Raw genomic sequence first — 57,671 nt, 5'->3', positions numbered from 1 at the left:
CACAATACGAAAAGGTCGTTTTAGTTGGATTGATTACACGCGAACAATCCGAAGAAAAACTGACTGAATATATGGATGAATTGGAGTTCTTGGCGTATACAGCAGGAGCTACAGTTGGTGAACGTTTCACTCAAAAAATGGATCGTCCTGATTCTAAATTTTTTGTAGGAAGCGGGAAATTAGATGAAATTGCTGCATTTGTAGAGCAATATGACATTGATACAGTAATTTTTGATGATGAATTAACTCCTTCTCAGCTAAAAAATATTGAGAAAGTTGTCAATAAAAAAATTATTGATAGAACACAATTGATTCTGGATATTTTTGCACAAAGAGCGCAAACTTCTTATGCAAGAACTCAAGTAGAATTGGCTCAATACCAATATTTATTACCTCGTTTAACACGAATGTGGACGCACTTGGAGCGTCAGCGAGGTGGAATTGGAATGCGTGGTCCTGGAGAAACGGAAATCGAAACTGATAGACGTATTATTCGTGATCGTATTACATTACTGAAAGAAAAATTGAAAGGAATAGACAAGCAAATGGCGACTCAACGTAAAAATCGTGGTGCATTGGTGCGCGTAGCGTTGGTTGGTTATACCAATGTTGGAAAATCGACGTTGATGAATGTTTTGTCGAAGTCAGAAGTTTTTGCAGAAAACAAGTTATTTGCAACATTAGATACAACAGTTCGTAAAGTAGTGATTGGTAATTTACCTTTCTTGTTAACGGATACGGTTGGGTTTATTCGAAAATTGCCAACACAATTGGTAGAATCCTTTAAGTCGACATTGGATGAGGTTCGTGAAGCAGATTTATTGGTTCATGTCGTCGATATTTCACATGCAAGTTTTGAAGATCATGTTAATTCAGTGAATCAAATTTTAGCTGAAATTGATTCGAAAGAGAAGCCAACGATTATGGTTTTTAATAAAATTGATAATTTTTCTTATACGAAACAAGATGAAGATGATTTGTCTGAAAAGAAATTTGAAAACTATTCGTTAGAAGATTGGAAACGAACTTGGATGGCAAAAACGGATTATCCGACATTGTTTATTTCTGCTACAGAAAAAGATAATTTAGAAGAATTACGAAAAACGGTTTATGAAGAAGTAAAAGAACTTCACATGAAACGTTTTCCTTACAATAATTTCCTTTTTCAGTATTATGATGAGGAAGAAGAGAGTGATTTGGAAGAATAATATAAAAAAAGATGGATTTATAAAATCCATCTTTTTTGGTTAAAGTATAATTTGTTTAAAACCTTTTTCTTGTAATTCGAAAAGATAAATAAATGCATTTGGTGTTGTTTGCACAAACTCTAAATATTGAGATTTATTTACACCTAATTTATTCATTGCAAATTCGCACGAAGTAAACTTAATTCCAGCTGCATTCGCTTTTTTCATCATTTCTTTTAGCTCATTATCTTCTGCTATATCCTTAACAGCAGCAGCAATCATCACAATTTCAAATGTTGATTTCGGATTGTTCTTTAACATTTCCTGACCAGTCATAATCGATGACATCAACATCATTTTGTTTTGTACCATAATTGCATATTTACCTTTCTTTTTCAGTTGGTACGATTGTTCAATTTGGTTGTTTTCAAGTTGTGTTGTGTTGGCTTGTGCTGTGAAAGTAGTTGCAAAAGCAAGCATAAAAACTATCTTCTTCATTTTTTTCTATTTACAATTAATTCAAAGGTAGGGTTTCGTTCCTTTTTTCGTTGTAACAAAAGTTACAGGCAATCAATTCAAAAAAATGTATCAGTTTTTTTGTGTTTACTTTAGAATTTTTTCATGTTATAACATGAAATTAAAATAGCTAATAGGTTTAAAGCAAAAAAAATCCTCTCATTTTTTTGAGAGGATTTCTTTATTATAATATTACATGACCTAATTTCGTCAATTTTTGATGATCCAAAAGTTTGATTTTTCGACCTTCAACTTCTATCAATTCATCTGTTTTAAATTCAGAAATTAATCGAATTGCAGATTCTGTTGCTGTTCCAATTAAATTTGCCATTTCTTCACGTGTTAAAGAAATATTGATGAAACCATCTTTATCAGTACCTAATTTGCCTTCTAATAAAATTAAAACTTCTGCCAATCGTTCGCGAACCGTTTTTTGAGCTAAATATGTAATTGTACGTGCATATTCTCCTAAATCTTTTGCGATTCGTTGTAGAATATTGAAGGCTAATTTTGGATTAATTTCCAGTAATTTTAAGAAGAATTTTTCTGGAATGTAATAAATTTCAATCGCAGTCATCGCAGTTGCAGATGCACCAAAAACTTCTTGACTTAAAATTGAACGATATCCTATGATGTCACCTTCGTTGATAAAGCGTAAAATTTGTTCTTTTCCGTTGAAACCAATCTTAAAAAGTTTTGCTGTCCCTTTCATCACACAGTAAATACCTTTTGGCGTATTTCCTTCCTGGATGATTTCGTCACCTTTTTTTAGATTCAAGATTTTTTTCTCTTGCTCGAACTCCAACAATTCTTCTTTACTAAAAACCCCAAAAGACTCTGGGTTATCAAACATCGCTTTAATCGATACTACATTCTCATTAAACTCTGACATATCTTATTGTTATGACTTAATTCATACAAAGTTAACGTTAATTCTGATAAAAGGAAAGTAATTTTGTAAAATAGTATGGAAGAGAATTGTTTTCACTGTGGTCAACGGATTGAAGAAGAGGTTATTCAGTTCGATGAAAAGGATTTTTGTTGTCAGGGTTGTAAAACGGTTTACGAGATTTTAAACGTAAATAACTTGAAAGATTATTACGATCTTAATCGTAATGCAGGTTTGCGTCCTGATGGAAAAAGTAATCATCAATTTGATTTCTTAAACACAAAAGAAATCTTTGATAAAGTTGTAGATTTTTCTGATGATGGCGTTACAGTTGTCTCCTTTTATGTACCTGTAATGCACTGTACTTCCTGTGTTTGGTTGTTAGAGAGTTTGGATACAATCAACCCAAATATCATTTCTTCTAATGTTAATTTTACTCAAAAAACTGTTCAGATTACTTATCGAGATGCGAATTTGAAATTAGGAGATTTAGCACGATTAATTACAAATCTTGGGTACAAACCATCTATTAATCTAAAAACATTAGATAAAAAGAATAAAAGCAAAGTCGATCGCTCTTTGGTGAGTAAATTGGTAATTGCAGGTTTCTGTTTTGGAAATATAATGCTTCTATCGTTCCCTGAATATGTAGAGGTTTTTGGAGAAGTAAAAGAACAATGGTTAGAAGAAAATAAAGGATATTTCCGCTGGACTATGTTCGCGTTGTCTTTGCCTGTTTTCTTTTATTCTTCTACTGATTACTTTGTTTCTGCTTGGCAAGGTTTGAAAAATAAATACATCAATATCGATGTACCTATAGCTTTGGGGATAATCGTGATTATGTTCAAATCTACTTATGATATCATTTTCGATATTTCGCCCGGTTATTTCGATACATTAGCAATGTTATTGTTTTTGATGTTAACAGGAAAATGGTTTCAGCAACAAACGATGCAAGCGTTAGCATTTGATAGAGATTATAAGTCATTTTACCCTATTGCAGTTGCGAAGTTAGAAGATGGATATGAACAACCTATTTTGTTGGCTGATTTAAAAAAAGGTGATCGAATATTAATCAGAAATGAAGAAATCATCCCAGCTGATGCTATTTTAATGAAAGGAGAAGCGATGATCGATAACTCGTTTGTGACAGGAGAAGCGCGTTTGATTCCTAAAAAAGCTGGAGATAAGATATTTGCAGGAGGTAAGCAGTCTGGTCATGCCATCGAATTAGAAATTATTTCGGATGTTAATCAAAGTTATTTAACCCAACTTTGGAACAATGATGCTTTTCAAAAAGAAGAATCAGAATTAAATGCATTAACCAATAAGATTAGTCATTATTTTACGTTAATTATTCTGATTATTACAGCAATTTCAGCTGTTTATTGGTATTATCACGATTCTTCTAAAATTTTAGAAGTAGTCACATCTATTCTTATTATTGCCTGTCCTTGTGCGTTAGGATTGTCCTCGCCGTTTATTTTGGGACATATGATGCGTATTTTCGGTAACAAAAAGTTTTATGTAAAAAACACATCGACTGTAGAAAGAATGGAAAAAATTACGGATGTAGTTTTTGACAAGACTGGAACAATTACAGAAAGTGACGAAGCGCAAGTACAATACGAAGGAAAAGAATTATCCGATTATCAGAAACAATTGGTAAAAGCATTAATCAGAAATTCAAATCACCCGCTTAGTCGTACGTTGTATAAAAAACTAAATGTTGACGATCATTTGCCGATTTCTAATTACGAAGAAATAGTTGGGAAAGGTCAACAAGCAGAAGTAGATGGGCGTCAATTAAAAGTTGGGTCGAGAAGTTTTACCAATGCAATTTTTAATGAAAATAGATTAAATCAATCTCAAGTTTTTATATCAATTGATGGAGAAGTTTTTGGTAAATTTGTCTATACAAATCGATACCGAAAAGGATTGGATGGTATATTGAAAGAGTTGGATGCATATCAATTGCATGTTTTGTCAGGGGATAATGATTCTGAAAAAGAATATTTAGAAACGATTTTTCCATCAAATGCAAAATTGATTTTTAATCAATCACCAACGGATAAATTAGAATACATCAAACAATTGGAAGAAGATGGAAAAAAAGTGATGATGCTTGGAGATGGATTAAATGATGCTGGAGCTTTGAAACAAAGTACAGTTGGGATTTCAATCTCTGAAGATATTAACAGTTTTTCACCTTCATGTGACGGAATTTTGGATGCGAGAAGTTTTTCGGCTATTCCAAACTTTTTGAAATTAGCAAAGACAACAATGAAATTTGTAAAAATTGCATTTTTTATTAGTTTCTTATACAATATAGTTGGGCTTAGTTTTGCCGTTTCTGGATATTTACAACCAGTCGTAGCAGCGATTTTAATGCCAATAAGTTCTATTTCAGTGTTAATTTTTGCTACGGCAAGCACACGAATTGCAGATAAAATAACGAAATGGAATTTAGACTGATTTTAAATTACGTATATACATACTGCTCTGACCAAAATCATTGTGATAAGAACTTAGGGCTTTGTAATTTTGTGGAGCTATGGGGATATTATTATTAATGATATTGGTTAGTGTCTCTTTGGGGGCAATTTTCCTTCTATTATTCTTTATGGGATATAAAAAGGGACAGTTTGACGAAGATGAATCTCCAGCAGTGAGAATGTTAAAAGATGATAAAAAAACACAAGATAAAATCGACTCATAATGCAAATGCAGACTTTTAGTTACGACAATAAGATCGTAAAGTATTTCCTTTATGCCACATTGTTTTGGGCAGTTATGGCATTTTTCTTTGGAGTATTGGTTGCAACTTTGTTGTTTTTTCCTACGTTACCAGAATACATCTTCGGATCGGATGATGGTACAATTGGAGGAAATATTCAAGGTTTAATCAACTCGCAAGGAACACTTGGTTTTGGTAGGTTAAGAATGATACACACAACTTTCGCGGTATTCGCCTTTGTTGGTAACTCGTTCTTTACCGGAGCTTATTATTCAATGCAAAGATTGTTGAAAACCAGAATGTACAGCGACGTTTTAAGCTGGATCGTTTTCTGGGGATGGCAATTATTTATTGTATTATCATTTGTTACATTTATCTTAGGATACAACACTTCTAAAGAGTATGCTGAGCATGAATGGCCAATTGATATTTTAATCGCGCTAGTTTGGGTGTTGTTCGGAGCACAAATGTTCTTAACAATTGCTAAACGTCGTGTACGTCACTTGTACGTAGCTATTTGGTTCTACATCGGAACTTGGGCAGCTATTACAATGCTACACGTATTTAATAACTTAGAAATTCCAGTGACTTTTAGCTTAACAGCTCCAAAGTCTTACTCATTATATTCTGGAGTTCAAGACGCGTTAGTGCAATGGTGGTACGGACACAATGCTGTAGCATTCTTCTTAACAACTCCTATTTTAGGATTAATGTATTACTTTGTACCAAAAGCAGCAAATAGACCTGTATTCTCATACAAGTTATCTATTGTTCACTTCTGGTCATTGATTTTCATTTATATCTGGGCTGGACCTCACCACTTGCTTTATACAGCATTACCAGGTTGGGCACAAGCTTTAGGAACAGGATTCTCTATCATGTTAATCGCTCCATCTTGGGGAGGTATGTTAAATGGTTTATTAACATTACGTGGTGCATGGGATAAAGTAAGAGAAAATCCAATCTTGAAATTCTTCGTAGTTGCTTTAACTTGTTATGGTATGGCTACCTTCGAAGGACCGTTATTAGCAACAAAAACTTTAAATAAAATTGGTCACTTTACAGACTGGGTTCCTGCTCACGTACACGTAGGTACTTTAGGATGGAATGGATTTATCGCTTTTGGTATGATCTATTACTTAGTACCAAAGTTATTTGGAACTAAATTAGCATCTGTCAAGATGGCAAATGCACACTTCTGGATTGGTACTTTCGGTATCTTATTCTGGGTAATTCCTATGTATGTTGCAGGTTGGACACAAGGTTTAATGTGGAAACAATTCGCAGCTGACGGAACATTAGAATATGGTAACTTCTTACAAACAGTTACAATTCTTAAACAATGGTTATATCCATTACGTGCATTTGGAGGAACATTATATTTGATTGGATCAATTTTAATGGTTATTAATGTTTGGAAAACTGTAAAATCAGGAAGCTTTATTGCGAATGAAGAAGCAGAAGCTCCTGCATTAGCACCAAAAACAGCTTCACGTACACAAGGAGAAGGAGTACACTCTTGGATAGAAAGAACTCCTATCGTTTTAACAATCGGAGCTGTATTAACTTTAGCTGTTGGTGGTTTAGTAGAGATTGTACCTACAATTGTAGTAAAATCTAACGTACCTACAATTTCAAGTGTCAAACCATATACACCTTTAGAGTTAGAAGGGCGTGATTTATATATTAGAGAAGGTTGTAACGCTTGTCACACTCAGATGATTCGTCCGTTTAGAGACGAGGTAAAACGTTATGGAGAATACTCTAAAGCAGGAGAATTTGTTTACGATTATCCATTCTTATGGGGATCAAAAAGAACAGGTCCAGACTTGCACCGTGAAGGAGGTAAAAATCCAGATGCTTGGCATTACAAACACATGTGGAATCCACGTTCTACATCAGACGGATCTATCATGCCTCGTTACCCATGGTTAATCGAAAATAAATTAGACCGTGAGTTAACGCGTGATAAAATGAAATCTATGGTTGCATTAGGAGTTCCTTATGAACAAGAAGATTTTGATAGTATGCAAGTTTCTATGAACAAACAAGCATTAGCGATCGAAACAAGTATCTTTAAAGATGCTAATGATTTGAAAGACTTATATGCTAAAAAAGAAGCTGAAGCTAAAGCTGAAGGAAAAGAGTTTGTTCCGTTAAGAGACCGTGAGATTACTGCATTAATTGCGTATTTACAACGTTTAGGAACAGATATCAGTGCTGAACAAGTAGAGACAGCGAGTAACTAATGTTAAAATATTATAAAGAATTCCTTTCTCAGTATGAGTATGCATCTTTGTTGCAGACATTAATCCTAATAGGATTTATGGCAATCTTTATAACAGTATTTGTTAAGGTTATGAAAAAACCAAAAGATTTTTATAAAGATAACGAGTCTGCAGCTTTAGATTTAGAACCAGAAGAGAACGAAAAAAATAATACAAAATGAGACAACGTACCCCGGCCTATATATTTATCCCATTAACGCTATTAGCTATAATCTTAGCGTTTACAATGGTTACGCCAGTAGATGTGGTGCCAGAACCAGGTTTTCAAGGAATGGTAAACAATTTACTTGAACATTTAAAACATGTGTTCGCACAAGGAATTTTCTGGGCAGTATTAGCAATTGCAACGGTAATGCTTTTAATTATTAATGCTTTGAACAAAGTAATCGAAGCAGAAAGATTCAAAAGATTATCAGAAGTAGAACAAGCACAGTATTTAGAAGAAGGAAAAATAGGTTATTTCAAACGCTTATTTAGTTCAGCTGCTAAAAAACAATCTGATAAAGAAGAAGAGTCTATCATCTTAGATCATGGTTTTGACGGAATCAAAGAGTTAGACAATGCTTTACCACAATGGTGGTTATCATTATTCTATTTCGGTATTGTATTTATGGTTGTTTATGTAATGGCATATAGTTTTACAGACTTCGCTCACATGGACAAAGAATACGAAGAAGAAATGGTTTATAAAGATAAAGTGGATAGTATTTGGGCAGTTCAAAATGATATTGACATCACAGGTGCTATTGATAAATCGAATGATCCAGCGATTGTAGAACAAGGAAAAAAATTATTCGATCAAAACTGTACTCAATGTCACATGCAAGATGGTATTGGAGGTATTGGACCAAACTTAACAGATGATTACTGGGTGAATCATGTTGAAGATAGTTTATTCAAAAATATCTATCACATTATTTATGATGGATCTCCACAAAATCCTCAGATGCGTGCATTCGGACAACGTAAAGAGTTATCTGGTTTAGCAATCGAGAAAATTGCTTCTTATGTGTACTACATCAACCAAAAAGAAGCTACTAAGACAGTTGCTGAAGGTGCAGCTGCTCCACAAGGAGATTTAGTAGAATCTTGGAAGCAAAAGTAATTAACAACAAATAATTACAACAAATATCATATTGAAAGAGAGCTTATTTATAGGCTCTCTTTTCATTTTTAGTCGTAAATTTGTATACATTTAAAATTCACGACAATGAGTGTTCAAAATTCTGACCCAAAAGATGAATTTAATTTAAACGATTATTTGGAGGATAATAACCAAATGAACGAAGACGTTCGTACTTCCATTGGAACAATGGAAAGAACAGGAGAACGAAAATGGGTATATCCTAAAAAACCAAAAGGTAAGTTTACTAATTATAGGACATACGTTAGTTATGTATTGTTAGCAATATTAATCTTAACACCCTTTTTTAAATTACCAAACGGAAATCCTTTGTTCAAATTTGATGTCTTACAAAGTCAATTCATTTTATTCGGTTTCCCTTTCTTTACCTCAGACTTTTTCTTGTTAGCTATCGGAATGATTACGACCATTATTTTTATCGTATTATTTACCATGGCTTATGGACGGTTGTTTTGTGGTTGGGTATGTCCCCAAACAATATTCTTGGAAATGGTTTTCCGAAAAATAGAATATGCCATAGAAGGTGACAGAGCAAAACAAATGAGATTAGATAAACAAGAATGGGACGAAGAAAAAATTCGTAAAAAACTATTAAAATGGACCATCTTCGCTATCATTTCATTTATCATAGCAAATGTATTCTTAGCTTACATTATTGGAGCAGATGCTTTATACGCAGTTATTCTTGACGGTCCAGCAGAACATATCGGGACATTGATTGGATTAGTTATCTTTTCTGGAATGTTTTACTTTGTATTTGCATGGTTCCGAGAACAAGCTTGTACGTTGGTTTGCCCTTACGGACGTTTTCAAGGTGTACTTATTGATTCGCATACAATTAATGTAACATATGATTTCAAACGTGGTGAATCTACAGCTGGACGTGCAAAATTCAAAAAGAATGAAGATCGTAAAGCTGCTGGAAAAGGAGATTGTATCGACTGTGGACAATGTGTAGTTGTTTGCCCAACTGGTATTGATATCCGTAACGGAATCCAATTAGAATGTGTCAACTGTACAGCTTGTATCGATGCATGTGACGAAGTAATGGTAAAAGTTGGTTTACCAACAGGATTGATTCGTTATGCTTCTGAAGATGATATCAAACGTGGAGAGAAATTCAAATTCTCAAAACGTTTAGCAGCTTACACATTTGCCTTGTTATTATTGATTGGTGCTATGACAGCTTTCCTTTTCTCTCGTTCAGATGTAGAGTCTAAATACCTAAAAGTACCAGGAACAGATTATAAAGTAGAAGGTCAATATTACGTCAATCAATTTGAATATACATTATACAACAAAACAAATGCCGACCAAATTGTATCAATAGAATTATTATCACACAAAGATTCAAAAGTAGAAATGTACGAAGGTGTTAATAAATTGAACATGGAAAAAGGTCAAATCATTCAAGGGAAATTCTTCTTGAAAATTCCAACAAATGAAGTAAAATCGTACAAAGAAAAAGTGGTCATTGGATTGATCAATCAAAAAGGAAAAGTAATCGATAAATACGAAACGAGCTTCTCAGCTCCATTCAAATATTAGTAAATATGAAGTTAAATTGGGGACATTATGTAGCAATTGCCTTAGGATGTTTTATGACATTTATCCTATCATTGCTATATTTTGCAGGAGATACAGGCGGAATGGTAACGGAAAATTACTACGAAAAAGAAATACATTTTCAAGACGAAATCAACGCAGAGAAACGTGCAAATGCTTTAGCCGAAAAGCCAGAAGTAATTGTACAAGCAAATGGACTTTTGTTTCAATTTCCAGCAACTACTGCGGCAGATTTTAAAGGAGATATTTTTTTGATGCGAAACGCAGACGAAACTAAAGATATCAAAACTAACATCAGATTATCTGACCGAAAAAATTTCTTAATACCTTCTGTTAAGTTAATAGACGGAGAATACGAATTAACATTAAGTTGGAAGGAAAATAATCAAACATACTTGATTAAAAAGTCCATTCGATGGATCTCACAATAGTTATCATAGCATTATCTATAGGTCTTACATCGTCCCTGCATTGCGTAGGGATGTGCGGACCTATTGCTTTATCTTTGGGATTAGAATCCCAAGACAAACTAAAATTTACACTTCGCAATCTCACTTATCAATTGGGACGTGTAACCACTTACACGATTTTAGGCGCAATTTTAGGACTAATTGGCGAATCATTTACATTTGTGGGTTTACAAAACTACCTAAGTATATTGATTGGTGTGTTAATGATTATTATGGTCATGATTCCGAAATTCTACGAAAACGGAGCATCTCAGCTTCGTCCTGTAAATGCCTTGATGGTAAAAGTAAAAATCTCTCTTGGTAAATTCTTAATCAAGAAAGATTCTTCCTCACTTTATATAGTTGGTTTATTAAATGGCTTATTACCTTGCGGAATGGTTTACGCCTCTTTAACTGCAGCCATCGGTTTAGGAACGGTTTACAAAAGCGCCATGTTCATGTTCTTCTTCGGATTAGGAACATTACCACTAATGTTTGCTACCGTTTTATTTGGTAATTTTTTATCAGTCAAACAACGACAAACTATCTTAAAAATCTTACCAATCATCACCTTAATACTTGGTGTTTTATTTATTCTTCGCGGATTAGAATTAGATATTCCGTTTATCTCGCCAGCCAAAGAAGCACTTCAGCTAAATGGAATGGATGAGCATTGTATGTAGAACTTTATTGATTTTCTTAGAGGATTTTATTTATTTTGTATTTACTATGTTGTTTTATATTTAAATAAGCTTATTTTAGCTTTATTTATATAAATAAGTAATTAAAAATGAATAGTTTTTATTTTAAGAATGGATTGGTTATTGTTTTTATTCTTTTATCTAATTTAGGATTTGGGCAGTCGAAAGAAATTAAAATCAAGTTTATAGGAAATTGTGGATTTCATATGACAGATGGAATAAATAATTTTTATATAGATTTTCCATATAAATCAGGAGCTCACAACTATATGAAATATGATGATAAAGAAATTGAAGAGGTTAAGAATAAATCTATTTTTATTTTTACACATAAACATTCAGATCATTATTCTAAAAAAATTGTGAAAAGATATAATGGACAGAAGTTCGGTCCTTGGAATATTAGCAAATTAGTGAAGTTACATGAGTCAATTCCAAATTTTGAAATTAAAGCTTTTAAGACAAAACATAAAGTTTTTGGTATTTCGTTTAAACATTATTCATATTTAATTAAATGGCATAATAAGAAGATTTATATTTCTGGTGATACAGGAGATTTAGATGATTTAGCTAAGATAAAAAATGTAGAATGGACTTTTTTAAATCCATGGATTTATAGAAATGCAAATAATACGAAATTAGTAATAGATACTAAAAATATAGGTATTTATCATTTATATCCTAATCAAGAAATTGATGTAAACAATCCAGAGAATCATTTTTTATTAAAAAATCAAGGAGAAGTTATAAATATTCCTTACTAAATTAAATTGGTATGTCAATTTCTTGGCAAAAAGTATTATTTCTGACTTCGAAAATCGATTATTACAATCCTTACAATTAAAATTAGATTCTAACAAATAAACTATTTACACCCTTCCAAAATAAATCGTATTTTTGACGTTATCACTATATGTAGTGTAACTAAATAAACGTCAAAATGATAACACAATTAAGAGGTAAATTAATCGAGATTTATCCAATAAATGCTGTAATAGATTGCAATGGTGTAGGATATTGGGTTAATATTTCACTGAATACCTATTCTACTTTGGAACACGAAGAAGCGGTTACAATTTTCACACATTTGATTGTTCGCGAAGATGCGCATATACTTTATGGGTTTGCAACGAAAGAAGAACGAGAAATTTTTCAGAAATTAATTAGTGTTAATGGTGTTGGTCCAGCTTCTGGAATGATGATTATTTCGACTTTATCGTCTAAAGAAATCGTTACAGCAATCGCAACAGAAGATGCCAAATTGCTGCAAAGCGTAAAAGGAATCGGAGCCAAAACAGCTCAGCGAATTATTATTGATTTGAAAGATAAACTGGATCAAAGTTTAATATTAGATGTTAATTCTACTTCGGTCAAAAATAAATCTAAGAATGAAGCGTTATCTGCTTTAGAAGTTTTAGGAATTCCTAAAAAATCTGCAGAGAAAGTCATGGACAAAATCCTACAAGATCAACCAGATGCAGATGTAGAATTCTTAGTAAAAGAAACCTTGAAGAAAATTTAATGAAGATTCATAACGAACCAAAAACTATTCGTAAAGGCTCTACTATAGCAGCATTGTGTTTCCTTTTTGCAATGGGAGCTATGGGCGATGTGATGGCACAGGAAAGTGATACACTCAAATTTCCTATGCGCGATCAAAAAGGTGGATTGTTTTTAGATAATCAAATAACATACGATGTACAGTACGATGCGATAAAGCGTCAGTATATCTTATATCCTCAAATAGGAACAAGTTTAGTTTCCGAACCAATTTATTTGACACGTCAAGAGTATTTGACATTGGTTCAGAATCAAGACATGAAAAATTACTTCCGTACTAAATCTCAAACAAATGATCAATATTATCGTGAGCAACGTTTTGGAGATAAAGAAGGGAAAAAGGACAGTAATATTTTACCAAGTTTTAGAATCAAGTCTAAAGCTTTCGAAACTATTTTTGGAGGTTCAGAAATTTCCTTAACACCACAAGGTTACGCTAATTTAGATTTAGGGGTTTTCTTACAAAAGATTGATAACCCGATGCTTTTGCCGCAAAATAGACAAACCCTTACGATGGATCTTAACCAACGTATGCAGTTGAGTATTTTGGGAAAAGTAGGTGAAAACTTACAATTGAAAGTTAATTATGATACGCAAGCTGGATTCGGTTTCGAAAATCAAATGAAACTTCAATGGCGCAAAGCCTTAGGAACTAAGTTGGATCCATTTGCTGGTGAAGATGATATTTTACAAAATATAGAGGTTGGTAATATTTCGATGCCACTTAGTACTTCGTTAATTACAGGTGCTCAATCACTTTTTGGAGTTCGAACAGATCTGAAATTTGGTCGTACAAATGTATCGGCTGTGTTCTCAGAACAACGTTCGGAATCGAAAAATATCGTGGTACAAGGTGGTGGTGTAATGACAGATTTTAAAGTTGCTGCCGAAAAATACGAATACAACAGACACTTCTTCTTAGGTCAATATTTCAGAAATAGTTATGATAGAGCTTTAGCGAATTATCCTGCAGTTAACAGTAATATCAATATCCAGCGAATAGAAGTTTGGAAAGTTGATAAATCTGGAGGTAATCAGCAAACAAGACGTTCGGTTATTGCTTTACGAGATATTGCCGAAAGTAATTCAACTCCAAATAACGATAGCAATACTTTATTTAATTCGATCAATTCGCAAGGTTTTTCAAAGATTAGTGACGCGAGAAGTTATTTGAATGGATTTTCTTACAATGGAGAACAATTTCAAGATGGAGAGAACTTTATCGTCAACGAAAACGTTCGAAAACTTGATGCATCCGAATTTACATTCTATCCAAAATTGGGATACATTTCGTTGAATACACCTTTGATTGATGGTGAAGATTTATTAGCGGTATCTTTTCAGTATACAACAAGTTCTGATCCTGGGAAATTGTATACCGTTGGACAAATGTCTGATCAAACAGACAAACCAATTATTGCGAAATTAATTAAGCCAAATTCAGCTGTAAACGTGGCTTCGCCAATGTGGGATTTGATGATGAAAAATATTTACTCGTTAAATGCTTATGGTGTTTCGAGTGAAGATTTTATGTTAAATGTAAATTTCAAAGATAATGGAGAACAATCTTCAGGAACATTAAATTATCTACCAAATTCTGCCGTTTCAGAACAATCATTGTTACAAGTGTTGAATATGGACCGTTTAAATTCGAACGGACAATTACAACAAAACCCTGATGGAAGTAAAGGAGATGGTTTATTCGATTTTGAGTCTGGGCTTACCATTGACACAGAAAGAGGAAATATTATTTTTACTTCTGTTGAACCTTTTGGTAAATATTTGGATAATAAGTTACAAGGGCAAAATCAAGAATACGTTTTCAATGAGATTTATCGTCAATTACCAAATACACTTTCTGGCGAAAAGTTAGCCAATCGTTATACCTTAGAAGGTCGTTACAAAGGAACAGTTTCTGATGGTATTCCTTTAGGAGCTTTCAATGTGCCGCAAGGTTCTGTAAAAGTAACTTCTGGTGGAGCAACCTTAACAGAAGGTGTTGATTATACAGTCGATTATCAATTAGGACGTGTAAAAATCATCAACGAACAATTGAAAAACTCTGGTGCACCAATTAATGTGGCATTAGAGAATCAATCTACATTTAATTTACAGAAAAAACGTTTCATGGGAATTAATGTCGAACATAATTTTAGCGATAAATTTATGTTGGGAGGTACATTAATCAATTACCAAGAACGTCCTGTTACACAAAAAACACAATTTGGTTCAGAACCTGTTAATAATACTATTTTTGGACTTAATACACAATATAACTCAGAAGCTGAGTGGTTAACGCGTTTAACCAATAAAATTCCTGGAATCAAAACAGATGAAATGTCGAACATTAATGTTCAGGCAGAAGCTGCTTACTTAATGCCAGGTGTCAACAATGTTACAGGAGGATATTCTTACATTGATGATTTTGAAGATGCACAATCTCGTATCAGTTTATTGGATGTTGGTTCATGGAAATTTGGATCTACACCAGGAAAACCTGCGGGATATTCAGCCTCTGGTTATCACCCATTCTTCCCGAATGGAATGAAAAATGACGATTTATCCTTTAATAATGGTCGTCGTATGATGTCATGGTATTCAATTGATCCTCGTTTTTATGGACTTGGAGGTAGTTCACCTTTGTCAGATAAAGAAATGTCATCGCACATGGCACGTCGAGTTAAGTTGAAAGAACTTTTTGATCAACGTGATGTCATGGCAGGAACCAACTCGTATATCAGTACATTGGATATGACATTTTATCCGCAAGAACGTGGTCCATATAACATCAATCCAAATGCAACAGATACCAAAAATTGGGGAGCAATGATGCGACCTATTTCGGTTTCTAACTTCAAGGATTCGAATGTTGAATACATCGAATTTTGGATGATGGATCCATATGCAGATGGAAAAGGGGGAGAAGGAGAATTGTTAGTGCATTTAGGAAATGTTTCGGAAGATGTCTTGAAAGACGGTGAAATGATGTACGAAAATGGATTACCTCATTCAGGTAATGGAGCTGCTACAGTTTCTTCAAAATGGGGATTAACACCTCAATTGAATCCTATTTTATATGCGTTCGATACAGAAGGAGAAGCACGTAAACAACAAGATTTAGGATACAATGGATTGACCGATGAAGAAGAAGCTCAACGATACGGAATTACAAGTAATAATTTAGTTACAGGGGAATTAGATCCTGCAAATGATAACTATTTATTCTTCTTAGATGATCGTTTTAGAGGAGCTTCTATCGGAAATACAGTCCAAGATCGTTACCGTTATTTTAGAAATCCTCAAGGAAACAATTCAACGGATAATCCTTTACATGCTTCTTCATTAGTGCCAGATACAGAAGATATCAATGGCGACTTTAACTTAGATCAAACGGAGAATTATAATCAGTATACCTTAAAAATTGATCGTCAAAGTTTAGAAGATCCAAACAATAAATTTATTGTTGGAAGAAAAGAAGTTGATGGTGAATTTCCAGATAAATCTTCGCAGAAAGTAAAATGGTACCAAGTTCGTATTCCTGTTGATAACTTCGATTTAGATATTGATGGAGACGGAGTAGAAGAGTTGAACAATGATGCCTCTATTGCACAAGCGGAAAGCGTTTTAACTGCTGCTCGTTTTATGCGTATGGTAATGCGTGGGTTTGAGGAAGAAACAACACTTCGTTTCGGTACTTTTGATTTAGTTCGTTCGGAATGGCGTCGTTACACAAAAAATATTTACCCTTATATTATTAGTAATCAAGAAGGTTACGAAGATGATAAAAATATCGACGATTTAGAAGTTGGTGAAGTAAGTATTGAACGTAACGGAACTGATCGTCCACGATATATGATGCCTCCAGGAGTTTATCGCGAGCAAACGCAAGGAGCGACTGGATATCAATCTCAGAACGAAGCTTCGATGACATTGAAAGCGAAGTTTAAACCAGGTAGTACATCAAAAGCGATTTTTAAGAATACGAATTTAGATTTGAGACGATACAAAAAATTGCAAATGTTTGTATCGGCACAAAACTTATTAGACAGAACGTCGAATGCTGTTGATGATGGAACAAAATTATTTATTCGTGTAGGTAGTGATTATACTGATAACTACTACGAATACGAAATGCCGTTGAAGTACACCCCTCAAAGCGCAACAACAGAAAGTGCAGTTTGGCCAGATGAAAACTTTATTGATCTGAATACAGATTTGTTTACAGATGCAAAAAAACAAAGGGATTTAGATGGCTTCAGTACATTGCAACGTTTTAATTTTGCGTTCGATCAAGAAAATCCAAACAAAACAGTTTACGTAAAAGGACGTCCAACACTTGGTAATGTATCATCGATTATGATTGGGGTACGTAACACTTCTGGTTCTTCAGAAAAAGAAGTATTACTTTGGGTGAACGAACTTCGTTTAAGCGAAATTGATAACAAAGGTGGATATGCAGCAGCAGCCAATGTGCAATTTAATTTAGGAGATTTTGCCAATGTTCAAGTTTCGGGAAGTACAAGTTCTGTAGGATTTGGAGCGATAGATCAAGGTCCTGCGAATCGTAATCAAGACGAATCATTGCAATATGCCTTGAATGCACAAGTAAAATTAGACAAATTCTTACCGAAGAAATGGGGAATGGAAATTCCGTTCGATTTTACGATTCAAGAAAGTTTTGTCGATCCAAAATACAATCCGTTAGACAACGATATTATTTTTGATGAAGCGCCTAATAAAGCTGAATTAGAAAAAGTTGTTCGAACTTATACGCAATACAAAAGTTTTGCATTTAACAATGTTCGCAAAGTTAGATCAACGAATAACAATAATCCTGTTCGTTTTTATGATCCATCGAACTTCTCTTTGTCGATGATGTATTCGGATAATTATTATCGTGATATCTATACACAATACAACGTTAATCAGCAACTGAGAGCTTCGTTGAATTATACATACGGATTTAGAGGAAAATCATACGAACCATTTAAAAAATGGAGAATGGTTCAACCAAAAGAAGAATCGAGCAAATATTTACAATTTATTCGAGAGTTTAATATCAATCCATTGCCAACACGATTCTCTTTCCGTACCGAAATTGCGCGTACATACAGCGAAAGACAATACCGTGATATTAGTCAATATTTAGGAGGTGGATCTTCAAGTTTGATTCGTCCAACGTACAGTAACAATTTCTTGTTCAATTGGCAATATAATTTAGGGTTTGATTTAACAAAATCATTGCGTTTAGATTTAACATCTTCAACCATGACGTTGAATGATGGAACGACTTTCCAACGTGCAGATCAAGATATGATTTGGCAAAACATGTTTACCATTGGTCGTCCTTTGCAATATGATCAGCAATTTCAGGTGAATTATAAATTACCATTGAAATTCTTCCCGTATTTAAATTGGATGAATGTCGAAACAGGTTTTACGTCAAATTATAACTGGATGGCAACTTCGACAGCTTATCGTAATTTCGAAACAGAAGTGATTAATCCAGATGGATCAACTTCAACTCGACCAGTTAATTTAGGAAAAGGAACGGCACAGAATTCAAATTCAATCAATTTGATTGGAGATTTAGATTTCGCGAAATTCTATCCAGAATTTAAAGGTTACAAACGTTACGATTCTATTTTGAAAGGTCGTCGTCAAGAGATTGATTCATTGAATACAGTTTACACAACATTATTCTCTAAAAAACGTCGAACAAATAAGAAATCAGCGTACAAATTCAAACATAAATTTACAGCCAAAGATTATGGTTGGATGGTTTTATCATCATTAAAACGTGCGAATTTTACGTATAATCAACGCAACGGAGCTGTAATTCCAGGATTATTATACGAGCCAGGTTTCTTTGGTGTTGATGGTAAAAACGGACCAAGTTTAGGTTTTGTATACGGAACACAATTCGATATCAAACGTCAGTTAGTTGAAAGAGGTTTAATTGTAGGAGATGAGTTGATGACAGATGCTTATCAAATTACAAAAGGAACTGATTTTAATGCAACAGCATTAATTGAGCCAATTCCAGATTTACGAATAGATTTGAATGCAAAACGCATGAAAGATCGCCGTATTTATCATTCAGGATTTAATCTTGATGTGGCAAATCCTTACATAGACGAATTAACAAATCTTAATATTTCGACAGTTAACATCAAAACAGCTTTTAAAGATGGTGATGCTATTTTTGATCAATTCTTAACGAATACCAAAACTATTTCTGAACGCTTAGCACAAAAAAGAGGAAGTGGAAACAAAGATGGAATGGGATATTATGAAGGCTTTAACGCAAGAAGTTCTGATGTTCTTTTACCAGCCTTTTTAGCTGCAGTACAAGGAAAAGATGCAGGTTCTTCAAAATTAGGATACAATCGATCTATTCCAGTTCCGAACTGGAGAGTGGCGTATACAGGTTTAAAATCTATTCCAATTGTCAATAAATATTTTGATAATGTCGAAATTTCGAGTGCGTATAATTCAACGTATACAGCAACAGGAGTTCAGTCGAATCCAAACTTTATGTTAGATACAGGTATTATGTCTGGCGGACAAGTGACAGGAAGAGATGAGAACGGAAATTTCTATACGCAGAATTTATATGGAGCTGTAACGATGATCGAATCGTTCTCGCCATTGTTAGGAGTAGATTTAACGTTCCGTAACAGTATGCAGTTGAGAGCGCAATATAACAGAGATCGTTTATTGTCTTTAAGTACAACAAATTATACGTATACAGAAGATTATGGATCGGAATATATTATAGGATTTGGTTATATTTTCAAAGATTTCAAGATGAAGATTCGTTACCAAGGAAGTCAAAAAACGGTAAAAGGAGATTTGAATATTCGAGGAGATTTTTCGTTAAGAGATAATCAAACAACAATCAGAAAAGTAATTTATAACTTTGACGATTTACAGAATCCAGATACACCAACAAATATTTATGGTGATTCGCAAATAACAGGTGGACAACGAATTATGTCGTTCAAGTTGACGGCAGATTATAATGTGAGCAAGAATTTGAACTTGAGATTCTATTGGGATCAGATGATGAGCAAATATAAAATTTCAACAGCTTTTCCAATTTCTCAAATTCGTGCCGGATTTAGTGCTACCTTTACATTCGGAAATTAAAAACAATAAAACAAACAGTATGAGCATTCCAAACAATTTAAAGTACAGTAAAGATCACGAGTGGATTTCTGTAGAAGGAGACGTAGCAACTATCGGTATTACAGCTTTCGCACAAGGAGAGTTAGGAGATATCGTTTATGTTGATGTAGAAACTGAAGGAGAAACTTTAGGTCAAGAAGAAGTTTTTGGGACAGTAGAAGCAGTAAAAACAGTTTCTGATTTATTTATGCCAATTAGTGGAGAAGTAGTAGAATTCAATACAGAATTAGAAGGAGAACCAGAATTAATTAACACTGATCCTTACGGAAAAGGATGGATCATCAAAGTGAAAATTGAAGATGCTTCTCAATTAGATGCTTTATTAGACGCAGCTGCTTACGGTGAATTAATCGGTGCATAAGACAAAACAAATAATATTCTTTGCTTATGTAGGCTTGGTGTTTTATTTGACCTTGCTTCCACAAGAGAATTTCTCAAAATTAAGTACAATCAAAGAATTAGAAATCTTCTTGGAGATTGATAATTTAGATAAAGTTGTACATTGTGGAATGTTTGGATTGATGACGATATTATTATTTGTCAGCTACAAATTAACAAACCTACGCTTGATGATAATTCCGTTTTTGATTAGTTTCCTTATCGAAATTTTACAAGGCGTTTTAACATCATTACATCGTAGTTTTGATTTTGTCGATTTGATGGCAAACTTATCCGGAATCGCACTTGCTTACATTGCAATAACCTATTATTTACAACATAAAAAAACTCAGTAGCAATACTGAGTTTTTTGTTTATTTTAGATAGATGAAAAAAATTCTATTATTTGTTTTGTTTGTAACCATTTTTTGGAAAGGCTGTGATTTATTTGATGATTTTACTAATAGAAAAGCAGTAATTAAAGAAATACAAAAAGATTTTTCAGGAATAATAATGGAAAAATATTCTCCCAGAGATACGCCTCCAATATTTTTAAAGATTAAAAATCAAAATACAATTTTGGATATTTCATTTTCTAGAGGAGTTATGAATATTTCTTCTATTGGAGATAGTATTTATAAATTACCTAATGATAATTATGTTTATATAGTAAAGCCTAATGGAAAAGTATATAAAGAGTGTTTTCAAAGAATAAGAAAGGAAACCAGAGATAATAAACAATTTCCTCTTGAATGGAAAAATAAATGGTTGGATACAGCTAGTTGTGGAGAGTAAATTATTTAATAGTATAATATAATTTTGCAACAGATTCCTTTAGATTTGAAAATCTTAAATTGTAGTATAAAAAGAAGAGAAAAGAGTTTGAGTACACTATAACGAGTTCAGAGCTATATAATCTCATATTCTGATTAAGACTCAACTCTTTCTTATCAAATTCTCAAATAGAAATTCGGGTTAAAAACCCATTAGTAAGGAATCGAGTTATTGATAAGTTTCTCTTCTCATTAAATTCAAATTTATGGAAAAAATTGTTATCGGAATTGATGTGAGTAAATTAACTTTAGACATCTGTATTCAAGTAAATAAAGAGAATCGTTTTGAGAACATTTCTAATACTGAAAAAGCAATAAAAGATTTTTTCAAACAGTTTGATAAAAAAACAAGAAATTCTGATTGGAATGGAGAATACAGGTCGATTTAACGCTATTCTTTACAGCGTTTTAGTCAACTATTCTTTTACTGTTTATGTCATCAATCCTTTGCATTTGAAAAAAAGTATGGGATTAGTTAGAGGTAAAAATGATAAAATTGACAGCGAACGTATTGCTGTATTTTTACTGAAAAACTATATGGATCTTCAAGAGTGGAAACCTAATTCTCAAGTGATTGAAAAAATTAAATTATTGAATGCTGAAAGAAAACATCGCGTTAAAATAAGAGCTGGATTACTAGCTCAAGCAAAAGATGAATTATTTTTAAAATCAATTGTTGACAAAGCTGTTTTACGTTTAAACACTAAGCTAATCGATGTATTAACGAAACAAATTAATGAGATCGAAGATAGAATCTATCAATTAATTTGTAATGATGAACAGCTTTATAACCATTATAAAAGAATACAATCAATCCCTGGAGTAGGAAAAGTTTTAGCTTTTAATATGTTGATTAAAACGGATGGTTTTACAACCATAAATACGCCAAGACAAATGGCTTGCTATGCTGGAATAGCCCCATTTGATTTTCAATCTGGAACTTCCATAAGGCGAAAACCGAAAGTTTCATCAATGGCTGATAAAGATTTGAAGAAACTATTGCATTTAGCTGCAATGAGTGCTATTCGTTTAGACAATGACTTGGCTATTTATTATCATCGAAAGGTAGGAGGAGGGAAAAATAAAATGTCTGTTTTAAATGCTGTTAGAAATAAAATTATTCATCGGATTTATGCACTAATTAAAAATCAAAATATTTATAAAAATAACTTGGTTTTGTCATAGAAATCAGAATGATAAATAAGTAGAAGTCATGTTGAACTTGTTTCAACATCACATCAAAATAAAAAAAGCAAACTCTCGCTTGCTTTTAAACTATAAAAAATAATTTTGCTTACCGCTTACCGCTTACCGCTTACCGCTTACCGCTTACCGCTTACCGCTTACCGCTTACCGCTTACCGCAACTTACTTCATCAACTTCTCAGGAATATCACAAATCGGAATTGGAACCATTTTATGTTGATTGATTCGATTTAATCTCGAATAAATTTCGAAAACTTCTTTTTCTCGACCTTCAAAATCATCTGCAGTTTGTCCAGCTTCTTTCGCTTTCATCGCCCATTCCAATTCATCATAATTTGCTCCCAATTGATCTTCATCCGAACGATCATCACCAAACAAACCATCGGTTGGTTTAGCTTTTTGAATATCCGTATTGATTCCTAAAAAGCGTGCAATTTCATACACTTCCGATTTCATCAAATCAGCAATTGGACTAAGATCTACACCACCATCACCATATTTTGTATAAAAACCAACGCCAAAATCTTCGACTTTATTTCCAGTTCCTGCAACCAAATAATTGTGTAAACCAGCAAAATAATAAAGTGTTGTCATACGCAAACGAGCACGCGTATTAGCTAAAGCTAAATTCACTTTATCTGTTGTTTCCGTTTTTGGTAAAGCCGAGACCATTGCATCAAAAGTGGTTGTTAAATCAACTTCTATTGAATCAATTGGTGAAGAAAATTGTTCGTTCAGCCATTCGATATGACGTTTAGCTCTATCTGCTTGATTTTTTTCTTGGTGAATAGGCATTTCCAAATTAAGTAAAGGATAACCTGTCATCGCACAAAGTGTTGAGGTTACAGCCGAATCTATTCCGCCCGAAATTCCAATCACAAAGCCTTTTTGGTGTGCTGTCTCCAAATAATCTTTCAACCAAGAAACAATATATTCTACAACTTTTTCAGTTTGCATAGTGTAATAATTTATTTCAAAGATAGCAGATTATGAAAAAAATTAGGGTTGAAAATACTACCGATTATTTTACTATTTTTGTTAGCTAAATAACCAAGCAATGAAATTTGTATATGGCTTAGCTTTTGCGAGTTTAATTTTATTTACATCGTGCAAAAAAGAGAAATCGTGGGAAGTAGATGTTAAAGAACAAAATGTTCAATTAAACATTCATGATATCAGCCAAGATTTTTTTAACGACTCTATCCCATTAACGACTTTACGAAAAGATTATCCTTTCTTTTTTGATGCTAAAACAACGGATAGTATTTGGGAAAACCAACGTCGTAATAAAGAAGAATTGAGTATTTATGGACAATCAAGAAAAGTTTTTGGAGATTTTAAAGAATTAAATCAAATGTTGACTCCAATGTTTCAACGTTACCAATTTTATTTTCCTGAATATAAAATTCCAACTATTTATACCTATTCATCAGGTTTGCAAAATATCGATTATCCTGTGATGTTTAGTCAGCAATCTGGCTTAATGTTTATCGCAATGGATGCCTATTTAGGCTCAAAAAATAAGCTGTATGATAGTATTGGTGTTGAACGTTATTTGCGAATTAATTTAGATCTTAATCGTTTACCATCTCAGGCAGTTGATGCGATAGCAAATGATGTGGTAACATTTAGCCCAAGAAATCAATTATTTATTGATAAAATGATTTACGAAGGGAAAAAATTAATTTTGCAAGATGCTTTATTAGTAGATACTGCAGACGAATATAAAGTTGGTTACACGCCAGAACAAATACAATGGTGTATTGACAATGAAGGACAAATTTGGAACTTTTTTGTCGAACAAAATTATGTATTTAGTTCAGATGCTTCGTTAGATAAACGATTTTTGGCATTAAGTCCTTTTTCAAAATTTAACAACGAAATAGAACAAGATTCTCCAGGTAGAATTGCCGCTTGGATTGGTTTGCAAATTATTCGTCAATACATGAAAGAGAACCCTAAAGTTGAACTGAAAGCTTTATTAGATGATATGGATGGGCAGAAAATCTTCAAGGATTCGAAATACAAACCAGCATTAGAAGGAAATAATTCAGCAAATTATACAACAAAAACAATTGATGGTAAAGTTTACCATTTTGTGAAATAAACTAAATAAGTAGAAGTTATGAGAACAACAAATATTACTGTAGAGATTGAATTGGACGAAAATCACGTGCCAGAAAAAATGACTTGGAATGCGCCAGATGGTGGTATTAGTCACGAAGAAACAAAAGCAATGTTACTTTCTGTTTGGGATGATAAATCGAAAGAAGCTTTACGTATCGATTTGTGGACAAAAGATATGACGCAAGATGATATGAAACGTTTCTTTCATCAAATTCTAATTTCGATGTCAAGTTCGTACGAAAGAGCAACAGAGGAAAAAGAGGTGGCAGAAAGAATTGCTGCTTTTGCAGAAGAATTTGCAATTGCTTCTAAAATTAAAGGTTAAAATAATTTAACCCTAAAAAACTTTAAGTCGGATTTCGTAACATTTTGATTAGAAATTCGACTTATTTTATATCTTTAAATCTCTGATCAGAATAGTTTATGAAAAAATTATTTTTTGCTTTAACATTTTTAGCTTCAATTCATTCATTTGCTCAAGAAGAATGGACCATAGAAAAGTGTATTGAATATGCTTCAAAAAATAATTTGACTGTTCAGCAAAATACCATCAACCAAGAATTATTCAACAAAAATTTAGAACAAACCTATAATGCGTGGTTGCCTACGGTTTCGGGATATGTGGATAATAATTTTACAATTGGAACCTATAATCCTGTTATCGAAAAAGGATATTATCAATTTGCACATTCGTTGGGAGTGCAATCAAGCATCAATATTTACAGCGGAGGAGTTGTTCAATTGAACAAAGATAAAGCAGCTTTGGAATTAGAAGCGTCAAAAGTTCAAACGGCAATAACAGTAAATGATATTTCGCTTCAAATAGCAAATTATTATTTGGCTGTTTTATTAAACAAAGAATTGAAACAGGTTGCAGTCGGAAACTTAAATATTTCCAAACAATTATTAGATCAGAATAAAAAGAAATTAAAAGCAGGAAGCGTTGCACAATCAGTTGTAGCACAATCCGAATCTGAAGTTGCGACAAATACGCGCGAAGTAGTCAATGCACAAATCGAAATAGAACGTGCTTTATTCAATTTAGCAATGTTGTTACAACTTAACGATTACCGTGATTTTAGTGTAACGGATGTTAAAATTCCAGATAATATCAATTCACAATTGTATCATTTAGAAGATGTCGTAGAAACGGCTTATCAAAATCAACCTGCTGTTAAGTATGCCGAATTACAGATTGATGTTGCTACGAAAGAAACAGAAATTGCACGAACATCATTGTTCCCAAAAATAACAGGAACTTTCAATTTTGGTACAAATTATTTGCAATATTTCAACAAGCGATTGCGTCAAGATGCGTTGTTAGATCAATTGGGGCATAATGTAACAGCAGTATTTGGCGTAGGAGTTTCGATTCCGATTTGGAATCAATATTCGTACAAAATTAATATTCAGAAAGCATTAATTAACGAAGATTTGATGAAAATTAATCTTCTGCAATCCAAACAAGATATTTTGAAAAATGTGCAATCTGCCTATTTCGAAGTCAATAGTTCTTATGCATCATACGATTCATCGAAAGAAGCGGTGAAATATGCGAAAATTTCGTACGATTTTGCACAAAAATCGTATAATGCAGGAGTGATTAATCAATATGATTTTAACCGATCACGTAATGATTTGATGATTGCAGAATCACAAATGTTACAAGCAAAATACAATTACGTTTTCAAACAAAAAGTACTGGATTTCTATGCAGGAATTCCAATTACGTTGGATTAGAGTTCAATTTTTCTTTATTTCCAATAGAAAATCATCTTATCAAACACAAATCATCTAATTTTCGTGATGTATCTTTGCAGCATGGCAACAATCTTAAATTTAGAAACTTCAACAAAAAATTGTTCAGTTTCGATTGCTAAAGATGGCGTTCAACTTTGTCTGGTTGAAGAAAATGAAGAAAATTATGCACATGGCGAAAAACTGAATCAGTTTGTAGATTGGTGTGTACAAGGTGCGGAAATAAATTGGAAAGATATCGACGCTGTTTGTGTGTCAAAAGGTCCAGGCTCTTATACCGGATTACGAATTGGTGTTTCGTCTGCCAAAGGATTTGCATATGGTTCTGATATTCCGTTGATGGCAATTAATTCATTGCAAATTTTAGCTGAATCACAACTTAACCAAGAGGTGGATTATATTATTCCAATGATTGATGCAAGACGAATGGAGGTTTATACAGCTTTGTTTGATAGACAAGGAAATCAATTGACAGAAACCGAAGCAAAAGTAATTGACGATACTTCTTTTGAAGAGTTGAAAGGAAAGAAAATTATTTTTGTTGGTGATGGAGCAGAAAAATGTCAAGAAATATTGTCGCATTTAAACGCTACTTTTGTGCAAGCTTTTCCATCTGCAAAGGATATGATTCGTGTTTCGGAAGAAAAATTTACTCAAAAATCATTTGAAGATGTTGCATATTTTGAGCCTTATTATCTGAAAGATTTTGTGGCTGGAAAAAAGAAATCTGAATAAATATAAAAGAGATAATTATGAAAAATCTTGTGTTGACAATTGCATCATTATATGGAATGACTGCAGTTATATTAGGTGCTTTTGGTGCTCATGCATTCAAAAAGTTTTTACCTGCTGAAAAATTAGCAAGTTTTGAAGTTGGTGTACGTTACCAAATTTATCATGCAATTGTATTGTTAGCTGTCGGAATGTATTTCCAGTTTAACAGTGGTTTAGAACGCTCTGCAGCTTGGTGTTTAATTGCCGGAACATTTGTTTTTTCAGGAAGTATCTACTTGTTATCGTTTGCAGATTATTGGAATGCAAATCTTAAATTTTTAGGGCCAATTACACCACTTGGAGGTCTTTTTATGATTATCGGTTGGGGATTATTAGCTTGGATTTTTATGAAAGGAAGATAATATAATTTATAGATAAAAGGCGCTTCTACGAAGCGCCTTTTTTATTATTAATCATTTCCATTAATCATTTTCGATACAATACCAGATTTTTTACTGATTTCGTCATAAACAATTCCTGCAAGATGTATCAGGAAGAAAATAGGAAACCAATAGATTCCAGTTTTGTGTAATTCTTCCATTTGTTCTTTGTACGTTCCGTCTCCCCACATTAAGTAAAAACCTGTAACGAGATTCATCAACACTAATCCATAAAAAATTAGATAGATCAATCCTTGAAATTTTTCTTTAGGAGCTGAATGTTTAAATGGATTTGGAAAACGAATTCCTTTTACTACCATATATACAATTCGTAGAACAAACAGTCCTAAAATGATGTAGGCAAACAGCTCATGCCATTCCCACATTGGTTCTAAAGAATTTTTACCAATCGTTTTTAAGGTAGCTTCCGAAAGACTTACCCCTTCTTTAGATGTTTCTTGCACAATAAGTGAAGAGAGCTTCTTTTTACTCATCCACTCCATACGTAGAAAGCCAGTGATAAATAATATCAGCATACCAATTCCTATTGTCCAATGTAAGAACCGGTGTACTAATGTATACTTTTTCATAATTTATAATGATTAAAAAAACCTCTCAAATTTGAGAGGTTTTGGTATGGTACTTATTCGTAATCATCTTCTTTAAAATCGAATTCTTCGAATGAACAATTAATTTCGAATGGAATATCTCCATCAGATTCTTCTGTGAAATCTTGCACTTCACCTTTCCAGTTAAGTGTCAAAACTCCTTTTTCATTTACACTAAATGCTAAGTCGTTATTAACAGTTTCAAAATCTTCTTCTGAAACATTTAGTGAGGTGTAATAAACTTCTACGATTTCACCTTCTTCGTCTTCTTCCTCGGCGAATCCATAAGGAATAGATACTTTTTTACCATTTAATTCTTCTACAGATTCTACATCTAAAGGGAAATCATCGATAAATAGAGAAAGTTGTGGAAAATCATTTTGTAAGGAATCTCCTTCTACATGTTCTAAGTCATCAGTGGAATGTATTTCTACCAACAAACATTTTTTATTTCCTTGAAAAACCACTTTACATAAAGATTTTTCAATATTATAATTAAATGTTTCATCCGGATGGAAGAACTTAATTGTTTTCATTGTTTTGTTAATGTATGTTATTAATTATGAGTACGAATATAATTAAGTTCATTTAATTTTCACAAAAAATAGTTAAGAAATTTTTATTTTCTGTGATTAACTAAAAAAGTCACCTATTTTGGATAGGTGACTTTTATAATAATGATTGACTTTTAATCCGATTATTTTGCAGCTTCTTCTGTTGCAGCAGCAGCTTTAGCAGATAAATCTACTTGTAATAAAACTTCGTCTTTGATGATAGATCCAGCTCCTCCAACGAAAGTAATTCCGAAGTCTTTACGGTTGATTCCGAACTCTTCAGATTTGATTGTAACACCATCTGCATCAACAGTTACATTAGCTTTGAAAGTAACATTTTTAGGAACTCCACGGAAATCTAAGTTTCCAGAAATTTCTGAATTGTAATCACCTCCTTCAATTGCTTTTACTTCTGTAATTTCGAAAGTTGCAGTTGGGAATTTCTCAACGTCTAAGAAATCAGGAGATTTTAAGTGACCATCTAATTTTCCTTTGCTTTCAGCATCAGCGTCTAAATCTTTAGATTCGAAAGAAGTAAAATCAGCAACAAATTTACCTGATTCTAAAACACCGTTATTTACATTAACAGTTCCTTCTTTTAATTTTACGATTCCGTAGTGACCTTCTTCTGGTTTGTTGATATCATCAAAAGTTTTACCGCCTTTCCAGTTTACAATAGACGTAGTCGTGTCAACAGCAAACTCTGCAGCTCCTTCAGATGCAGTAGCTCCTTCTTGTGCTTCTGTAGCAACTTTAGTTTCAGTATTTCCTCCACAAGATGTTAAAACAACAGCAGAAACAACAGCTAATCCTAAAAATAATTTTTTCATATCGCTTATTTTAAATTTTATACAAAATTATAATATAAATTGATTGTTTGTATTGACTTATATCAATAAAGTAAATAATTAAACATTTATTTAATATTGAATAATTCTAAATACCTTAGCCAAAAATAAGAAAATTTATTTAATCGTGCTAAACATAAAGCAACTCAGTTTCAATTATCCAGATTTCGAAGAGCAAGTAATAGATGATATTAATTTCGAGGTTAATAAAGGGGAAGTGATTAGTATTATTGGTGAAAGTGGAAGTGGAAAATCGACCTTACTGAAGTTGATTTATGGCTTGTTTGATTTTGATAAAGGCGAAATTAAATATAATAAAAAAAAGTTGCGTGGTCCAGCTTATAATATCATTCCAGGTCATAAAATGATGAAATATGTAGCGCAAGATTATGATTTATTAGATTTTGTTACGGCCGGTGAAAATGTAGGGAAACATTTAAGCAATTTTGATTTAGAATTGAAACAACAACAAATTGATGAAGCCTTAAAGGTGGTTGAAATGTTAGAGTTTAAACATATTTTACCCAATAAATTAAGTGGTGGTCAACGACAACGTGTTTCTATTGCAAGAGCTTTGGCGCAACAACCTGAGATTTTGTTATTAGACGAACCTTTCTCTAATTTAGATCAAACCTTGAAACTTAGCATTCGCGAAAAAATAATGGATTGGTGTAAAGAGCATCAAATTACTGTCATTTTTACAACACACGATTTGAATGATGCATTTTATACGTCGGATAAAATTTTAGTTTTACAGAATGGAAAAATGATTCAGTTTAATGAGGTAGAAAACGTGCGCGAATTTCCGAAAACAGAGTATGTTGCCAAGCTTTTTGGTTATGTGAATCTGTTAAAGCGTTCGCAAGATTTGGGAATAGATTCCTCTTCTACGGTTGTTGTTTATCCCGAAGAAATTGTTATTTCAGCTAATGGAAATTTCGAAGGAAAAGTGATTTCATCTAAATTTCAAGGACGAGATTATTTAATTCGTTTTGCTTATCAAAATTTAGAATTGTTGACTTTTTCTAATCAAAAACTTCAATCAAATGATTTGATAAAGTTTGATGTAGAAAAGTTTAGAGAGATTTAAATTTGATGTGATTTTGCGCTTCGAGAAGTTTAGAATGACTTACTAAGTTTATTTTTTTAAAAAAAAGCGAAACCCTACATAGAATTTCGCTTTTCTATTACTATTTATCCAATAAGAAATTTAAAACTTTTGTTGTAAAATCTTTCGGATTCTCTGCATGTAACCAATGTCCTGCATTTGCAATTTTCTTGATTTCTGCATTCGGAAAACGTTCACAAATGATCATTTCATCTTCTGGCATAATGTAATTTGATTTTGCGCCGCCCAAAAATAAAGTTGGTCCATCAAATTCACCTTTTAATAAATTTGTTCCAATCATTTCTTGGTAAAAATTATCCAAAACGTCTAAATTGAAACGAAATGCGTATTGACCATTATCAGCATGGTAAACGTTTTTTAATAAAAACTGACGGACACCCATTTCTGGAATATATTGTTCCAATGTTTTTTCTACATCTTTTCGTGTTTCAACTTGATCAAAATCGACAGATTTCAAGGCTTTAAAAATTGCATTATGATGAGGTTGATAAGCTTTTGGAGCCATATCAGCGACAATTAAATGATCTAATCTATTTTGATGAATCATAGCAAAATCGATAACAATTCGTCCACCCAAAGAATGTCCCAATAAATGAGCTTTTTCGATAGAATGAGCCTCCATGTAATTCACAATATCTTGCGTCATGGCAGCTAAAGACGAATCTTCGCTATGAAAACTACGTCCATGATTGCGCAAATCAATTAGATGAGTTGTAAAATGCTCTCCAAATTGTTTTCCCAATGTACTCCAATTGTCCAATTGTCCGAATAAACCATGAAAAATCAACAAATGTTTTTCACCAAAACCAACAATTTTACTGTGTAAGATTTCTGTCATTTTTCTACAAATTTGCTACTTCAATTTTACGTAAATATGCTTGAATGGTATTCTCTAAACCTAAATACAAAGCTTCTGAAATTAGTGCATGACCAATTGAAACTTCTGAAATTTGAGGAATTTCACGAATAAAAAATTCGATGTTATCTAAGCTCAAATCGTGACCCGCATTTACAGCCAATCCATTTTCTATCGCTAATTTTGCGGTTTCTTTGTATGGATTAATCGCTTCAAGATTTCCTAACCCATATTGTGTAGCAAATTCTTCTGTATACAATTCGATTCGATCTGCGCCAGTTTTAGCAGCACTTTCAATTAATGCAGGATTCGGATCTAAGAAAATAGAGGTTCTGATTCCAGCATCTTTAAACGTTTTAATCACATCTGTCAAATAATCAAAATGTTTGATTGTGTCCCAACCAGCATTAGAAGTGATTGCATCTTCTGCATCAGGAACTAAGGTAACTTGTTCTGGTTTCGAATTTAAAACCAATTCCATAAAACTATCAATTGGTTTTCCTTCGATATTAAATTCTGTAGTGATCACAGGTTTCAAATCATAGACATCTTGGTAACGAATATGACGCTCGTCAGGACGAGGATGAATCGTAATACCTTGTCCACCAAATTCTTGAATTTTAATAGCTGCTTCTACAAGATTTGGCGTATTTCCACCACGCGCATTACGAATAGTAGCAATTTTATTTATGTTAACACTTAATTTAGTCATGATTTTTATATTATAATTTTTTAAAGTCAGAAAGCGAAAAGCTTTGCATAATTTCCAAGTCAAATTTACGACAAGCTGTTAATAAATGGTCGAAAATGTCGGATTGAATTCGTTCGAATTCTAAATTATTCGCTGAAGTCGTAAAACAACCAATTTCCAAAGGCATTCCAAGTGGCGAAACAGGTAATTGTTTGACGATGATTGGATCCTTTTGTGATACAGTTTTTAAACTCTTCAAATAACAGTCAACATAGATGCGAAATACACCAATATTGGTTAAGTTTTTACCATTGATATCAAGATCAGAATTTTCGATATTTTGATTGTAAATCGAAATTTCATGTCTTTTTTGTTGAATATATTGGTGAATTAAAGCAATATCTTCGAAACGGTTTAACATATCTTCATTGCAAAATTGAAACGAATTAACATTAAATGAAATTGAACGTTTTATTTGGCGCGTACCTGTTGCCATCATAGGCATATGATTGGTTACCTGAGAGGAAACTAAATCCACTGTTGGTACAGTCGCAATCGATTTATCAAACTTTTCAATCTTTACCAAGTTGATGTTAATTTCTTTTACAATACCTTCAATATCACCTTTCGAAATTGTAATCCAATCACCAACTTTTACAATTTTAGAATAAGAAATTTGTAAACCAGAAACGAATCCGAAAATAGCATCACGAAAAATTAATAATACCGCTGCAGTTAAGGCTCCAAGTACTGTAATAATTGTGTTTTTGTCAACGGTGAATAAAATCATTATTCCAGAGATAATCGAGAAAAATGTGATCATAAATTTCATCATTTGACCAAAAGTTCTTACGCCAACTGTGGTATAACTATTTTCTACATTGTAAATATCTATTATTGTATTAATTACTCTAAAAATAAGTTGAGTGAAAACAATTAAAGAGATTAATTCTGTAATGCGTTGAATAACAATATATACATTTCCGTCATCTCTAAATAAAATTTGATTCATACTTAAAGCAAAACTGATTGGAATAAGATGAATAAGCGAAACGAATACTTTATTTCGGTACAAAAATATCATCCAATCGTTTTCGATGAAATTTTTTATCTTTCTAAGAATAGGAAGAATAATCGCTCTTAGAATAAAATCTAATATAAATAGAATTGCGATCCAGATGACAACTTCTAAAAAAGTGAACAGATTTTCAGACAGATCAATTTTGAAGTATTGATTGAAAAAATATTTTACACCATCAGAAATTTCTTCGTAAAAAGATTTATCTTGCATAAGCTGTTAATTGAATTTGTAATAGAATTTATTTTGCAAATTTACAGTTTTAAAAAATACTGAAAAATATGGATAACGATAGTATACTAAATCTTATCAGTGGAATTTTATTGGTTGTTGGGTTAGTTGGAACAGTTTTACCAGTATTACCAGGAGCCCCTTTGGCATTGGTAGGATTATTAGTGTTTAAATTTAGTGGAGATTGTAGCTTTGGTTGGGGAACAATAATTATTGCAGGTTCATTTGTTTTGATCGGTGCTGTTTTAGATTATTTATTACCCATTTATATGACCAAAAAACTCGGCGGAACGAAGTATGGCATTTGGGGTTCTGTTGTTGGGTTAATTGTCGGATTATTTTTTCCTCCGGTAGGTTTTATTATTGGACCCTTTTTGGGAGCTCTATTGGCTGAATTAATTTTGAGTGCCTCAAACCCGAAATCTGCTTTAAAATCTGCATTTGGTTCATTTACAGGCTTTATTTTAACGACGGGGTATGACGTGATATTGACTTTAATTTTTATTGGAATATTCGTTTATCAACTCATGAATTAAATAGATTAAATGATTGAAATTAGGTCAATAAAAAAAAATGACCTATATTTGCAGAGAATTTAAAGAAATAAATGGAGGAGGGCTGGTTATAGCTCTCTTTTTCGTTGTATATGGATTCAAATAAAGTAAAACAGCTAATAGATGAAGCAATCGCGGAGAATCCGTCATTGTTTCTAATCGATTGGAAAATCACTCCAGATGATAAAATTATTATTTTAGCAGATGGAGACGAAGGTCTTTCAGTCGAAGAAATTGTAAGAATAAGCCGACATGTAGAACACAATCTTGATAGAGAAGAGTGTGATTTTGCGTTGGAAGTTTCTTCTCCTGGAGTAGGTAGTGAATTAACAATGCCACGTCAATTTGTAAAAAATGTAGGTCGAACATTAGAAGCTACATTGATTGATAAAGTGATAGAAGGCGAAATTGTAGAGGCCGATGATGAAGGTGTTACAGTTTTTTGGGAAGCACGCGAGCCGAAGCCATTAGGAAAAGGAAAAATTACAGTAGAACACGAAGAAAAAATAAATTACGCTGACATCAAGAAAGCGATAATAAAAGTCACCTTTTAAAAAAAATAAAGTTTAATGGACAATCTTGCATTAATCGAATCTTTTGGAGATTTTAAAGACGATAAAAATATCGATCGTATCACGCTAATGGCCATCTTAGAAGAAACATTGAAAAGTGTTTTGAAAAAGAAATATGGTACAGATGATAACTTTGATATTATTGTAAATCCTGATAAAGGAGACTTAGAGATTTGGCATAACCGTATCGTTGTAGAAGACGGTTTTTCTGAAGACGATGCAACAGATATCGAATTGTCTGAAGCACGTAAAATTGAGCCAGATTTTGAAGTAGGTGAAGAAGTATCGGAAAAAATTCCGATCGAAGCATTAGGACGTCGTGCTATTTTAACTTTGCGCCAAACATTGGTTTCTAAAGTAATGGAGCATGATAATTCTAATTTATACGAAAAATTTAAAGGTTTAATCGGAGAAGTAGTTACGGGAGAAATTCACTATGTACGTCACAAACAAGTGATTATAATGGATGATGAGCAAAACGAAATGATTTTACCAAAAGAAAATCAAATACCATCAGATTTTTTCAGAAAAGGAGATACATTACGTGCTGTTGTAGATGATGTAAAATTAAGAGGAGCAAAACCTCAAATTATTTTATCAAGAACATCACCAAAATTCTTAGAGAAATTATTTGAACAAGAAATTCCAGAAATTTTAGACGGATTAATTACCATCAAAAATGTAGTTCGCATCCCTGGAGATAAAGCAAAAGTAGCAGTAGAATCTTACGATGATCGTATCGATCCAGTAGGAGCTTGTGTTGGAATGAAAGGTTCTCGTATCCATTCAATCGTACGCGAATTACGTAATGAAAACATTGACGTAATTAACTACACTAACAACCAAAGTTTATACATTCAACGAGCTTTAAGCCCAGCTAAAATTTCGAATATCGAAATTAACGAAGAGGAAAATAAAGCTTTGGTATACGTAAATGCAGACGAAGTTTCGAAAGCAATTGGTAAAGGTGGATACAATGTTCGTTTAGCTTCTAAGTTAGTTGGAATGGAAATTGATATTTTCAGAGAAGGAGCCCAAGACGAAGACGTAGAATTATCAGAATTCTCAGACGAAATCGATGCATGGGTAATCGAAGCATTTAGTGCTATCGGGTTAGATACAGCCAAAAGTATTTTAGAACAAGACGTGGATGACTTAATCAAACGTACGGATTTAGAAGAAGAGACAATCTTAGACGTTATTCGTGTGTTAAAAGAAGAGTTTGAAGATTAATTCATACTCAAGTCATAAACAATTCATACATTTGCAAACAATAAAATAAGAGATTAGCTTCATATGTCGGAAACAATAAGATTAAGTAAAGTATTAAAAGAATTAAATATATCAATAGATAGAGCTGTTGACTTTTTAGAAGGGAAAGGTAAAACTGTAGAGAAAAATCCGAACTCTAAAATCGATGTGCCAACTTACGATATTTTAGTTAATGAATTCCGATCTGATGCTAAACAAAAGCAAGCTTCCGGTGAAGTAGTCATTAACAAAATTTCAGAAATCAAAGCAGCTGAAAAGAAAGAAGCAGAAGCAAAAGCTGCTACTGAAAAACCAGTTGAAAAGAAACCTGAAATGATCGAAACGACTAAGGTTGAATTGGAAGGGCCAAAGACTGTTGGTAAAATAGACTTAGATGCTTTAAAACCGAAAGCCAAAGAGGTGAAACCTCAGGTGAAGGTAGAAGTGAAAAAAGAAGAAATCAAGAAAGAAGAAGCTCCAAAAGCTGAAAAGAAAACTGAATCAAGAGAGGAAACTAAAGGTCCAAAAGTGATTAAAGTGATTGATCTTGATAAAATAAATAATACAGGTAAACCTAAAAAGCAAGATTCTCCAGCTCCTAAAAAAGAGCAAGCAGAACCTAAAAAGGCGGAAGCACCGAAAGCGGAAGTTAAAAAAGAGGTGAAGAAAGAAGAACCTAAAAAGGTGGAAGAGGTTAAAAAGCCTGAAGTAAAAACGGAAGCGAAGCCTGAAGTGAAGAAAGAAGAAATTGAAGACGTAGTAGCAGTAGAACCTCAAAAAATTGAAACTGTCTACACAAAACTAGATGGACCTAATTTTACAGGTGCAAAGATTGACTTATCTAAATTTGATAAGAAAAAATCTGACGATAAAAAGGGGAATCAGAAAGGTGCTAATAACGCTGCTGACAAGAAAAAGCGCAAACGTATCCAGAAAAACGTTAAACCAGAAGATGTAGCAAAAGCTGGTGAAAACGGAGGGAATAATAACAATCGCCAAGGTGGAAATAACAACCACGGAGGTGGAAACAATAACAACCGCCAAGGTGGAAACAACAACCACGGAGGAGGAAATAATAACAACCGTCAAGGACAAGGAGGTGGAAATCGCCAAGGTGGACAAGGAGGTGGAAATCGCCAAGGTCAAGGTGGAAACCGTCAAGGAGGTGGAAACTTTAGAGGAGGTAATAACCGAGGACCAAGAGTTCCTCAAGTAGAACTTTCTGACGAAGATGTTAAAAAACAAATTAAAGACACTTTAGATAAACTTACGAATAAAGGAAAAGGATCTAAAGGGGCTAAACACAGAAGAGATAAACGTAAAGAACGTCGTGAATTTGCTGAGCAAGAGCAAGAAGCAATGGACATGGACAAAACTTTACATGTAACAGAATTTGTAACAGTTAACGAATTAGCTTCGTTAATGGATGTTTCTGTTACAGAAGTTATTTCAGCATGTATGTCTTTAGGTATCATGGTTACCATGAACCAACGTCTTGAAGCTGATACAATTCAGTTAGTTGCAGATGATTTCGGATTCGAAGCAGAATTTGCTAATGCTGAAGAAGAAATCTCAACGGAAGAAGAAGAAATCGATAATGAAGAAGATTTAGTAACTCGCGCGCCAATCGTAACTGTAATGGGACACGTTGACCACGGTAAAACATCTTTATTAGATTATGTTCGTAAAGCAAACGTAATTGCTGGTGAGTCAGGAGGTATTACACAACATATTGGAGCCTACAACGTAACATTACCAAGTGGTAAACGTGTAGCATTTTTAGATACACCAGGTCACGAAGCCTTTACAGCGATGCGTGCTCGTGGTGCACAAGTAACGGATATTGCAATTATTGTGATTGCTGCTGATGACCAAATCATGCCACAAACACGTGAAGCAATTTCTCACGCACAAGCAGCAGGAGTACCAATGGTATTCGCAATCAATAAGGTTGATAAACCAGCAGCTAATCCAGAAAAAGTAAAAGAGCAATTAGCTCAAATGAACTTATTAGTTGAAGATTGGGGTGGTACTTATCAATCTCAAGAGATTTCAGCTAAATCTGGTTTAGGAGTTGATGATTTATTAGAAAAAGTTTTATTAGAAGCCGAAGTATTAGATCTTAAAGCAAATCCAAAACGTAAAGCATCTGGTACAGTTGTAGAAGCTGCATTAGATAAAGGACGTGGATATGTTTCGACTATAATTGTACAAACGGGTACATTACACATTGGTGATTATGTATTAGCAGGATCACACCATGGTAAAGTTCGTGCATTATTAGATGAACGAGGAAATAACGTTAAAGTTGCCGGTCCATCTACTCCAGTAACAATTTTAGGTTTAGACGGAGCTCCAACTGCAGGTGACAAGTTTAAAGTTTACGAAGATGAACGCGAAGCGAAACAAATTGCATCTCGTAGAGATCAATTACAACGTGAGCAAACTATTCGTACACAAAAACACATCACACTTGATGAGATTGGACGTCGTATTGCTTTAGGAGACTTTAAAGAATTAAATATTATCTTGAAAGGAGATGTGGATGGTTCTGTTGAAGCATTAACAGACTCATTACAAAAACTTTCTACAGAGGAGATTATTGTTAACATCTTACATAAAGGTGTTGGACAAATTACAGAATCTGACGTATTGTTAGCATCTGCATCTGATGCAATTATTATCGGATTTAATGTTCGCCCAGGTGTATCTGCTCGTGAAATTGCTGATAAAGAAGAAGTAGAAATCAGAACTTATTCTATTATCTATGCTGCGATCGAAGAGATTAAAGAAGCAATGGAAGGTATGTTATCTCCAGAGTTGAAAGAGCAAGTAACGGGTAATATTGAAGTTCGTGAAACATTCAAAGTAACGAAAGTTGGTACAATTGCAGGATGTATGGTATTGGACGGTAAAGTTTATAGAAGCTCTAAAGTTCGCATTATCCGCGATGGTGTTGTAATTCATGATGGTGAATTAGCTTCATTGAAACGTTTTAAAGATGATGTTAAAGAAGTGAACAAAGGTTACGAATGTGGTCTTAACATTAAAAACTTTAATGATATTCAAGTAAATGATATCATCGAAGCATACGAAACTGTAGAAGTTAAAAAGAAATTGAAATAATCAATTTTTTAGAAATAATCTTAAAAAGGAGCTCAATTAGAGCTCCTTTTTTTATGAATTAAAAGCGATGTTAGTTGATGGAGTTTTTTAAAACTTTGATATTTTTGTTTTAAATCGATTTTATGAAAAAAATATCATTTATAATAATTTCGTTCTTTGCCATTATTCAACTAAATGCGCAAGAATCTTATAAAAATGGAGCTGTTGTAACGGCTCATCCCGAAGCTTCAAAAGTTGGAGTTGAAATTCTGAAAAAAGGTGGAAATGCAATTGACGCTTCTGTTGCAGTACAGTTCGCTTTGGCAGTTGTTTATCCAAATGCAGGAAATATTGGTGGCGGTGGATTTTTAGTTTATCGTGATGCAAAAGGAAAAACGGATGCATTAGATTATCGTGAAAAAGCACCTTTGAAAGCTACTGAAGATATGTATTGGGATAAAGAAGGAAATGCAATTACTGATCTTAGTTTGTATGGACAATTTGCAGCAGGCGTTCCAGGTACAGTAGATGGAATGGTAAAGGCACATGAAAAATATGGAAAATTGAATTGGAAAGAATTAGTGCAACCTGCAATTGATTTGGCTCAAAAAGGTTTTAAAATCACTAAACAACAAGCAAGTGAATTAACGAATAAGCATGACGATTTTGTTAAATATAATTCAAAAATAAATGCTTTAACTGCAAAAGCTTCTTGGAAAGAAGGAGATCGATTGGTTCAAAAAGAATTAGCAAATACATTAAAACTGATTCAACAAAAAGGTCGCGCTGGTTTTTATGAAGGAAGAACGGCTGATCTGATTGTAAAAGAAATGAAACGTGGAAACGGGATTATTTCTCACGAAGATTTAAAACAATATCAATCGGTTTGGAGAACGCCAGTTGCGGGAAATTATAGAAATCTTAAAGTAATTTCGATGCCACCACCATCAAGTGGAGGAATTGCATTGGTTTCGTTGTTTCAATCTATCGAAGATTATCCAATCAATAAATGGGGATTTCAGGCAGATTCTACAATGCAAGTGATGGTAGAAGCCGAGCGTCGTGTTTATGCAGATCGTGCAGAACATTTAGGTGATCCAGATTTTGTGAACGTTCCTCAAAAACAATTGTTAGATAAAAATTATAATGTCAATCGAATGAAAGATTTTTCGTTTGATAAAGCAACACCGAGTTCAGCAATTAAAGCAGGAGAAATATTTGCAAAAGAATCGTTGGAAACTACGCATTATGTTATTGTTGACAAAGATGGAAACGCAGCTTCTGTTACGACAACTTTAAATAATTCGTATGGTTCTTTGGTGGTTGTGGAAGGTGCAGGATTTTTGTTGAATGATGAGATGGATGATTTTTCTGTAAAACCAGGAACACCAAACTTATATGGTTTAGTTGGAGGAAAAGCAAATGCAATTGAACCTTCGAAAAGAATGTTAAGCTCGATGACGCCTTCTATTTTAGAAAAAGATGGTAAATTGTTTATGGTTGTGGGAACACCTGGAGGTTCTACGATTATTACTTCGGTTTTTCAAGCAATTGTAAATGTTGTTGATTTCGGAATGACAATGCAAGAAGCTGTTGCTGCACCAAGATTTCATCATCAATGGTTACCAGATCAAATCGATTATGAACCAAATGCAATTTCAGAAAACGTTCGCGAATCGTTAAAACAAAAAGGTTATGTTTTGAAAGAACGTCAACCTTATGGGCGAGTAGATGGAATATTAGTTAATACTGACGGGACATATCAAGCAGGCGCAGATCCACGCGGTGATGATAAAGCGATAGGATATTAAAAACAAAAAGGAACTCTAAATCGAGTTCCTTTTTTTATTGAGATAAAACATCTCTAATTTCTGTGTTTTTATCAAATTGTGCTTTTGCAAAAGGACACAAAGGAATAACTTTAATATTATTATTTCTTGTCCAATCAACCAAGGCTAATAAAACTTTTTTACCAATACCTTGTCCGCCATAAGCTTCATCAACTTCTGTATGATCGATGATGATTTTATCATCTCCAGCCCAAACATAACTCATTTCTCCAGCTTTTTTATCGCCATCTAAAATGGCAAAAGCGCCATTTTTTTTATCATCAATTTGTTTAATTTCCATCTAATATATTTTTAAGTTGAATATTTAATCTTCTAATGTACCAAATTTTCCGTGATTGTAATCGTCAAATGCTTCACGAATTTGCTCTTGTGTATTCATTACAAATGGACCGTATGATGCGATTGGCTCATTTAGAGGTTCTCCACTCAAAATAAGTACCACACTACTTTCAGTCGCTTCGATTGTAAAATCTTCTCCTTCATTAGTAAACAATAACAAATGATCTGTTGGAACAATTTCTTGCTCATTCACTTTTACTTCACCTTCAATAACCAATAAAACTGTATTGTAATGTGCTGGGAAACTAAAATTCGCTTTACCACCTTCATTTAATTTTGCATTCAACATATGAACAGGAGAAAAAGTAGATGCAGCACCTTTTGCTTGGTTATATTCACCAGCTATAACTTCTACAAATCCATTTTCAACTTCAACAGTTGGAATATCTTTGTGTGCAATGGCTTGATATTTAGGCGCACTCATTTTATCCTTTGCAGGGAGATTTACCCATAATTGAACCATTTGAAAAATTCCTCCTTTTTTGTAAAACTCTTCTGCATGATATTCTTTGTGTAAAACTCCTGACGCAGCTGTCATCCATTGTACATCGCCTTGATGAATTGTTCCACCTCCGCCAGCACTGTCATGATGAGAAACACTTCCTTGATAAGCGATTGTTACGGTTTCGAAACCACGATGCGGATGTACACCAACACCTTTTGGTTTGTCCGTTGCAGGAAAATCAAATTTTGAATTGTAATCCAACATAATAAAAGGATCCATTCTTCTCATGTCTAAATGATAACCGCTCGGAATAAAGTTATGAACTCTAAATCCATCTCCTACGAAATGAGGCTCTCTTGGAGCGATAACCGCTTCTATATTTTTTGTGTTCATAATGATGTTTTTTTATTTTCTTATACAAATTTACAATTCCAATGTATTGATTGTATTGATGTAGGGTAAGAAGTTTTAATTGAATAAGTTAACATATATCAATGGTTTGTATGATCTGTTAAATTTAAATAGTTCTAAAATATAGATGAACGATGTTTGTCTAATTATTGTTTTTTTATATTTGGTTGTATCTATCTAACAAAATAAATAAAAATGAAAAAAAATTCAATAGTTTTAGGTGTATTTGCATTAGTTACATTAGGATCATGTAAAAATGAAACACCTCAAAAAAAGCGCGAAAAGAGTCACAGAAAGCTTTAGACAAAGCGTATGATGCAAACGAAGCAAATCAAGTTGCGACAAAGCTGTAGTAAAATCAGATATTGCAACAGTTATTTATACAGATATTACTGCCGCAAATGCTGCTGTTGCTAAAATTCCGATGCCTGCATTGTTAAATGATAAAGCTAAAAAATTAGCAAGTGATTTGGGTAAAGCGTTGATTGATCGTATTAATGTAAAAGACGCAAAAGAAATAGAGAAATCTGAAAAAAAAATTACTGATTTGAAAAATGATGTTGAAAAAGCTTATCAAGACAGTAAAATAAATGTTGAGGATCGTGATGCAATCAAAACATATATCGAAGATTGTGTAAGAGCTGCAGTAGCTACTGTTGTAGCTATACATTCTTAATATTCTTTTTATAGAAGTATAAAGCCCACCTCAATTGAGGTGGGTTTAGTTATTTATAATAAATTCTCATCAACCATATTAGGAAGTGTAACCTTTAGCAAAGGCTCTTCTTCCATGGCACGTTTTGTCGAAAAGATAGCATCTTCGTTTCAGTTTCACATCCCAATGTATATTGATTTTAAACTGTTTTCAGCATCAGAATTTTATTCAACTGTTTATTTTAGGTCTATGAGATCACAATTAAACAAATAAATTAGTCAAGTAGTTTTTCTATAAATTCATTATTCTGAATTCTAATTTTTATAAAATTATCGCTATTAATTAAAAAATCTAAATATTTTTTAATAAGTATATCGCCGTATGATTTTTTAATTTTATTGATTAAATCAAGTTCCATATCTTTTTGAGAAGAATAACTGTAGAGATAAGCTAAACGTTTAAGTAAATTTATTAAGAAGGTATTTTTGTTAAATAAAAAGAGTTGATCAAAATAACATAAAATTATTTCAGCTGGAACATAATTACTTATTACATCGATCATTTTTTTATACTCCTTTTCAGCATCTAATATCTTAAAATATAAATCAATACAATCATCTGATTCGTAAAAATTTATTTTAAGATTAGTAAGTGTTTTCGTTCTGAATTTTTTAAACTTTTCTTCTTCATTTAAATGATTTTTTATAAAAAGAAAATCTTCTAATGATGGATTGTAAGGGAATTTTAAAAGTTTTATTTCTGTATATTTAGGCAAATCATTTGTCTGTTTATAAAGTTTTTCTAGAATATTGTAATAAGGGTAGTTGTATTTTTCTTTAGAATTGTTTGAAATAATATCTTTACAATAAGCTTCTACAGCAATATGGTCAGTTTTCATTAGTTCTTCTAAAATCATTAAATTATAGTCATTTTGATAAATTGATGGTTTGAAATAATCTTTTATTTCTGTAAACAACTCTGTCTCTATCATGATTTGTAGAAAGAATGTCTGAATCTCTATGTTATAATTTATATTTTCTTTATGCCATTTTTTTAGGTAATTTAGAAGGTGTTGTCCGATAATTTTTTTTCTCTCTGTAGTCGCTTGATAATATATTTCTTTATTTATTTCAAAATCATTTACAGTTATATTATCCATATTAAGGAAGTTGCTCCAATGATCAAGTACAACGTTTTTCCATTGTTCTTCTACTGCTATTTTATTGATCCTAAAAGCATATTTTTCTATAATAGCGTAAACATATTTTTCTAATCTTTTACTTGTTGTACCCGAGTTAAAATGAAAAGAAAGTAATAAATCACATATTCTTATAATTAGTGGTTTTGCGATTTCTGTCGTCTTAATAATGCAATCTATATAAGCAAATACAGGTTCAAGAGCAATTTGTAGTAAATCGATTATCTTTTTTACTTCGGATATTTCTACTTTCCTTTTTTTACCTATTATTGAGGTTATTGTATCTTTTATTAATTGTTCTACTTCATCAAGAGAATACTCTTTTTGTTTTTGAGAAAATGATAACATGAAATATTGTTCAGCTTCTCTATTTGTATTAAAAAAATCAAGTAACCATTTTCTTAAATCTTCTTCTTCAATTAGTTTAAGTAAAGTTTCGCTCTCTTTTTCTTTTTTTATGCGAGTTTTTTTAACAGGTTTTAAAGAGGTAAGTTTTACGATTTCTTCTAGCATTTTTTTTTGATGAATACACCAAGATTCGTTACTTCCACAATCACAAGAATGGGAAGTAACTTCTTTATTTTTGATTACTATATTTACATCGTAACTATTCGACTGGTCATCTACAAAAGCAATAAAGTTCCCTTTTTTTTCTTCTTCTAATTCTCTAATTTCGAGTTTTTTAATATCTCTTTTGTTTTGAGAAGAAATTAATTTGAGTAAATTTTCAATAGTATTCATAAGCTTTTATAATAAATTTTCATCAACCATATTAGGAAGTGTAACCTTTAGCAAAGGTTCTTCTTCCATAGCGCGTTTAATCGCAAAAATAGCTTCGTCATTTCTTGCCCAAGAACGTCGAGCAATTCCATTGTTCACATCCCAATGTAACATTGATTTTAAACGGTTTTCAGCATCTGAAGATCCATCTAACAGCATTCCAAAACCACCGTTGATTACTTCGCCCCAACCAACGCCACCACCGTTGTGAATAGAAACCCAAGTTGCGCCACGGAAACTATCCCCAATAACATTATGAATCGCCATATCAGCTGTAAATTTTGAACCATCATAAATGTTAGACGTTTCGCGAAAAGGAGAATCTGTTCCCGAAACATCATGATGATCACGACCTAAAACAACTGGGCCGATTTCACCTTTCGCAATTCCATCGTTAAAGGCTTTCGCAATTTTGATTCGTCCTTCTGCATCTGCATATAAAATTCGAGCTTGCGATCCAACAACCAATTTATTTTCTTGTGCTCCTTTTATCCACGTAATATTATCTTGCATCTGTTGTTGAATTTCAGCAGGAGAATGTTGCATAATCTTTTCTAAAACTTGACAAGCGATTTCGTCGGTTTTTAGTAAATCTTCTGGTTTTCCAGAAGTACAGACCCAACGGAATGGTCCAAATCCGTAATCGAAACACATTGGACCCATAATATCTTGTACATACGAAGGATATTTGAAATCGATTCCGTTTTCTGCCATAACATCCGCTCCAGCACGAGAAGCTTCTAATAAAAAGGCATTTCCATAATCAAAAAAATACGTTCCTTTTGCAGTATGTTTATTAACCGCAGCAGCATGACGACGAAGAGATTCTTGGACTTTTTCTTTGAATAACTCTGGGTTTTCGGCCATCATTTGATTTGATTCTTCTAATGTTAATCCAACCGGATAATAACCACCAGCCCAAGGATTATGCAAAGAAGTTTGATCTGATCCTAAATCAATATAAACGTTTTCTTGGTCAAATTTTTCCCAAACATCAACGATATTTCCATCATAAGCAATCGAAACAACTTCTTTATCTGCTTTAGCTTTTTTTACACGAGCGACTAATTCATCCAAGTCTGAAATTACTTCGTCCACCCAACCTTGTTCGTGGCGTTTCCAAGTCGCTGCTGGATTAACTTCTGCAGTAACAGATACCACTCCTGCAATATTTCCTGCTTTTGGTTGAGCTCCAGACATTCCGCCTAAACCAGCCGTAACAAATAATTTTCCTGCTGTTCCTTTATCATCAATTTTACGACAACCATTTAATACGGTTATCGTAGTACCATGTACAATTCCTTGCGGACCAATATACATGTAACTTCCTGCCGTCATTTGTCCGTATTGAGAAACGCCTAATGCATTCATTTTTTCCCAATCATCAGGTTGCGAATAATTAGGAATGACCATTCCATTCGTAACGACAACACGAGGCGCATTTTTGTGTGAAGGAAACAATCCCATTGGATGACCAGAATACATGACCAATGTTTGTTCGTCTGTCATTTCAGACAAATATTTCATTGTTAACAGATATTGTGCCCAGTTCTGAAAAACAGCACCATTTCCTCCGTAAGTAATCAATTCTTCTGGGTGTTGTGCAACTGCATGATCCAAGTTGTTTTGAATCATTAATTGAATTGCTTTTGCTTGTTCCGAATTTCCTGGATAATCTGTAATTGGACGTGCAAAAATTTTATAATCAGGCATCAAACGATACATGTAAATTCGACCAAAATCTTCTAATTCTTGTTTAAATTCTGGAATTAATTCAGCATGATGAATAGGATCGAAATAACGTAAAGCATTTTTAAGTGCTAATTTTTTTTCGTCCTCTGATAATATTTCTTTACGCTTTGGAGCGTGACTTACATTGGGATCTCTGTCTTTTTTTTGAGGTAAAAAAGAAGGAATACCTTGTTTTATTTGTTCTTGAAAAGTCATTTTTTGTGTTTTTATATTTTTATTCTGAACGTTTTTTTTGTCTTTCTGAGTTTGTCGAGGAATCTTTTTTTATATTATTAAAAATTTATCCTTCGACAGGATCTGGATGAAAAGAATGATTTAGAAACTTAAAATCAATTTCTTGAAATCTTCTGTTTGTAATAAATCAATAATATTGTTAATATCATCTCCAATCAAACGATCGTCTTCTAATTTTGGACAAACTGAACGAACTTTTGAAAAAACTTCTTCTAAAAATTTACTTGTTTTACGAGGTCTTCTAAATTCTAAACCTTGACAAGCGTACATTAATTCGATTGCTAAAATACGTTCTACATTATCTAAAACTTGGTTGAATTTTCGTCCAGAAATACTTCCCATTGAAACGTGATCTTCTTGTCCTAAAGATGTTGGAATACTATCAGCAGATGCAGGGAAACACAACGTTTTGTTTTCTGTACAAAGCGCGGCAGAAGTGTATTGAGGAATCATAAATCCAGAATTTAACCCAGAACTTTCTGTCAATAATTTTGGTAATCCATATTTTCCTTCGATTAATAAATATTGACGACGATCCGAAATATTTCCTAATTCAGAGGCTGCAATTGTCGCATAATCTAACACCATTGCTAATGGTTGTCCGTGAAAGTTTCCACCTGAAATAGCTTCTTTATCCGAAACAACGATTGGATTATCCGTAACAGAATTTAATTCGATTTCAGCTAATTCTTGTAAATGGAAAAATGCATTTCGTGACGCGCCATGAACTTGTGGCATGCAACGCAACGAATAGGGGTCTTGTACACGACCACATTCTGCATGAGAGAAAGCAATTTCAGAACCTTTTAATAAATTTCTCATACGTTCTGCAACCAACAATGTTCCTTTGAATGGGCGAACTTGGTGTAATTCTTCTTCGAATGGACGAGGCGAACCTTCGTAAGCTTCTAATGATAAAGCGCCTGCGACGTCAGCTAAATTCAATAAATATTCAAATTTCTCTAATCCGTGTAAGGCATGAGATAAGATGAATTGTGTTCCATTGATTAATCCTAAACCTTCTTTTGCGGATAAGTTTAATGGTTGTAGATTATGTTTGGCTAAAGCTTCTTTTGTCGAAACAATTGTATCGCCATCCCAAACTTTTCCTTCGCCGATTAAGGGTAAAAATAAATGTGATAAAGGAGCTAAATCTCCAGATGCACCAACGGATCCTTTTTCTGGAACAACTGGAATAATGTCTTTTTCAACCATTACTAAAATTCGTTCCACCACATCTAAAGTCACACCTGAATAGCCTTTTGATAAAGCATGTGCTTTTGCAATTAACATGGTTTTAGAAATTTCTTTCTTAATCGGATTTCCCACACCAACTGCATGACTGATTAATAGATTGTGTTGAAGTTGACGCGTTTCTGCTTCAGAGATTTTTGTGTCGCAAAGAGGTCCAAAACCAGTGTTTATTCCATAAACTGTTTGTCCAGAAGCAACTATTTTAGCAACGTTTTGTTGAGATTTTAAGATTTGTTCTTTACTTGCTTCGTTAAGCTCAATTTCGATATTTCCTTCTTTGATTCCTTTGTAATCCTCGAACGAAAGAAAATCAATACCGTAAGTTTTCTTAATCATTTTTTCGAATTTGTGATACATCAAAGATAATCTTTTCATTGATTTGATAAAAGATAGAAATCATTTCAATTGAATAATTGAGGTTTGATAAGGTTTTATATGACTAACTTTTATAAATTTGCAGAAATTTTTATGTAATGTGTGATAAACATCTTCATGACGAAATGGGGGACGACCATATGTCAGCAAACTTAGAAACGCCTTTGAGAGCTGATGCATTTGAGTTGTCTGCTGAAGAAAAAGTGGAAAAGATTGAAGCGGATTTCCGTAATATCATGGAAACTTTAGGCTTAGATTTAACAGATGATAGTTTGAAAGGAACGCCAAAACGTGTTGCGAAAATGTTCGTAAAAGAGATTTTTGGTGGTTTATTACCAGAGCGTAAGCCTGGAATGTCAACTTTCGAAAATAAATATAACTACAATCAAATGCTGGTTGAAAAGGATATCGTGGTTTATTCGACTTGCGAACATCACTTTTTACCAATCGTTGGTCGTGCACATGTTGGTTACATCTCGAAAGGGAAAGTAATCGGTTTGTCTAAAATGAATCGTATTGTAGAATATTATGCAAAACGTCCACAGGTACAAGAGCGTTTGACAATGCAAATTGTGAAAGCGATGCAAGATGCTTTGGGGACAGACGATGTCGCATGTATTATTGATGCGAAACATTTGTGTGTCAATTCGCGCGGAATCAAAGATATCGAATCAAGTACAGTAACAGCTGAATTTGGTGGAGCTTTTAAAGAAAGTGAGCAATTAAGAAAAGAGTTTATTTCGTATATCGGAATGAAAACTCCTTTCAATGTTTAAAACTATAAATCCTATAAAATGGTAAAAGAAAATCAATTAAAATTACATAATTCCTTAACGGGACAGAAAGAAACATTCGAACCAATCAATCAAGATAATGTTGGAATGTATGTTTGTGGTCCAACGGTTTACAGTAATGTGCATTTAGGAAATGTACGTACATTTATGTCGTTTGATATGATTTATCGTTACCTAAAATTTTTGGGTTACAAAGTTCGTTATGTTCGTAATATTACTGATGCGGGACATTTAACAGATGACGGAAATGTAGAAAATGATCGTTTTGTAAAACAATCTAAATTAGAGAGATTAGAACCAATGGAAATCGTACAAAAGTACACGGTAGATTTTCATCAAGTTTTAGAAAAATTTAATTTACTACCTCCAACAATCGAACCTACAGCAACAGGACATATTTTAGAACAAATTGCTTTAGCGGAGAAATTAATCGATTTAGGTTTAGCTTACGAGGTAAACGGATCAGTTTATTTTGATGTAGAAGCATACAACAAAAAAGGACTTAATTATGGTGAGTTAAGTAACCGTAATATCGAAGAGTTAATCAATAACACAAGAGATTTAGACGGACAAGGAGAGAAGAAAAATCCAGTAGATTTTGCACTTTGGAAAAATGCTTCGCCTGCTCATATTATGCGTTGGACTTCGCCTTGGGGAGATGGTTTCCCGGGTTGGCACTTAGAATGTACAGTGATGAGTACAAAATATCTTGGTGACTTTTTCGATATTCATGGAGGAGGAATGGATCTTAAATTCCCTCACCACGAATGTGAAATTGCACAAGCAAAAGGTTCTAATGGCCACGAACCAGTAAAATATTGGATGCACGCTAATATGTTGACGATGAATGGACAACGTATGAGTAAATCGACAGGGAATTACATCTTGCCAATGCAATTGGTAAATGGCGAAAATAACTTTTTCGAAAAAGCGTTTCATCCAAGTGTCGTTCGTTTTTGTTTTTTACAAGCGCATTACCGCAGTGTGTTAGATATTTCGAATGAAGCAATGTTGGCTTCGGAAAAAGGGTATAACCGTTTGGTTGAAGCCTTAAAAACGTTAGAAAATATTACACCAAAAAAAATATCTACTGTTAACATTGATGAGTTGGAAGCGAAATTATATACTGCAATGGATGATGATTTCAACACGCCAATTATGATCGCTCATTTATTTGATGCCGTGAAAATGATCAACTCAATCAAAGATAGTTTCGAAAATATTACAGCAGAAGATTTAGAACGCTTGAAAGCGATTATGAATGGTTTTGTTCATGATGTATTAGGTTTAGATACTGAAACTGTTAATGAAAGTTCTGATAAATTAGATGGTGTTGTAAAAATGCTAATCGAAATGCGTAATCAAGCACGTGTAGATAAAAATTGGGCTTTATCAGATCAAATTCGTGATCAATTAAGTGATTTAGGAATCCAACTAAAAGACGGAGCTGAAGGCACTACTTATTCTTTTTGATAAACAGAATAATTTATTATTATATTAATATATAACCACTTAGAGATAAGTGGTTTTTTTTTGTTAATTTTTAATAACTTTAACAAAATATTTGCATTACAAATATTTATTTATCATATTTGTAATAATTAGCACTAAAAATTAACACAATATGAGGAGAAGATTTACTTCTTTGGGCATTCTATCAATGTTTTTGATGGGAGGTTTGGCTTATGCTCAAGTCAAAGGAGTCTTAAAAGACTCGAATGGATTTCCAATGGAAGAAGCAGAAGTGATTGTTACAAGAACAGGAGCTTCTGTGTATACAGATGGAGATGGAAATTTTAATGTAGACGCGAAAGTAGGGGATACATTAAAAATTATCGATTCTATGGGAGAAGAAAAGATAATTAAAGTTACTTCAACAATGCTTGGTGATGTGAAATTCGCTTCAAAAGCATCTGAAAATATCGAATTAGGTACCGTAAATTTAGTTGGTGGGATCAAAATGGATGTCGCACAAAAAATTGGTGCTTATGATATTGTAAAAAGAGAAGACTTCGAATTAGCTCCTACAGCTTCAATTGATGAAGTCTTAAATGGACGTGTTGCTGGATTAACATTTTCATCTAATTCAGGAGATCCAGGTTCTACTAATATTATTACAATTCGTGGAGTAGGCTCGCTTATTGGATCACCAAATCCATTGTATGTAATTGATGGTATTGTTGTAGGAAAAGGAACAGATAATGCAGGGATAATGGAGTCATGGAATCCTTTGGCTGCAATTGATCCAAATGCTGTTGAAAATGTGATGGTTCTTAAAGATGCTTCGGCAACTGCTCTATATGGAGCGCGTGGAGCAAATGGAGTAATCGTGATTACAACTAAAAAAGGACGATACAATCAGAAAACACGATTTAATATATCAAGTGATACGGGGGTACAATCGATAGCTTATAATGAACAAGAGTTTATGAACTCTGCCGAGTTTATGGAATGGGCAGCATTATCTTATTTCAATACAGAGGCAAAAGATAAAAATGGAAATCTTGTTTATCCTACAATGGATGCAGCAAGGGAATTTGTAACAAAATCTCAATATAATTATGATGGCGTTACGGATACTGATTGGAGAAAAGCTATACAACGTAACCAAGCGATGGTTAACACTTATAATTTCTCAGCTACAGGAGGTAGTGAAAATACATCTTTCCGTATTGGAGGATCATACTATGATAATAAATCACTGATTATAAATTCAAAATTTGATCGTCTAAGTATAAATTCAGCTTTAGATCATAAAATTAATGATAAGTTGACTTTAGGACTTAACCTGAATTATTCTAATGTAAGAAGACATACATTTGATGATGGAGGAGCATATCGTAATCCATGGACAACACAGTTTTCTATTTTACCTATTTATCCGATCTATAATGCGGATGGAAGTTATAACCAAACACATTTAGGAGCAGGGAATTCAGGATTTAATCCTGTGGCGATTCAAAATATAGATTTTGTACAAGGAAATATTCAAACGTATTTAGCTTCGATTAATGCAGAATATACCTTAGCAAAAAACTTGTATTTCTTTTCGATGTTTGGTATCCAAAACCAAAAAATTAAAGAAAAACAATATTGGGATCCTTCTATTGCAGATGGTAAAAATCAAGAAATTGCACCAGGAGTTAATCCTGATCTTCTAAATGGTTTACCAGGAGGTATAGTTACAGTTGCACACACAAATGCTTACGATTGGAATTGGCAGAACTCTGTAAGTTACAGAAAAGTTTTTAACGACAGACATGATTTGCAAGCGTGGGTAGGAATGGAGTACCAAGAACACGAATATACACAAGAGTGGGCAAGAGTAGTAGGTTTAACAAGACCATTACCTTATTTGACATTTGGGGGGAATCCAAAAGGTATTTCTGCAGGAGAATCTGAACCATACAGATGGACGCAAATATCGTACTTCGGACGATTGAATTATACATTAGATGGTAAATATACATTTTCTGGGCAATTAAGAAGAGATGCTAACTCTACTTTAGGAAAGAATGAACAAAGTGGTATTTTCTGGTCTGCTGGTGGTAGTTGGGATATTTCAAGAGAAGCATTCTTTGGAAACGGTCGAGTTTTATCTAAATTAAAACTACGTGGAAACTATGGTGAAATAGGGAATATACCTTATGCAGATAGTTGGGGAAGGCAATATAATACATACTTTTTACAAGCTGTAAATTCTACAGGATATGGAACAAATCCTACTATAGGATTAACAGAAATTGGTAATCCAGATTTAAAATGGGAAGTAAGTAAACAATTAAATATTGGAGTAGATTTCAGTTTATTCAATATGTTTGATATTACATTAGACGTATATAACAAACGAACAATTTCTGCAATTTATGATAAGACACTTGTTGAACCAGTAGGATATCCAAGTTTTTATAGAACAAATGTAGGGGAGATATCTAATAAAGGAATTGAATCTACAATCAATGCAAAACCAATTAATAAAGAATTCAAATGGGATATTTTTGGAACGTTTGCATATAATCGTAATAAAGTAGTAAAATTATTCCCGGATAATCCGGAAGCAGTTCAAAGAATTTCAGGAAATGGAATTAGAGCGTTAAGTGAAGGGCATGAGTATGGAGAATATTATGTGCCATTATGGGCTGGAGTAGATCCAGAAACTGGAGCAGGAATGTGGTGGACTGACGGAACAAAAACAGCAACGACTACTGATAGAACAGCAGCAAAAAGCGTTTGGTTAGGAAAATCTGGATTTCCTAAGTATTTAGCAAGTATCAAAAATGATTTTTCTTATAAGGGATTTACGCTTTCGGTATTTTTCACAGGACAATTTGATTTCTATGTACACAATATGTGGCAAAACTTTATCTTAAGTGACGGATCTAAAATGGGGAATAACCAAATTAAATCTGCATTATACGATGCTTGGACACCAGATAATCGAAACGCTAAAAATCCTAAGCCAATTGCAGGACAAGGGAATGGAACTGAATTGCTTTCTGATCGTTGGGTGAGAAAAGGAGATCATATTCGTTTGAAAGAAGTGAAATTCTCGTATAGGTTTAATGACTTATTCAAGAAAAGTACAGGAGTAGATAATTTAACAATTTATGCAAAAGGAGTTAACCTGTGGATGTATGCATTCGATAAAGATTTAGATTTTGACCCAGAATCAAACTCTAATGCTTATGGAGGAGCAGGAGGAAAAGGTCTATATGACTATACATCACCTATTATGAAGTCTATTTCTTTAGGAGTATCATTAGATTTTTAACATTCTTACAAAAAAATTATGAAAAAAATTATATTAAGCTTACTTGTAACAACAGCCATAATGGGACTAAGTTCTTGTAGCGAAGACAAATTAGATATAGAGCCTACAATCATCGAAATCTATACAGGAGATTTAAAAACAGAAGAGGAGATGTTATGGGCAACGAATAATATTTATAATTCATTAGCCTCTGAATCTTTATTTGGAGCAGGATTATTAATTAATGCAGACATAATTTCTGATAATGTATTTGCAAGTAATATATTGGAAAGTGGTTATTATCAAACTCAACAAAGTATGGGGTGGTCAGGCGATAGTGGATTTGGCCCATTTAGATCTCTGTATGATGTGATACAAAAAGCAAATTTTGTTATTTATGACGAAAACTTACCTGAAACAGCAGTCGTAAAAAGTTTCAAAGGAGAAGCAAAAATAGCAAGAGGATTAGCCTATTTTTATTTGGTTCAGTTGTTTTCATCAAATCCTACATCAGGTCAATACCAAGAATATGGTGTTCCTTTGATGTTAGAAAAATATACAACGCCTAATGTAAACCCAGCAAGAGCTACAGTTGCACAAAATTATGATCAAATTATCAAAGATTTAACAGAAGGAATTAGTGAAATGAATCCAGGTTCAAGAGTTTCAAAAACATTTCTTTCTCCAACTGCAGGTAGGCTGATTTTATCTAAAGTTTATTTGACAAGAGGAGCTTCTGGTGATTATGATAAAGCAATACAGTATGCAACTGAAGTATTAGAGAACTCTCCAAGTAATTTTGAAGTCATTACGAATGATAAGTTATATGATTACTTTACAGGAACAACTGAAGCAAAATCAGAAGAACAACCAGAAACTATTTATGAAATAGAGCAAAAGTCAGGATTCTCATTGCAAATTAATGCACATCCTGCAACATTTTATTCTAATCAAGGAACTCACAAAGGCTTATTAATTCGTGAATGGGTGTATGAGCTATTTGACGGAGTAGATACACCAAATAAAGATGACGATGATTCACGTGTAGCTTTAATTAATCCATCAGGTCCTGATCAAGATACTCCAAAAGGAGTTTGGACAAGAAAATACCCTCGTAGTGTTGGAGGAAATTGGTTTGGAAATATCAAAGTCTTTCGTATGACAGAAGCGAAGTATGTTATCATGGAAGCGATGGCGAAAAAAGGAGATAATGCTGGAGCTTTGGCTATGTTAAACGAACATGCAGCAGAACGAAAAGCACAACCTTATTCAGGAGACGCTTTAACAGCTATTTTGTTAGATGCTCAGAAAGAATTTGTTGCAGAAGGACATCGTTTTTTCGATTTGAAACGTAATAATTTAGGTTTTGATAAAAAGACAAATTGTCTTGGAGATAAATGCTCTATACCTGCTGATAGTAGATATTTTGTGTATCCAATATCTTTATCGTCAAGATTATTAAATACAAACATGACACAACATCCTCTTTGGGGAAATTAATTCTAAATTTTTTATAACATTATCCCACTTAGAAATAAGTGGGATTTTTTGTATCTCTCAATTTTAGATTACTTTTGTAAGGATTTATTCAACAGGATGAAAAAAACAATCATTGGTTTATTTTTATTGGGAGCTGTGATAGCACAAGCTCAAGAAGATTCGATAAAAAGTTTAAAACCTTTAAAAGGATCGTCAGGGAATGATTCTATAACGTATTTTAAAACTAAAATCGACGATTATAAATTTTGGACAAATGGCAGAAAGCCAGAAGTTATTGATACAACATTGCATATCAAAAACTATTACAACCAAAATTTTATAAAGCAGGATGCGTTTGGGAAATTATTTTATCCTAATGTTGGAGGTGTTGTTGTGGATTTAGAATATCAAAATTCACCTTTCAATCCATCGATGTTGCCAACAGGTAAAAAGTATAACTATTATTATGCGAATGAGATCAAATATTACGATGTAAAATCGCCTTATACTGAGTTTATTTACGAAAATGGCGTAAAAGAAGGAAACTTTTTGTCTTCCACATTTTCGCACAATATCAACAAGCAATTCAACTACACTTTTCATTACCGAGGTTTAATTTCTGAAGGCCGTTATAAACACGAAAAGGCACAGAATAATACATTCGTATTTTCATCAAATTATAAAACAAAATCAGAACGTTTCAAGTTGTGGTGGAATTATGCAGCGCAGAATTTGAAAAATAATGAAAACGGTGGAATAAAAGATATTTACGATTTTATTTTACAAGATGAACGTAGAAAGACAAATATTCGTAATATCGATGTAAATTCCCAAACAGCAAAATCTGAATTTGATGCACGTCGAATTGAGTTGAATGCGTCGTATGGAATTTTAAAAAAGTTGAACGAAAAAGATTCTACTTTTTATAATCCGATCGAATTAAAGAACAAGTTTTCCTACGAAAAACAAAAATATCGATACGAAGATTCCTCTCCAAATGGTGATTTGTATGATACACCTCTGATAACAGGACTTGACAACAGAAATAAAAAGAGTTTTACTGATTTGTCGAATACAACAACTGCTGGTTTTCTTTGGACCGATCGTGTGAAAATTGAGGCCGGAGTTAAATTAAAGAGTTTGCGTGTGTTTTCAGAAGAGCCTTTTATTTTTTCTAAAGTGGATGAAGATGACAACATAATTTATAATGTAATTAATCCTAAAGAAATAAAAGAAAATCTTTTTGGAGTTGTAGGAAAAGTGGATTTTGATTGGAATGAAAAGTTAAAACTTTACGGAAATGTAGAGTATCTGCAATCGGATAATTATAAAAGTGTCTACAATGTGGATGCCGTTTTAGATATTACGCCAATAGAAGGTTATACATTAAGTGCAGGAGCGGTTATACAGTCAAAGATTCCATCGTTGAATGCCATTTATAATCAAAGTTTTTTTGCCGATTTTAATTACGCAAACAAGTTTGAAACAGAAAATGTTCAAAATTTATTTGCAAAATTAAAATTAGATAAAGTAAATACGACAGTAGAAGCATCTCTTTACAATCTCGACAATAAAGTGTACCTGGATTCAGATTTAGTTTACAAACAGCTAAATGATAATATCAATTATTTCAAAATAAAAGGTGAAAATCATTTACGTTTCGGAAAAATAAATTTGGTTTCGACAGCTCAATATCAAAAAGTAACCAAGAATGAAAATATTATGCCTTTGCCAGACTTCTTGATTCGTGAAACGTTATATTGGCAAGGAGAATTATTTAATAAAAATGCACAATTACAAGCGGGTATTAATGCAACGTATTTTACGAAATACAATGGATTACGTTACATCCCGATACTTAATGAATTTGCCATACAAGACCCAACTAATATTCAAGAGATTGGAGGTTATCCTATTTTGGATGTTTTTATCAATTTCAAGGTTCGTAATATGCGTTTCTACATTCGTGGTGAACATATCAATGCTTCTTTCACTAAAGAACCAGAATATTTTGCCGCACCAAATGTTCCGTACCGAGATTTTAAATTTCAACTTGGGTTGAAATGGAATATTTTCAGTTAAAATAATTACAAATTATATAGAAAAACGACTTCAAGATTAGACTGCACCCAAAAGTTTGGACAGATTAAAAATTAATAATTATAAAAATGAGTTCGATATTGTATCGGGCTCAT

The 57,671-nt window shown here is 33.1% G+C and carries 48 protein-coding genes (1 of these 48 running past the window's edge); 34 read left to right on the top strand and 14 right to left on the bottom strand.

The window, feature by feature from the left end; all coding sequences use genetic code 11:
• On the top strand, positions 1 to 1,208 hold the 3' portion of the coding sequence (hflX, locus tag HX088_RS04960; protein ID WP_284583152.1) for a GTPase HflX. Its footprint begins 19 nt before the window's first position; the window shows 1,208 of its 1,227 coding nt (coding positions 20-1,227); the start codon falls outside the window, past its left edge; it ends in the stop codon at positions 1,206 to 1,208.
• Positions 1,209 to 1,247: 39 nt separating this feature from the next.
• On the opposite strand, the gene HX088_RS04955 is transcribed toward hflX, so the two are convergent.
• Together HX088_RS04955 and HX088_RS04950 are read right to left on the bottom strand one after the other, a co-directional pair.
• On the bottom strand, positions 1,248 to 1,685 hold the full coding sequence (locus HX088_RS04955; protein ID WP_171623840.1) for a DsrE family protein: 438 nt from the start codon (positions 1,683 to 1,685) through the stop codon (positions 1,248 to 1,250).
• Between the two features lie 202 nt (positions 1,686 to 1,887).
• Positions 1,888 to 2,595 (bottom strand): Crp/Fnr family transcriptional regulator, encoded by a 708-nt coding sequence (locus tag HX088_RS04950; protein WP_171623841.1) that lies wholly within the window; start codon positions 2,593 to 2,595, stop codon positions 1,888 to 1,890.
• Positions 2,596 to 2,670: 75 nt separating this feature from the next.
• Between HX088_RS04950 and HX088_RS04945 the strand changes: the two genes are divergently transcribed.
• The 16 genes from HX088_RS04945 (at position 2,671) to HX088_RS04870 (ending at position 22,624) form a co-directional block, all read left to right on the top strand.
• Positions 2,671 to 5,067 carry a heavy metal translocating P-type ATPase gene (locus HX088_RS04945; protein ID WP_286483590.1) on the top strand — a complete coding sequence of 799 codons (2,397 nt, stop codon included), beginning with the start codon at positions 2,671 to 2,673 and terminating at the stop codon, positions 5,065 to 5,067.
• A gap of 79 nt (positions 5,068 to 5,146) precedes the next feature.
• The gene (ccoS, locus tag HX088_RS04940) at positions 5,147 to 5,311 is read left to right on the top strand and encodes a cbb3-type cytochrome oxidase assembly protein CcoS (protein WP_171623843.1); all 165 of its coding nucleotides are present in this window, start codon (positions 5,147 to 5,149) and stop codon (positions 5,309 to 5,311) included.
• On the top strand, positions 5,311 to 7,578 hold the full coding sequence (gene ccoO, locus HX088_RS04935; RefSeq protein ID WP_171623844.1) for a cytochrome-c oxidase, cbb3-type subunit II: 2,268 nt from the start codon (positions 5,311 to 5,313) through the stop codon (positions 7,576 to 7,578). The genes ccoS and ccoO overlap by 1 nt, the downstream gene beginning before the upstream one ends.
• A gap of 77 nt (positions 7,579 to 7,655) precedes the next feature.
• Positions 7,656 to 7,778, top strand: coding sequence for a hypothetical protein (locus HX088_RS04930; protein ID WP_262891593.1), 123 nt, complete (start codon positions 7,656 to 7,658; stop codon positions 7,776 to 7,778).
• Positions 7,775 to 8,722, top strand: coding sequence for a cbb3-type cytochrome c oxidase N-terminal domain-containing protein (locus HX088_RS04925; RefSeq protein ID WP_188319281.1), 948 nt, complete (start codon positions 7,775 to 7,777; stop codon positions 8,720 to 8,722). The genes HX088_RS04930 and HX088_RS04925 overlap by 4 nt, the downstream gene beginning before the upstream one ends.
• Before the next feature lie 105 nt (positions 8,723 to 8,827).
• Positions 8,828 to 10,309: a cytochrome c oxidase accessory protein CcoG gene (ccoG, locus tag HX088_RS04920; RefSeq protein ID WP_225540324.1), complete on the top strand. Its 1,482-nt coding sequence runs from the start codon at positions 8,828 to 8,830 to the stop codon at positions 10,307 to 10,309.
• Positions 10,310 to 10,314: 5 nt separating this feature from the next.
• Positions 10,315 to 10,758 (top strand): FixH family protein, encoded by a 444-nt coding sequence (locus tag HX088_RS04915; RefSeq protein ID WP_188319280.1) that lies wholly within the window; start codon positions 10,315 to 10,317, stop codon positions 10,756 to 10,758.
• Positions 10,743 to 11,459, top strand: coding sequence for a sulfite exporter TauE/SafE family protein (locus HX088_RS04910; RefSeq protein WP_284583155.1), 717 nt, complete (start codon positions 10,743 to 10,745; stop codon positions 11,457 to 11,459). Before HX088_RS04915 ends, HX088_RS04910 begins: the two co-directional genes overlap by 16 nt.
• A 107-nt stretch (positions 11,460 to 11,566) precedes the next feature.
• On the top strand, positions 11,567 to 12,241 hold the full coding sequence (locus HX088_RS04905) for an MBL fold metallo-hydrolase (RefSeq protein ID WP_286483589.1): 675 nt from the start codon (positions 11,567 to 11,569) through the stop codon (positions 12,239 to 12,241).
• Between the two features lie 176 nt (positions 12,242 to 12,417).
• Positions 12,418 to 12,999: a Holliday junction branch migration protein RuvA gene (gene ruvA / locus HX088_RS04900; RefSeq protein ID WP_286483588.1), complete on the top strand. Its 582-nt coding sequence runs from the start codon at positions 12,418 to 12,420 to the stop codon at positions 12,997 to 12,999.
• Positions 12,999 to 20,189: a T9SS outer membrane translocon Sov/SprA gene (gene sov / locus HX088_RS04895; RefSeq protein ID WP_286483587.1), complete on the top strand. Its 7,191-nt coding sequence runs from the start codon at positions 12,999 to 13,001 to the stop codon at positions 20,187 to 20,189. The genes ruvA and sov overlap by 1 nt, the downstream gene beginning before the upstream one ends.
• Positions 20,190 to 20,208: 19 nt before the next feature.
• Positions 20,209 to 20,589 carry a glycine cleavage system protein GcvH gene (gcvH, locus tag HX088_RS04890; protein ID WP_038335019.1) on the top strand — a complete coding sequence of 127 codons (381 nt, stop codon included), beginning with the start codon at positions 20,209 to 20,211 and terminating at the stop codon, positions 20,587 to 20,589.
• Positions 20,582 to 20,962, top strand: a complete 381-nt coding sequence (locus tag HX088_RS04885; protein WP_188319276.1) for a VanZ family protein — start codon at positions 20,582 to 20,584, stop codon at positions 20,960 to 20,962. The genes gcvH and HX088_RS04885 overlap by 8 nt, the downstream gene beginning before the upstream one ends.
• A 31-nt stretch (positions 20,963 to 20,993) precedes the next feature.
• A complete protein-coding gene (locus HX088_RS04880) occupies positions 20,994 to 21,401 on the top strand; it encodes a hypothetical protein (protein WP_284583157.1) in 408 nt (135 codons plus the stop codon).
• A 244-nt stretch (positions 21,402 to 21,645) separates the two neighbouring features.
• A complete protein-coding gene (locus HX088_RS04875) occupies positions 21,646 to 21,828 on the top strand; it encodes a hypothetical protein (RefSeq protein ID WP_286483586.1) in 183 nt (60 codons plus the stop codon).
• Positions 21,806 to 22,624: a transposase gene (locus HX088_RS04870; protein ID WP_286483585.1), complete on the top strand. Its 819-nt coding sequence runs from the start codon at positions 21,806 to 21,808 to the stop codon at positions 22,622 to 22,624. Before HX088_RS04875 ends, HX088_RS04870 begins: the two co-directional genes overlap by 23 nt.
• 182 nt (positions 22,625 to 22,806) lie before the next feature.
• On the opposite strand, the gene nadE is transcribed toward HX088_RS04870, so the two are convergent.
• A complete protein-coding gene (gene nadE, locus HX088_RS04865) occupies positions 22,807 to 23,601 on the bottom strand; it encodes an NAD(+) synthase (RefSeq protein ID WP_286483584.1) in 795 nt (264 codons plus the stop codon).
• 100 nt (positions 23,602 to 23,701) lie between these two features.
• Here nadE and gldB point away from each other — a divergent pair, with 100 nt between their 5' ends.
• From gldB to HX088_RS04840, 5 genes are all read left to right on the top strand, one after another.
• Positions 23,702 to 24,751 carry a gliding motility lipoprotein GldB gene (gldB, locus tag HX088_RS04860; protein ID WP_225542684.1) on the top strand — a complete coding sequence of 350 codons (1,050 nt, stop codon included), beginning with the start codon at positions 23,702 to 23,704 and terminating at the stop codon, positions 24,749 to 24,751.
• An 18-nt stretch (positions 24,752 to 24,769) separates the two neighbouring features.
• On the top strand, positions 24,770 to 25,096 hold the full coding sequence (gene gldC, locus HX088_RS04855; protein WP_171623345.1) for a gliding motility protein GldC: 327 nt from the start codon (positions 24,770 to 24,772) through the stop codon (positions 25,094 to 25,096).
• Positions 25,097 to 25,194: 98 nt separating this feature from the next.
• On the top strand, positions 25,195 to 26,511 hold the full coding sequence (locus HX088_RS04850; protein ID WP_284583163.1) for a TolC family protein: 1,317 nt from the start codon (positions 25,195 to 25,197) through the stop codon (positions 26,509 to 26,511).
• Positions 26,512 to 26,592: 81 nt separating this feature from the next.
• The gene (gene tsaB / locus HX088_RS04845; RefSeq protein WP_260541890.1) at positions 26,593 to 27,264 is read left to right on the top strand and encodes a tRNA (adenosine(37)-N6)-threonylcarbamoyltransferase complex dimerization subunit type 1 TsaB; all 672 of its coding nucleotides are present in this window, start codon (positions 26,593 to 26,595) and stop codon (positions 27,262 to 27,264) included.
• Positions 27,265 to 27,281: 17 nt separating this feature from the next.
• The gene (locus tag HX088_RS04840; protein ID WP_171623348.1) at positions 27,282 to 27,665 is read left to right on the top strand and encodes a DUF423 domain-containing protein; all 384 of its coding nucleotides are present in this window, start codon (positions 27,282 to 27,284) and stop codon (positions 27,663 to 27,665) included.
• 47 nt (positions 27,666 to 27,712) lie between these two features.
• Here the strand turns inward: HX088_RS04840 and HX088_RS04835 are convergent, their stop codons facing one another.
• The 3 genes from HX088_RS04835 to HX088_RS04825 form a co-directional block, all read right to left on the bottom strand.
• Positions 27,713 to 28,273, bottom strand: coding sequence for a cytochrome b/b6 domain-containing protein (locus HX088_RS04835; protein ID WP_188319272.1), 561 nt, complete (start codon positions 28,271 to 28,273; stop codon positions 27,713 to 27,715).
• Between the two features lie 53 nt (positions 28,274 to 28,326).
• Positions 28,327 to 28,827, bottom strand: a complete 501-nt coding sequence (locus tag HX088_RS04830) for a hypothetical protein (RefSeq protein WP_171623350.1) — start codon at positions 28,825 to 28,827, stop codon at positions 28,327 to 28,329.
• A gap of 161 nt (positions 28,828 to 28,988) precedes the next feature.
• Positions 28,989 to 29,675, bottom strand: coding sequence for a YceI family protein (locus HX088_RS04825; protein WP_286483583.1), 687 nt, complete (start codon positions 29,673 to 29,675; stop codon positions 28,989 to 28,991).
• A gap of 145 nt (positions 29,676 to 29,820) precedes the next feature.
• Here HX088_RS04825 and HX088_RS04820 point away from each other — a divergent pair, with 145 nt between their 5' ends.
• The gene (locus HX088_RS04820; protein ID WP_286483582.1) at positions 29,821 to 30,783 is read left to right on the top strand and encodes an ABC transporter ATP-binding protein; all 963 of its coding nucleotides are present in this window, start codon (positions 29,821 to 29,823) and stop codon (positions 30,781 to 30,783) included.
• Between the two features lie 100 nt (positions 30,784 to 30,883).
• Here HX088_RS04820 and HX088_RS04815 read toward each other — a convergent pair whose 3' ends face one another.
• Genes HX088_RS04815 through HX088_RS04805 form a run of 3 tightly spaced genes read right to left on the bottom strand, consistent with a single transcriptional unit; the run spans position 30,884 to position 33,660 of the window.
• Positions 30,884 to 31,660, bottom strand: a complete 777-nt coding sequence (locus HX088_RS04815) for an alpha/beta fold hydrolase (protein ID WP_286483581.1) — start codon at positions 31,658 to 31,660, stop codon at positions 30,884 to 30,886.
• A gap of 4 nt (positions 31,661 to 31,664) precedes the next feature.
• Complete coding sequence (locus HX088_RS04810) at positions 31,665 to 32,390, bottom strand: pyridoxine 5'-phosphate synthase (RefSeq protein WP_171623353.1); 726 nt, start codon at positions 32,388 to 32,390, stop codon at positions 31,665 to 31,667.
• A 10-nt stretch (positions 32,391 to 32,400) separates the two neighbouring features.
• Positions 32,401 to 33,660 carry a mechanosensitive ion channel family protein gene (locus HX088_RS04805; RefSeq protein WP_286483580.1) on the bottom strand — a complete coding sequence of 420 codons (1,260 nt, stop codon included), beginning with the start codon at positions 33,658 to 33,660 and terminating at the stop codon, positions 32,401 to 32,403.
• Between the two features lie 68 nt (positions 33,661 to 33,728).
• Here HX088_RS04805 and HX088_RS04800 point away from each other — a divergent pair, with 68 nt between their 5' ends.
• From HX088_RS04800 to ggt, 5 genes are all read left to right on the top strand, one after another.
• Positions 33,729 to 34,214 carry a DUF456 domain-containing protein gene (locus HX088_RS04800; RefSeq protein ID WP_171623355.1) on the top strand — a complete coding sequence of 162 codons (486 nt, stop codon included), beginning with the start codon at positions 33,729 to 33,731 and terminating at the stop codon, positions 34,212 to 34,214.
• 110 nt (positions 34,215 to 34,324) lie between these two features.
• Positions 34,325 to 34,786, top strand: coding sequence for a ribosome assembly cofactor RimP (gene rimP, locus HX088_RS04795; protein WP_171623356.1), 462 nt, complete (start codon positions 34,325 to 34,327; stop codon positions 34,784 to 34,786).
• Between the two features lie 15 nt (positions 34,787 to 34,801).
• Positions 34,802 to 36,037 carry a transcription termination factor NusA gene (gene nusA, locus HX088_RS04790; protein ID WP_260541897.1) on the top strand — a complete coding sequence of 412 codons (1,236 nt, stop codon included), beginning with the start codon at positions 34,802 to 34,804 and terminating at the stop codon, positions 36,035 to 36,037.
• Positions 36,038 to 36,100: 63 nt separating this feature from the next.
• A complete protein-coding gene (gene infB / locus HX088_RS04785) occupies positions 36,101 to 39,181 on the top strand; it encodes a translation initiation factor IF-2 (RefSeq protein WP_286483579.1) in 3,081 nt (1,026 codons plus the stop codon).
• 122 nt (positions 39,182 to 39,303) lie between these two features.
• Positions 39,304 to 40,971 (top strand): gamma-glutamyltransferase, encoded by a 1,668-nt coding sequence (gene ggt / locus HX088_RS04780; RefSeq protein ID WP_286483578.1) that lies wholly within the window; start codon positions 39,304 to 39,306, stop codon positions 40,969 to 40,971.
• Positions 40,972 to 41,005: 34 nt separating this feature from the next.
• Here ggt and HX088_RS04775 read toward each other — a convergent pair whose 3' ends face one another.
• Positions 41,006 to 41,290, bottom strand: coding sequence for a GNAT family N-acetyltransferase (locus HX088_RS04775; RefSeq protein WP_260541900.1), 285 nt, complete (start codon positions 41,288 to 41,290; stop codon positions 41,006 to 41,008).
• Between the two features lie 24 nt (positions 41,291 to 41,314).
• On the bottom strand, positions 41,315 to 42,187 hold the full coding sequence (locus HX088_RS04770; protein WP_284583172.1) for a pirin family protein: 873 nt from the start codon (positions 42,185 to 42,187) through the stop codon (positions 41,315 to 41,317).
• Positions 42,188 to 42,629: 442 nt separating this feature from the next.
• Here HX088_RS04770 and HX088_RS04765 point away from each other — a divergent pair, with 442 nt between their 5' ends.
• Positions 42,630 to 42,881, top strand: coding sequence for a hypothetical protein (locus tag HX088_RS04765; RefSeq protein WP_171623364.1), 252 nt, complete (start codon positions 42,630 to 42,632; stop codon positions 42,879 to 42,881).
• Between the two features lie 253 nt (positions 42,882 to 43,134).
• Here the strand turns inward: HX088_RS04765 and HX088_RS04760 are convergent, their stop codons facing one another.
• From HX088_RS04760 to hutH, 3 genes are all read right to left on the bottom strand, one after another.
• Positions 43,135 to 44,799 (bottom strand): hypothetical protein, encoded by a 1,665-nt coding sequence (locus tag HX088_RS04760; RefSeq protein ID WP_188319262.1) that lies wholly within the window; start codon positions 44,797 to 44,799, stop codon positions 43,135 to 43,137.
• A gap of 6 nt (positions 44,800 to 44,805) precedes the next feature.
• Complete coding sequence (gene hutU, locus HX088_RS04755; protein ID WP_286483577.1) at positions 44,806 to 46,785, bottom strand: urocanate hydratase; 1,980 nt, start codon at positions 46,783 to 46,785, stop codon at positions 44,806 to 44,808.
• Between the two features lie 120 nt (positions 46,786 to 46,905).
• Positions 46,906 to 48,453, bottom strand: coding sequence for a histidine ammonia-lyase (gene hutH / locus HX088_RS04750; RefSeq protein ID WP_394368340.1), 1,548 nt, complete (start codon positions 48,451 to 48,453; stop codon positions 46,906 to 46,908).
• Between the two features lie 98 nt (positions 48,454 to 48,551).
• Between hutH and folE the strand changes: the two genes are divergently transcribed.
• From folE to HX088_RS04725, 5 genes are all read left to right on the top strand, one after another.
• Positions 48,552 to 49,229 carry a GTP cyclohydrolase I FolE gene (gene folE / locus HX088_RS04745; RefSeq protein WP_171623367.1) on the top strand — a complete coding sequence of 226 codons (678 nt, stop codon included), beginning with the start codon at positions 48,552 to 48,554 and terminating at the stop codon, positions 49,227 to 49,229.
• Between the two features lie 18 nt (positions 49,230 to 49,247).
• Entirely contained in the window at positions 49,248 to 50,720 is a 1,473-nt protein-coding gene (gene cysS / locus HX088_RS04740; RefSeq protein WP_286483576.1) for a cysteine--tRNA ligase, read from the top strand.
• A 151-nt stretch (positions 50,721 to 50,871) separates the two neighbouring features.
• Positions 50,872 to 54,018 carry a SusC/RagA family TonB-linked outer membrane protein gene (locus tag HX088_RS04735; RefSeq protein WP_225539671.1) on the top strand — a complete coding sequence of 1,049 codons (3,147 nt, stop codon included), beginning with the start codon at positions 50,872 to 50,874 and terminating at the stop codon, positions 54,016 to 54,018.
• 18 nt (positions 54,019 to 54,036) lie between these two features.
• Entirely contained in the window at positions 54,037 to 55,497 is a 1,461-nt protein-coding gene (locus HX088_RS04730) for a RagB/SusD family nutrient uptake outer membrane protein (protein ID WP_286483575.1), read from the top strand.
• Between the two features lie 96 nt (positions 55,498 to 55,593).
• Positions 55,594 to 57,558, top strand: coding sequence for a putative porin (locus tag HX088_RS04725; RefSeq protein WP_286483574.1), 1,965 nt, complete (start codon positions 55,594 to 55,596; stop codon positions 57,556 to 57,558).
• Positions 57,559 to 57,671: the final 113 nt, after the last annotated feature.

Origin of the sequence: Empedobacter sp. 225-1 (assembly GCF_030328185.1) — a bacterium.
Taxonomy (GTDB): Bacteria; Bacteroidota; Bacteroidia; order Flavobacteriales; family Weeksellaceae; genus Empedobacter; species Empedobacter stercoris.
This window is presented reverse-complemented; position numbering and strand designations above follow the sequence as displayed.

What these genes read in the sequence shown, in the direction of transcription:
- HX088_RS04955 (WP_171623840.1), bottom strand. Translation starts at nt 1,685, where the DNA reads ATGAAGAAGATAGTTTTTATGCTTGCTTTTGCAACTACTTTCACAGCA.
- HX088_RS04950 (WP_171623841.1), bottom strand. Translation starts at nt 2,595, where the DNA reads ATGTCAGAGTTTAATGAGAATGTAGTATCGATTAAAGCGATGTTTGAT.
- HX088_RS04945 (WP_286483590.1), top strand. Translation starts at nt 2,671, where the DNA reads ATGGAAGAGAATTGTTTTCACTGTGGTCAACGGATTGAAGAAGAGGTT.
- ccoS (WP_171623843.1), top strand. Translation starts at nt 5,147, where the DNA reads ATGGGGATATTATTATTAATGATATTGGTTAGTGTCTCTTTGGGGGCA.
- ccoO (WP_171623844.1), top strand. Translation starts at nt 5,311, where the DNA reads ATGCAAATGCAGACTTTTAGTTACGACAATAAGATCGTAAAGTATTTC.
- HX088_RS04930 (WP_262891593.1), top strand. Translation starts at nt 7,656, where the DNA reads ATGGCAATCTTTATAACAGTATTTGTTAAGGTTATGAAAAAACCAAAA.
- HX088_RS04925 (WP_188319281.1), top strand. Translation starts at nt 7,775, where the DNA reads ATGAGACAACGTACCCCGGCCTATATATTTATCCCATTAACGCTATTA.
- ccoG (WP_225540324.1), top strand. Translation starts at nt 8,828, where the DNA reads ATGAGTGTTCAAAATTCTGACCCAAAAGATGAATTTAATTTAAACGAT.
- HX088_RS04915 (WP_188319280.1), top strand. Translation starts at nt 10,315, where the DNA reads ATGAAGTTAAATTGGGGACATTATGTAGCAATTGCCTTAGGATGTTTT.
- HX088_RS04910 (WP_284583155.1), top strand. Translation starts at nt 10,743, where the DNA reads ATGGATCTCACAATAGTTATCATAGCATTATCTATAGGTCTTACATCG.
- HX088_RS04905 (WP_286483589.1), top strand. Translation starts at nt 11,567, where the DNA reads ATGAATAGTTTTTATTTTAAGAATGGATTGGTTATTGTTTTTATTCTT.
- ruvA (WP_286483588.1), top strand. Translation starts at nt 12,418, where the DNA reads ATGATAACACAATTAAGAGGTAAATTAATCGAGATTTATCCAATAAAT.
- sov (WP_286483587.1), top strand. Translation starts at nt 12,999, where the DNA reads ATGAAGATTCATAACGAACCAAAAACTATTCGTAAAGGCTCTACTATA.
- gcvH (WP_038335019.1), top strand. Translation starts at nt 20,209, where the DNA reads ATGAGCATTCCAAACAATTTAAAGTACAGTAAAGATCACGAGTGGATT.
- HX088_RS04880 (WP_284583157.1), top strand. Translation starts at nt 20,994, where the DNA reads ATGAAAAAAATTCTATTATTTGTTTTGTTTGTAACCATTTTTTGGAAA.
- HX088_RS04875 (WP_286483586.1), top strand. Translation starts at nt 21,646, where the DNA reads ATGGAAAAAATTGTTATCGGAATTGATGTGAGTAAATTAACTTTAGAC.
- HX088_RS04870 (WP_286483585.1), top strand. Translation starts at nt 21,806, where the DNA reads ATGGAGAATACAGGTCGATTTAACGCTATTCTTTACAGCGTTTTAGTC.
- nadE (WP_286483584.1), bottom strand. Translation starts at nt 23,601, where the DNA reads ATGCAAACTGAAAAAGTTGTAGAATATATTGTTTCTTGGTTGAAAGAT.
- gldB (WP_225542684.1), top strand. Translation starts at nt 23,702, where the DNA reads ATGAAATTTGTATATGGCTTAGCTTTTGCGAGTTTAATTTTATTTACA.
- gldC (WP_171623345.1), top strand. Translation starts at nt 24,770, where the DNA reads ATGAGAACAACAAATATTACTGTAGAGATTGAATTGGACGAAAATCAC.
- HX088_RS04850 (WP_284583163.1), top strand. Translation starts at nt 25,195, where the DNA reads ATGAAAAAATTATTTTTTGCTTTAACATTTTTAGCTTCAATTCATTCA.
- tsaB (WP_260541890.1), top strand. Translation starts at nt 26,593, where the DNA reads ATGGCAACAATCTTAAATTTAGAAACTTCAACAAAAAATTGTTCAGTT.
- HX088_RS04840 (WP_171623348.1), top strand. Translation starts at nt 27,282, where the DNA reads ATGAAAAATCTTGTGTTGACAATTGCATCATTATATGGAATGACTGCA.
- HX088_RS04835 (WP_188319272.1), bottom strand. Translation starts at nt 28,273, where the DNA reads ATGAAAAAGTATACATTAGTACACCGGTTCTTACATTGGACAATAGGA.
- HX088_RS04830 (WP_171623350.1), bottom strand. Translation starts at nt 28,827, where the DNA reads ATGAAAACAATTAAGTTCTTCCATCCGGATGAAACATTTAATTATAAT.
- HX088_RS04825 (WP_286483583.1), bottom strand. Translation starts at nt 29,675, where the DNA reads ATGAAAAAATTATTTTTAGGATTAGCTGTTGTTTCTGCTGTTGTTTTA.
- HX088_RS04815 (WP_286483581.1), bottom strand. Translation starts at nt 31,660, where the DNA reads ATGACAGAAATCTTACACAGTAAAATTGTTGGTTTTGGTGAAAAACAT.
- HX088_RS04810 (WP_171623353.1), bottom strand. Translation starts at nt 32,390, where the DNA reads ATGACTAAATTAAGTGTTAACATAAATAAAATTGCTACTATTCGTAAT.
- HX088_RS04805 (WP_286483580.1), bottom strand. Translation starts at nt 33,660, where the DNA reads ATGCAAGATAAATCTTTTTACGAAGAAATTTCTGATGGTGTAAAATAT.
- HX088_RS04800 (WP_171623355.1), top strand. Translation starts at nt 33,729, where the DNA reads ATGGATAACGATAGTATACTAAATCTTATCAGTGGAATTTTATTGGTT.
- rimP (WP_171623356.1), top strand. Translation starts at nt 34,325, where the DNA reads ATGGATTCAAATAAAGTAAAACAGCTAATAGATGAAGCAATCGCGGAG.
- nusA (WP_260541897.1), top strand. Translation starts at nt 34,802, where the DNA reads ATGGACAATCTTGCATTAATCGAATCTTTTGGAGATTTTAAAGACGAT.
- infB (WP_286483579.1), top strand. Translation starts at nt 36,101, where the DNA reads ATGTCGGAAACAATAAGATTAAGTAAAGTATTAAAAGAATTAAATATA.
- ggt (WP_286483578.1), top strand. Translation starts at nt 39,304, where the DNA reads ATGAAAAAAATATCATTTATAATAATTTCGTTCTTTGCCATTATTCAA.
- HX088_RS04775 (WP_260541900.1), bottom strand. Translation starts at nt 41,290, where the DNA reads ATGGAAATTAAACAAATTGATGATAAAAAAAATGGCGCTTTTGCCATT.
- HX088_RS04770 (WP_284583172.1), bottom strand. Translation starts at nt 42,187, where the DNA reads ATGAACACAAAAAATATAGAAGCGGTTATCGCTCCAAGAGAGCCTCAT.
- HX088_RS04765 (WP_171623364.1), top strand. Translation starts at nt 42,630, where the DNA reads ATGCCTGCATTGTTAAATGATAAAGCTAAAAAATTAGCAAGTGATTTG.
- HX088_RS04760 (WP_188319262.1), bottom strand. Translation starts at nt 44,799, where the DNA reads ATGAATACTATTGAAAATTTACTCAAATTAATTTCTTCTCAAAACAAA.
- hutU (WP_286483577.1), bottom strand. Translation starts at nt 46,785, where the DNA reads ATGACTTTTCAAGAACAAATAAAACAAGGTATTCCTTCTTTTTTACCT.
- hutH (WP_394368340.1), bottom strand. Translation starts at nt 48,453, where the DNA reads ATGAAAAGATTATCTTTGATGTATCACAAATTCGAAAAAATGATTAAG.
- folE (WP_171623367.1), top strand. Translation starts at nt 48,552, where the DNA reads ATGTGTGATAAACATCTTCATGACGAAATGGGGGACGACCATATGTCA.
- cysS (WP_286483576.1), top strand. Translation starts at nt 49,248, where the DNA reads ATGGTAAAAGAAAATCAATTAAAATTACATAATTCCTTAACGGGACAG.
- HX088_RS04735 (WP_225539671.1), top strand. Translation starts at nt 50,872, where the DNA reads ATGAGGAGAAGATTTACTTCTTTGGGCATTCTATCAATGTTTTTGATG.
- HX088_RS04730 (WP_286483575.1), top strand. Translation starts at nt 54,037, where the DNA reads ATGAAAAAAATTATATTAAGCTTACTTGTAACAACAGCCATAATGGGA.
- HX088_RS04725 (WP_286483574.1), top strand. Translation starts at nt 55,594, where the DNA reads ATGAAAAAAACAATCATTGGTTTATTTTTATTGGGAGCTGTGATAGCA.